Annotated in this window: 52 protein-coding genes and 3 tRNA genes (2 of these 55 running past the window's edge); 15 read left to right on the top strand and 40 right to left on the bottom strand. The window is 50.2% G+C overall.

The features are described 5' to 3' along the window. Positions 1-426, top strand: partial view of a hypothetical protein gene (locus ACXAF9_RS02280; RefSeq protein WP_475069820.1) — the 3' portion only. Its footprint begins 48 nt before the window's first position; 426 of the gene's 474 nt are visible here — the last part of the coding sequence; its start codon lies beyond the left edge, outside the window; its stop codon occupies positions 424-426. A gap of 73 nt (positions 427-499) precedes the next feature. Here ACXAF9_RS02280 and ACXAF9_RS02275 read toward each other — a convergent pair whose 3' ends face one another. The 7 genes from ACXAF9_RS02275 to ACXAF9_RS02245 form a co-directional block, all read right to left on the bottom strand. Further along, a complete protein-coding gene (locus ACXAF9_RS02275; RefSeq protein ID WP_475069817.1) occupies positions 500-1,132 on the bottom strand; it encodes a hypothetical protein in 633 nt (210 codons plus the stop codon). Positions 1,133-1,518: 386 nt separating this feature from the next. Then, entirely contained in the window at positions 1,519-2,703 is a 1,185-nt protein-coding gene (prpF, locus tag ACXAF9_RS02270) for a 2-methylaconitate cis-trans isomerase PrpF (RefSeq protein ID WP_475069814.1), read from the bottom strand. 11 nt (positions 2,704-2,714) lie between these two features. Beyond that, a complete protein-coding gene (acnD, locus tag ACXAF9_RS02265) occupies positions 2,715-5,318 on the bottom strand; it encodes a Fe/S-dependent 2-methylisocitrate dehydratase AcnD (protein ID WP_475069811.1) in 2,604 nt (867 codons plus the stop codon). A gap of 77 nt (positions 5,319-5,395) precedes the next feature. After that, entirely contained in the window at positions 5,396-6,526 is a 1,131-nt protein-coding gene (prpC, locus tag ACXAF9_RS02260) for a bifunctional 2-methylcitrate synthase/citrate synthase (protein ID WP_475069809.1), read from the bottom strand. Positions 6,527-6,596: 70 nt separating this feature from the next. Beyond that, a complete protein-coding gene (prpB, locus tag ACXAF9_RS02255; protein WP_475069807.1) occupies positions 6,597-7,487 on the bottom strand; it encodes a methylisocitrate lyase in 891 nt (296 codons plus the stop codon). Further along, positions 7,480-8,193: a GntR family transcriptional regulator gene (locus tag ACXAF9_RS02250; RefSeq protein WP_475069805.1), complete on the bottom strand. Its 714-nt coding sequence runs from the start codon at positions 8,191-8,193 to the stop codon at positions 7,480-7,482. The genes prpB and ACXAF9_RS02250 overlap by 8 nt, the downstream gene beginning before the upstream one ends. Positions 8,194-8,330: 137 nt before the next feature. Beyond that, complete coding sequence (locus ACXAF9_RS02245; protein ID WP_475069802.1) at positions 8,331-9,191, bottom strand: alpha/beta fold hydrolase; 861 nt, start codon at positions 9,189-9,191, stop codon at positions 8,331-8,333. Between the two features lie 161 nt (positions 9,192-9,352). On the opposite strand from ACXAF9_RS02245, the gene pabB reads away from it, so the two are divergent. Together pabB and ACXAF9_RS02235 are read left to right on the top strand one after the other, a co-directional pair. Further along, positions 9,353-10,729 (top strand): aminodeoxychorismate synthase component I, encoded by a 1,377-nt coding sequence (gene pabB, locus ACXAF9_RS02240; protein WP_475069799.1) that lies wholly within the window; start codon positions 9,353-9,355, stop codon positions 10,727-10,729. Between the two features lie 152 nt (positions 10,730-10,881). Next, positions 10,882-12,843 carry a sensor domain-containing diguanylate cyclase gene (locus ACXAF9_RS02235; RefSeq protein ID WP_475069795.1) on the top strand — a complete coding sequence of 654 codons (1,962 nt, stop codon included), beginning with the start codon at positions 10,882-10,884 and terminating at the stop codon, positions 12,841-12,843. 26 nt (positions 12,844-12,869) lie between these two features. Here the strand turns inward: ACXAF9_RS02235 and ACXAF9_RS02230 are convergent, their stop codons facing one another. The 18 genes from ACXAF9_RS02230 to hisA all read right to left on the bottom strand — a co-directional run bounded on the left by ACXAF9_RS02230 (position 12,870) and on the right by hisA (position 33,460). Further along, positions 12,870-13,823: a tRNA dihydrouridine synthase gene (locus ACXAF9_RS02230; RefSeq protein ID WP_475069791.1), complete on the bottom strand. Its 954-nt coding sequence runs from the start codon at positions 13,821-13,823 to the stop codon at positions 12,870-12,872. A 9-nt stretch (positions 13,824-13,832) separates the two neighbouring features. Then, positions 13,833-15,047, bottom strand: coding sequence for an O-succinylhomoserine sulfhydrylase (locus ACXAF9_RS02225; RefSeq protein WP_475069787.1), 1,215 nt, complete (start codon positions 15,045-15,047; stop codon positions 13,833-13,835). A 12-nt stretch (positions 15,048-15,059) separates the two neighbouring features. Continuing rightward, positions 15,060-16,580 carry an amidophosphoribosyltransferase gene (purF, locus tag ACXAF9_RS02220; protein WP_475069783.1) on the bottom strand — a complete coding sequence of 507 codons (1,521 nt, stop codon included), beginning with the start codon at positions 16,578-16,580 and terminating at the stop codon, positions 15,060-15,062. Positions 16,581-16,639: 59 nt separating this feature from the next. Further along, a complete protein-coding gene (locus ACXAF9_RS02215) occupies positions 16,640-17,134 on the bottom strand; it encodes a CvpA family protein (protein WP_475069780.1) in 495 nt (164 codons plus the stop codon). A gap of 70 nt (positions 17,135-17,204) precedes the next feature. Then, a complete protein-coding gene (locus tag ACXAF9_RS02210) occupies positions 17,205-17,792 on the bottom strand; it encodes an SPOR domain-containing protein (RefSeq protein ID WP_475069777.1) in 588 nt (195 codons plus the stop codon). Between the two features lie 9 nt (positions 17,793-17,801). Next, positions 17,802-19,091, bottom strand: a complete 1,290-nt coding sequence (folC, locus tag ACXAF9_RS02205) for a bifunctional tetrahydrofolate synthase/dihydrofolate synthase (protein WP_475069775.1) — start codon at positions 19,089-19,091, stop codon at positions 17,802-17,804. A gap of 72 nt (positions 19,092-19,163) precedes the next feature. Then, entirely contained in the window at positions 19,164-20,126 is a 963-nt protein-coding gene (gene accD, locus ACXAF9_RS02200; RefSeq protein WP_475069773.1) for an acetyl-CoA carboxylase, carboxyltransferase subunit beta, read from the bottom strand. 33 nt (positions 20,127-20,159) lie between these two features. Then, on the bottom strand, positions 20,160-20,963 hold the full coding sequence (trpA, locus tag ACXAF9_RS02195; protein WP_475069771.1) for a tryptophan synthase subunit alpha: 804 nt from the start codon (positions 20,961-20,963) through the stop codon (positions 20,160-20,162). A gap of 9 nt (positions 20,964-20,972) precedes the next feature. Further along, entirely contained in the window at positions 20,973-22,193 is a 1,221-nt protein-coding gene (gene trpB / locus ACXAF9_RS02190) for a tryptophan synthase subunit beta (RefSeq protein WP_475069769.1), read from the bottom strand. Continuing rightward, positions 22,177-22,803, bottom strand: a complete 627-nt coding sequence (locus tag ACXAF9_RS02185) for a phosphoribosylanthranilate isomerase (protein WP_475069767.1) — start codon at positions 22,801-22,803, stop codon at positions 22,177-22,179. The genes trpB and ACXAF9_RS02185 overlap by 17 nt, the downstream gene beginning before the upstream one ends. Positions 22,804-22,886: 83 nt before the next feature. After that, on the bottom strand, positions 22,887-23,729 hold the full coding sequence (gene truA, locus ACXAF9_RS02180; protein WP_475069764.1) for a tRNA pseudouridine(38-40) synthase TruA: 843 nt from the start codon (positions 23,727-23,729) through the stop codon (positions 22,887-22,889). Beyond that, complete coding sequence (locus tag ACXAF9_RS02175) at positions 23,726-26,905, bottom strand: FimV/HubP family polar landmark protein (RefSeq protein ID WP_475069762.1); 3,180 nt, start codon at positions 26,903-26,905, stop codon at positions 23,726-23,728. Before ACXAF9_RS02175 ends, truA begins: the two co-directional genes overlap by 4 nt. A gap of 157 nt (positions 26,906-27,062) precedes the next feature. After that, positions 27,063-28,070, bottom strand: a complete 1,008-nt coding sequence (locus tag ACXAF9_RS02170) for an aspartate-semialdehyde dehydrogenase (RefSeq protein ID WP_475069759.1) — start codon at positions 28,068-28,070, stop codon at positions 27,063-27,065. Between the two features lie 69 nt (positions 28,071-28,139). Continuing rightward, positions 28,140-29,252, bottom strand: coding sequence for an aspartate-semialdehyde dehydrogenase (gene asd / locus ACXAF9_RS02165; protein ID WP_475069754.1), 1,113 nt, complete (start codon positions 29,250-29,252; stop codon positions 28,140-28,142). Between the two features lie 100 nt (positions 29,253-29,352). Then, positions 29,353-30,435, bottom strand: coding sequence for a 3-isopropylmalate dehydrogenase (gene leuB / locus ACXAF9_RS02160; RefSeq protein WP_475069752.1), 1,083 nt, complete (start codon positions 30,433-30,435; stop codon positions 29,353-29,355). Between the two features lie 25 nt (positions 30,436-30,460). After that, positions 30,461-31,114 (bottom strand): 3-isopropylmalate dehydratase small subunit, encoded by a 654-nt coding sequence (leuD, locus tag ACXAF9_RS02155; protein ID WP_475069750.1) that lies wholly within the window; start codon positions 31,112-31,114, stop codon positions 30,461-30,463. 12 nt (positions 31,115-31,126) lie between these two features. Further along, entirely contained in the window at positions 31,127-32,548 is a 1,422-nt protein-coding gene (gene leuC, locus ACXAF9_RS02150; RefSeq protein ID WP_475069748.1) for a 3-isopropylmalate dehydratase large subunit, read from the bottom strand. A 153-nt stretch (positions 32,549-32,701) separates the two neighbouring features. Then, the gene (gene hisA, locus ACXAF9_RS02145) at positions 32,702-33,460 is read right to left on the bottom strand and encodes a phosphoribosylformimino-5-aminoimidazole carboxamide ribotide isomerase (RefSeq protein WP_475069745.1); all 759 of its coding nucleotides are present in this window, start codon (positions 33,458-33,460) and stop codon (positions 32,702-32,704) included. A gap of 153 nt (positions 33,461-33,613) precedes the next feature. Here hisA and ACXAF9_RS02140 point away from each other — a divergent pair, with 153 nt between their 5' ends. Then, positions 33,614-34,369, top strand: coding sequence for a hypothetical protein (locus ACXAF9_RS02140; RefSeq protein ID WP_475069740.1), 756 nt, complete (start codon positions 33,614-33,616; stop codon positions 34,367-34,369). A 199-nt stretch (positions 34,370-34,568) separates the two neighbouring features. Here the strand turns inward: ACXAF9_RS02140 and ACXAF9_RS02135 are convergent. From ACXAF9_RS02135 to ACXAF9_RS02110, 6 genes are all read right to left on the bottom strand, one after another. Then, positions 34,569-34,656: transfer RNA gene (locus tag ACXAF9_RS02135), tRNA-Leu, on the bottom strand. Between the two features lie 26 nt (positions 34,657-34,682). Beyond that, positions 34,683-34,756 (bottom strand) — tRNA-Cys (locus ACXAF9_RS02130). Between the two features lie 25 nt (positions 34,757-34,781). Then, positions 34,782-34,857 (bottom strand) — tRNA-Gly (locus ACXAF9_RS02125). Positions 34,858-34,951: 94 nt separating this feature from the next. After that, the gene (gene pgsA / locus ACXAF9_RS02120; protein WP_475069736.1) at positions 34,952-35,503 is read right to left on the bottom strand and encodes a CDP-diacylglycerol--glycerol-3-phosphate 3-phosphatidyltransferase; all 552 of its coding nucleotides are present in this window, start codon (positions 35,501-35,503) and stop codon (positions 34,952-34,954) included. Between the two features lie 31 nt (positions 35,504-35,534). Next, positions 35,535-37,406, bottom strand: coding sequence for an excinuclease ABC subunit UvrC (gene uvrC / locus ACXAF9_RS02115; RefSeq protein WP_475069734.1), 1,872 nt, complete (start codon positions 37,404-37,406; stop codon positions 35,535-35,537). Positions 37,407-37,413: 7 nt separating this feature from the next. Then, a complete protein-coding gene (locus tag ACXAF9_RS02110) occupies positions 37,414-37,725 on the bottom strand; it encodes an excinuclease ABC subunit C (protein ID WP_475069732.1) in 312 nt (103 codons plus the stop codon). 103 nt (positions 37,726-37,828) lie between these two features. On the opposite strand from ACXAF9_RS02110, the gene ACXAF9_RS02105 reads away from it, so the two are divergent. Further along, complete coding sequence (locus ACXAF9_RS02105) at positions 37,829-38,803, top strand: DUF1853 family protein (RefSeq protein ID WP_475069730.1); 975 nt, start codon at positions 37,829-37,831, stop codon at positions 38,801-38,803. A gap of 11 nt (positions 38,804-38,814) precedes the next feature. On the opposite strand, the gene ACXAF9_RS02100 is transcribed toward ACXAF9_RS02105, so the two are convergent. After that, the gene (locus tag ACXAF9_RS02100) at positions 38,815-38,958 is read right to left on the bottom strand and encodes a hypothetical protein (protein WP_475069728.1); all 144 of its coding nucleotides are present in this window, start codon (positions 38,956-38,958) and stop codon (positions 38,815-38,817) included. Between the two features lie 82 nt (positions 38,959-39,040). Next, a complete protein-coding gene (locus ACXAF9_RS02095) occupies positions 39,041-39,922 on the bottom strand; it encodes an NAD(P)-dependent oxidoreductase (protein WP_475069723.1) in 882 nt (293 codons plus the stop codon). 110 nt (positions 39,923-40,032) lie between these two features. Between ACXAF9_RS02095 and ACXAF9_RS02090 the strand changes: the two genes are divergently transcribed. Then, positions 40,033-40,575: a TlpA disulfide reductase family protein gene (locus ACXAF9_RS02090; protein WP_475069718.1), complete on the top strand. Its 543-nt coding sequence runs from the start codon at positions 40,033-40,035 to the stop codon at positions 40,573-40,575. 78 nt (positions 40,576-40,653) lie between these two features. On the opposite strand, the gene ACXAF9_RS02085 is transcribed toward ACXAF9_RS02090, so the two are convergent. The 3 genes from ACXAF9_RS02085 to ACXAF9_RS02075 all read right to left on the bottom strand — a co-directional run bounded on the left by ACXAF9_RS02085 (position 40,654) and on the right by ACXAF9_RS02075 (position 43,685). Beyond that, positions 40,654-41,835 (bottom strand): pyridoxal-phosphate-dependent aminotransferase family protein, encoded by a 1,182-nt coding sequence (locus ACXAF9_RS02085; protein WP_475069714.1) that lies wholly within the window; start codon positions 41,833-41,835, stop codon positions 40,654-40,656. A 30-nt stretch (positions 41,836-41,865) separates the two neighbouring features. Beyond that, entirely contained in the window at positions 41,866-42,630 is a 765-nt protein-coding gene (gene mtnN / locus ACXAF9_RS02080) for a 5'-methylthioadenosine/S-adenosylhomocysteine nucleosidase (RefSeq protein WP_475069712.1), read from the bottom strand. A gap of 227 nt (positions 42,631-42,857) precedes the next feature. Then, positions 42,858-43,685, bottom strand: a complete 828-nt coding sequence (locus tag ACXAF9_RS02075) for a pseudouridine synthase (protein WP_475069710.1) — start codon at positions 43,683-43,685, stop codon at positions 42,858-42,860. Positions 43,686-43,828: 143 nt separating this feature from the next. Between ACXAF9_RS02075 and ACXAF9_RS02070 the strand changes: the two genes are divergently transcribed. From ACXAF9_RS02070 to ACXAF9_RS02040, 7 genes are all read left to right on the top strand, one after another. Continuing rightward, positions 43,829-44,512, top strand: a complete 684-nt coding sequence (locus tag ACXAF9_RS02070) for a Bax inhibitor-1/YccA family protein (protein ID WP_475069707.1) — start codon at positions 43,829-43,831, stop codon at positions 44,510-44,512. Between the two features lie 122 nt (positions 44,513-44,634). Then, the gene (gene tusD / locus ACXAF9_RS02065; RefSeq protein WP_475069705.1) at positions 44,635-45,027 is read left to right on the top strand and encodes a sulfurtransferase complex subunit TusD; all 393 of its coding nucleotides are present in this window, start codon (positions 44,635-44,637) and stop codon (positions 45,025-45,027) included. Between the two features lie 3 nt (positions 45,028-45,030). Then, on the top strand, positions 45,031-45,393 hold the full coding sequence (locus tag ACXAF9_RS02060) for a DsrE family protein (protein WP_475069703.1): 363 nt from the start codon (positions 45,031-45,033) through the stop codon (positions 45,391-45,393). 19 nt (positions 45,394-45,412) lie between these two features. Next, complete coding sequence (locus ACXAF9_RS02055; RefSeq protein ID WP_475069700.1) at positions 45,413-45,715, top strand: DsrH/TusB family sulfur relay protein; 303 nt, start codon at positions 45,413-45,415, stop codon at positions 45,713-45,715. A gap of 3 nt (positions 45,716-45,718) precedes the next feature. Continuing rightward, a complete protein-coding gene (locus ACXAF9_RS02050; protein WP_475069698.1) occupies positions 45,719-46,054 on the top strand; it encodes a TusE/DsrC/DsvC family sulfur relay protein in 336 nt (111 codons plus the stop codon). Positions 46,055-46,070: 16 nt separating this feature from the next. After that, entirely contained in the window at positions 46,071-46,880 is an 810-nt protein-coding gene (locus ACXAF9_RS02045; protein ID WP_475069696.1) for a TIM barrel protein, read from the top strand. Further along, a complete protein-coding gene (locus ACXAF9_RS02040) occupies positions 46,877-47,440 on the top strand; it encodes a chemotaxis protein CheW (protein ID WP_475069694.1) in 564 nt (187 codons plus the stop codon). The genes ACXAF9_RS02045 and ACXAF9_RS02040 overlap by 4 nt, the downstream gene beginning before the upstream one ends. A gap of 45 nt (positions 47,441-47,485) precedes the next feature. On the opposite strand, the gene ACXAF9_RS02035 is transcribed toward ACXAF9_RS02040, so the two are convergent. After that, complete coding sequence (locus ACXAF9_RS02035; protein WP_475069692.1) at positions 47,486-47,908, bottom strand: secondary thiamine-phosphate synthase enzyme YjbQ; 423 nt, start codon at positions 47,906-47,908, stop codon at positions 47,486-47,488. Between the two features lie 116 nt (positions 47,909-48,024). Between ACXAF9_RS02035 and ACXAF9_RS02030 the strand changes: the two genes are divergently transcribed. Next, on the top strand, positions 48,025-53,130 hold the full coding sequence (locus ACXAF9_RS02030) for an alpha-2-macroglobulin family protein (RefSeq protein ID WP_475069690.1): 5,106 nt from the start codon (positions 48,025-48,027) through the stop codon (positions 53,128-53,130). After that, on the top strand, positions 53,131-55,509 hold the full coding sequence (gene pbpC, locus ACXAF9_RS02025; RefSeq protein WP_475069688.1) for a penicillin-binding protein 1C: 2,379 nt from the start codon (positions 53,131-53,133) through the stop codon (positions 55,507-55,509). 40 nt (positions 55,510-55,549) lie between these two features. Here the strand turns inward: pbpC and ACXAF9_RS02020 are convergent, their stop codons facing one another. The 3 genes in view from ACXAF9_RS02020 to ACXAF9_RS02010 are tightly spaced (at most 20 nt apart) and all read right to left on the bottom strand, a layout consistent with a single transcriptional unit that may run on beyond the window. After that, positions 55,550-56,341, bottom strand: a complete 792-nt coding sequence (locus tag ACXAF9_RS02020; RefSeq protein WP_475069686.1) for a TatD family hydrolase — start codon at positions 56,339-56,341, stop codon at positions 55,550-55,552. A 9-nt stretch (positions 56,342-56,350) separates the two neighbouring features. After that, complete coding sequence (locus ACXAF9_RS02015; protein ID WP_475069684.1) at positions 56,351-56,701, bottom strand: PilZ domain-containing protein; 351 nt, start codon at positions 56,699-56,701, stop codon at positions 56,351-56,353. Positions 56,702-56,721: 20 nt separating this feature from the next. Further along, a protein-coding gene (locus ACXAF9_RS02010) for a DNA polymerase III subunit delta' (RefSeq protein WP_475069682.1) crosses the window boundary here: on the bottom strand, positions 56,722-57,671 show its 3' portion. The gene runs 73 nt beyond the window's last position; 950 of the gene's 1,023 nt are visible here — the last part of the coding sequence; the start codon falls outside the window, past its right edge — the gene reads right to left on this strand; the stop codon is at positions 56,722-56,724.

The raw sequence follows: 57,671 nt of genomic DNA, 5'->3' as shown, positions 1-57,671 counted from the left end.
ATTGCTGCCGCTTCTTTCTCTGCTGTTGCAGCAGATCAAGGTAACGCACAAGACCTTAACTGGATCAAAAAAGTGCAATCTAACGGCGCTCAAGCAACCTTGACTGCCCCTGCACTGGCAGCTGACCAGTCTGCAAACGATGACCTGAACTGGATCAAGCAGGTCCAATCAAACGGTGCTGCGGTTGAACTGACTGAAAACCAATCCGCTAAGAAAGATCTGCAGTGGATCAAAAGCGTTCAACAACACGGCCTTAACGGTGTAAACGTTGAACAACCGTCACTCGCGGCTGATCAGTCTGCAAACGACGACCTGAACTGGATCAAGCAAGTTCAATCCAACGGTGCAGCCGTTGAGCTGACTGAGAACCAATCAGCAACTCAAGATTTGGAATGGTTGAAATCTACTCAGAAATCAATCTCTTAATGGCTGATCATTAAGACTTAACGTAAAAAAACCAGGCATTGCCTGGTTTTTTTGTGCCAATAAAAAGCAAAACTCAGCGTTTTTTTCGACGCAAGCAAGGGATCGCAATTAATCCCAAGCCCATCAACAGCAAGGTGCTTGGGATAGGAACGGCCGACGCACCCGAGGTTGAGCTTTCAGTGACTTGATAGTTAAACGCCATCAAAGCCGTACCTGAAAATGGGAAGTACATACTGGATACCATGCCCATGCCGATTTCATAAGTATCGGTTGTTGCAGCCTCCCACGAGAACAGATCGTGCAATACGAAACTTGAGCCTGCATCAATGATCGATACCACCTCGCCATCGACGGTGATAACGCCATAACTGTCCGCGATTCCAGCATCTGACCAAACATAGTCAAACGACAGTGTATCGCCTGCATCCAATACCCAGTTATTTTTAAACCCAGTACCAGAGATCAAGTTTGTGCCAAATAAGGCATCTAGCTCACCACTGCTGAGGCCTAAAAAAGACTCCACGTCATGATCGCTCAAAAACGGCATGCTCATCACTGAGAAATCGGGTGCGAGGTTGAAACTGCCGGGTAATGCATTGATCGATGTCGCTTGCGCATTGCCAGCCGATGAGAGCCCAGCTAAAAGTGCAGCAGAAGCAACGACAGACTTACCTAACTTTTGAGCACTGCTTAGAATGTCAGACACAGTCATACTCCTTAAACTAGAAGCCCTTAACTAAGCACAATGCAGACCAAAATTATTAAGCTACTGATATATATAGACTTTATAAATAGTAAGTCATCTTTTTAAGACACTAAGAAAAACAATGTAAAATTTACCAACCATCTGATCTTTTAAGAGACACTTATTAATTATAAAAGCCTTTATTGATCAACAATCAACCAATATTACGTCTCTTTTTGCAAACACATAAGACGTTCATATGTTTATCTTAAGAATGCTGTAAAAAAAACTGACAAAAAAAGCCCCGCAAATGCAGGGCTCAAAGATGAAGCAGCTGCCATACCCAACCTGATAGGTGGCTAGGCAGACGTAGTCCTCTGCTTCAAAATCAGAAAAGGATTTTTAATCTAAACATCCAGCACCGCCGCGGGGACGCGCACCTGCCCTTCCATGAGGACTCTGGCACTTCGGCTCATCACCGCTTTTGTGGCCGTCCATTCACCATCGACGATTTCCGCCTCAGCACCTACACGTAACGTCCCCGAAGGGTGACCAAAGGTGACGCTGTCTCGCGGGCCGCCGCCCGCAGCCAAGTTGACTAACGTGCCAGGTACAGCTGCCGCCGTCGCGATGGCAACCGAAGCTGTCCCCATCATGGCGTGGTGCAACTTACCCATCGACATGGCGCGCACACAAAGATCGATATCGTCCGCTGAAATCGTTTTACCACTGGAGGCTTCATACGCTTTTGCGGGCGCAACAAAGGCCACTTTGGGGGTGTGCTGCCTCGAGGCGGCTTCGGCAATATCCTTGATCAACCCCATTTTTACCGCACCGTATGCACGAATGGTCTCAAGTCGCTCCAAAGCAGCGGCATCTGAATTGATGGCCTTTTGAAGCTCCGTCCCTGTATAGCCGATCTCATCCGCATTTAAAAAGATGGTTGGAATACCGGCATTAATCAAGGTCGCTTTAAACGTCCCGATACCCGGAACCTCTAACTCATCCACTAACGCCCCTGTTGGAAACATCGAGCCTTCACCATCGGCTGGGTCCATAAACTCGATGACCACTTCGGCAGCAGGAAAGGTAACGCCATCCAGCTCGAAATCGCCGGTTTCTTGCACTTCCCCATGGGTGATGGGCACATGCGCGATGATGGTTTTTTGGATGTTTTTTTGCCAAATGCGAACAGTGCATATCCCGTTATCAGGGATACGCTCTTTGTCCACAAAACCGGAGCTGATCGCAAACGCGCCAACTGCGGCCGTTAAGTTGCCGCAATTGCCCGACCAATCAACAAACGCCTTATCAATCGCCACTTGGCCAAACAGATAATCGACATCGTGACCTGGCTCGCTGCTTTTATCGAGAATCACGGTTTTAGAGGTGCTTGAGGTTGCGCCCCCCATGCCATCTATCTGCTGACCATAGGGATCTGGACTGCCAATCACACGCATTAAGATCGCATCTCGCGCGGCACCAGGTACTTGCGCCGCTTCCGGCAGATCTTCGCGTCTAAAAAAGACGCCCTTACTGGTGCCACCGCGAATATAGGTGGCGGGTATTTTGATTTGTGGAGGTTGTGTCATGCTCATCTACCTCACGATTGTCCAAGAAAGTCTTTAGCAAACTTCTGCAATACACCACCGGCCTTATAAACATCGACCTCGGCCGCCGTATCCAAACGGCAGATAACAGGCACATTGACCGTCTCGCCATTGGCACGATGCACGATCAGCGTTAATTCGCCACGCGGTGCAAGCGTTCCTTCAATGTCGTAGGTTTCAGTACCATCAAGCCCCAAGGTTAATCGCGTCGTATCCGGCTTAAATTCCACCGGTAGCACACCCATGCCAATCAAGTTGGTGCGGTGAATACGCTCAAAACCTTCGGCGACGATGACTTCGACACCGGCAAGACGCACCCCTTTGGCCGCCCAGTCACGGGAAGAGCCTTGGCCGTAATCAGCACCGGCAACAATGATCAGATTTTGTTGGCGATTCATGTAGGTTTCGATCGCTTCCCACATCCGCATCGGCTGCCCTTCGGGCTCAACACGTGCCAGCGAGCCTTGAATCACCTCACCGTTTGCATCTTTACACATCTCATTGAGCAGCTTCGGGTTCGCAAGTGTTGCGCGCTGTGCGGTTAAGTGATCACCCCGGTGCGTGGCATAGCTGTTGAAGTCTTCTTCTGGCAAGCCCATTTTATGCAGGTATTCGCCCGCCGCACTGTTCATCAAAATCGCGTTTGACGGCGATAAGTGATCGGTCGTGATGTTATCCGGCAAGATGGCCAATGGACGCATCCCTTTAAGGGTTCGCTCACCGGCTAACGCGCCTTCCCAATACGGAGGCCTGCGGATGTAGGTCGACATCGCTCGCCAATCATACAGCGGACTCTCGGCTTGCTCTTTTTCGCCCAGATCAAACATAGGGATGTAGATCTGCTTAAACTGTTCAGGTTTAACGTGTGCTTTTACGATCGCATCGATCTCTTCATCGGATGGCCATAAATCTTTGAGATAGATCTCTTTGCCATCGACCACCGCTAAGACATCTTTCTCGATATCAAAACGCACTGTGCCGGCCACCGCATAAGCCACCACCAGCGGCGGTGAGGCCAAAAACGCTTGCTTTGCGTATGGGTGGATACGACCGTCGAAGTTTCGGTTACCGGATAAAACCGCCGTTGCGTAAAGATCTCGATCGATGATCTCCTGCTGAATGGCTGGGTCCAAAGCACCGGACATACCATTACAGGTGGTACACGCGTACGCAACGATACCAAAGCCGAGCTTTTCTAACTCTGGTAGCAGACCCGACTCCTCAAGATACAGTTTGGCGACCTTAGAGCCTGGGGCAAATGAGGTTTTAACCCACGGCTTGCGCACTAAACCAAGCTCGTTGGCTTTTTTCGCCACTAACCCGGCCGCAACCACATTGCGTGGGTTAGAGGTGTTCGTACAGGAGGTAATCGCCGCAATGATCACCGCACCATCGGGCATTAAGCCATCGGCTTCTTGGTGCTTGCCTTGTGATAGCTTGTCTTCATCTGCTATGCCGCGTGCCTGCAAATCGCTTGTTGGTAAGCGGCGGTGCGGGTTCGATGGCCCAGCCATGTTGCGCACTACGCTTGATAGATCAAACTCCAAAACACGCTCATATTCAGCGGATTCAAGGGCGGTTGCCCAAAGGCCGGTTTCTTTAGCGTATTGCTCCACCAGTGCGACTTGCTCAGGTTCGCGACCGGTCAGTGTTAGGTATTCGATGGTTTGTTCATCGATGTAGAACATGGCCGCGGTGGCACCAAACTCAGGTGTCATATTGGAGATGGTCGCCCGATCCCCCACCGATAAGCTTGAAGCCCCTTCACCAAAGAATTCCACGTACGCCCCCACCACTCGTTCTTTTCGCAAGAACTCGGTTAAGGCCAATACGATGTCCGTGGCCGTAATACCGGGTTGGCGTTTGCCCGTTAGTTTTACGCCGACGATGTCCGGCAATCGCATCATTGATGGATGGCCAAGCATCACGGTTTCCGCTTCAAGCCCGCCAACACCCACCGAGATAACGCCAAGCGCATCCACATGCGGTGTATGGGAGTCCGTACCGACACAGGTATCCGGAAAGGCTACACCCTCACGGCTTTGAACCACCGGCGACATCTTCTCCAGATTGATCTGGTGCATGATGCCGTTACCTGCGGGGATCACATCCACGTTCTCGAACGCGGTTTTGGTCCACTCGATAAAGTGAAAGCGATCTTCATTGCGGCGATCCTCAATGGCGCGGTTTTTCTCAAACGCCTTTGGGTCAAATCCAGGCGCTTCCACCGCTAAAGAGTGATCGACAATCAATTGCGTTGGCACAACAGGATTCACCTGCGAAGGATCGCCCCCTTGTTCAGCAATGGCATCTCTAAGCCCCGCCAAATCCACCAGCGCGGTTTGCCCTAAGATGTCGTGACATACCACGCGAGCCGGATACCAAGGAAAATCGAGATCGCGTTTTCGTTCAATAATCTGACCAAGCGCATCGTTTAATAATTCGGGCTCGCAACGGCGCACCAGTTGCTCCGCCAAAATACGTGAAGTGTAAGGCAGTGTGTCGTAACTGTTGGGTTTGATCGCCTCGATCGCGGCGCGGGTATCAAAGAAGTCTAAAGCGCAGCCCGGCAACGCTTTACGGAAATTGGTATTCATGTTGGAAACCCATTGATAATTATGATGTATGGGTAAAAGGAGCCAGAGTGCGGCTCCCCGGTTTTGTCATTCAGTGCTTAGGTGCGTTGCTCAATCGGCACCCACTTGGCACTTTCTGGGCCGGTGTAATCCGCACTTGGACGAATAATACGGTTATTGGCCCGCTGCTCCATCACATGCGCCGCCCAACCCGATGCGCGAGAGCACACAAAAATCGGCGTGAACAGCTTGGTTGGAATGCCCATAAAGTGATAGGCCGAGGCGTGGAAGAAGTCGGCATTACAGAAGAGTTTTTTTTCGCGCCACATCACGGCTTCGACTCGCTCGGATACGGCATACAACGAGGTATCCCCCACCTGATCCGACAGCTTCTTCGACCACTCTTTGATGATCGCATTACGCGGGTCGGACTCGCGGTAAATGGCGTGACCAAAGCCCATGATCTTATCTTTGCGAGACAGCATACCCATGATCGCATCTTCCGCTTGGTCGGCATCGGTCCACTGCTCGATCATATCCATGGCAGCCTCGTTCGCACCGCCATGCAATGGCCCCCGCAAAGAGCCGATGGCACCGGTAATGCAGCTGTGAATATCGGACAAGGTCGAAGCACACACCCGAGCCGTAAAGGTAGAGGCGTTAAATTCATGCTCTGCGTACAAGATCAAAGAGGCATGCATTACCTTAACGTGAAGCGGCTCTGGCTTTTTGTCGTGCAACGTCCACAAGAACTGCTCACCAATCGAATCGGCGTCGGTTTCAACGTCAATGCGCTTCTCGTTGTGCGTGAAGTTGTACCAGTAGTTGATCATCCCTGGGAAGATCGCCAACAAACGGTCGATCTTATCGTGCTGCTCGCTAAAATCTTGTTCGGTTTCAAGGTTACCCAGCATTGAGCATCCGGTGCGCATGACATCCATCGGGTGAGCGTCTTTGGGAATATTTTCCAACACCGTTTTCAGTGCAGCGGGCAAACCACGTAAGGATTTAAGCTTTTCTTTATACGCAGATAGCTCAGTTTGATTCGGTAACGTGCCGTATAAAAGCAGATAAGCGACCTCTTCAAATTCGGCTTTATCCGCCAGCTCTTTGATGTCGTATCCGCGGTAAGTTAACCCCGCACCGGTTTTACCCACGGTGCACAGTGCGGTTTCCCCCGCCGATTGCCCACGAAGACCTGCGCCGCTCAGTTGTTTTGCTTCAGCCATTGTCGTCTCTCCTTCGGGTGGTCATGCGCACATGCCACCTCTCTTTATCATTCTGTCTAAAAAGGATGTCTTACTTGTTTTTGCCTTCGGCAAACAAGGAGTCCAGCTTTTGTTCAAAATCGTGATAATTCAGGAAATCGTACAACTCCATACGGGTTTGCATGGTATCGACCACCGCTTTTTGATCACCATCGCGCAAAATGGACTCAAACACATTTAAGGCTGCTTTGTTGGCCGCACGGAAGGCAGAAAGTGGGTACAACACCATGGTGGCGCCGTGAGCCGACAGCTCCTCTTTATTAAAAAGCGGTGTTGCCCCAAACTCGGTAATGTTGGCTAACAGGTGCGCTCCACCAATGCCGTTGGAAAACGCTTGGTAATCATCCAACGTGTGTACCGCTTCGGCAAAGATGCCATCCGCACCCGCCTCTAAACAGGCTTGCGCACGCTCAACGGCTGCATTAAGCCCCTCTTTTTGGAAAGCATCGGTACGCGCAATGATGAAGAAATCATCATCGGTTTTGGCATCCACAGCGGCTTTGACGCGATCAACCATCTCCTCAAGCGAGACGATCTCTTTATTGGGGCGATGACCACAGCGCTTTTGCGCGACTTGGTCTTCTAGGTGCACGGCAGCAGCACCACCTTTGATCATCTCTTTGACGGTGCGGCCAATATTAAACGCCCCGCCCCAGCCGGTATCGATATCAACCAATAAAGGGGTGTCGACAGCACTGCTGATACGGCGAACATCTTCCAGCACATCATTCATGCTGGTCATACCCAAATCGGGCAAGCCATAAGAGGCGTTTGCAACACCGCCGCCCGATAGATACACCGCCTGATGCCCGACACGCTCTGCCATCATGGCATGATACGCATTGACCGTTCCCACGATTTGGAGTGGTTTATTATTTTCTAATGCCTGTCTAAAACGGGCACCTGCACTCTGTTTAGCCATGGTTTTCCTCTGTTGAGTCTTCGTCATTGCTCAATTTATCTTCAATGTTTTGACGTGCAGCACTGATGTGTCTGCGCATCAACAGCTCCGCCAGTTCAGGATCACGCGATTCAATCGCATCCACAATTTGACGGTGCTCTTTCAACGCCCTTTTGGGGCGCGACTTGGAGACACTGAATTGATATCGATACATGCGTACTAGGTGATAAAGATCGCTGCCCAGCAGCTCATGGAGTTTTTCGTTTTTACTGCCCCGTACGATGCGGTAATGGAAGTCAAGATCCCCCTCTTTTTGGAAGTAGGAACGTCCATCCAACTCTTTGATGCTCTCTTCGTGCTCATCCAACAGTTCTCGAAGGCTTGCGATCTCCTCATCGGGCATGTGCATCGCCGCCAAGCGACACGCCATGCCTTCAAGGGATTCACGCACGTGGTAGATCTCGATCAGCTCTTTCACCGTTAGCTTTACGACCCTGGCACCCACATGCGGTTTACGCTCGACTAAGCGAAGGCTCTCAAGACGGCGCATCGCTTCGCGCAATGGGCCTCGACTGATTCCGTAGGTACGTGCGAGCTCCGGCTCACTGATTTTGTGCCCCGGTGGGATATCGCCCTTCACGATGGCGGTCACGATCTGCTCACAGACGCGATCAGCCAGAGTACGGGCTTCGACATTCAGCTCACGAACATTGTTAGTATCAGTCATAGGAACCTGCTTCAATTGATTGTCGACAATCTTGATGTGAAGCTACGATAACGCTGGTGCAACTGAGGGTCAACCGAACCAAAGTCTAAGATTGTCGACACATGACACTTTTATTTGTGGGAATATACGGAAAGCGGTTACGAAAGGAACCGCTTTAGCTCATCATTCATGATGCACGCGATTTGACGCGGCTTTTGATAGGGCAAAGAGTGATCGGTCCCCGGCAACATCACATAGTGCCAGTTAGGCATACGCTCGGCTAACGAGCTGTGATAATGATGCATCGGGTCCACACTGAGCCCACCAATAAAGCTGGTCACATCGCCTTGGGCGGCTAATAAGGTATCTCGGTCGATACTGTTGATCGCCTCTGTGACACAATCCAGCGCATTGGCAAACCCCACAGGGCGATGACCCAGTCGCGCAATCGTTAATTGATCCACCTGCTCCGAGGTGCGTCGGTTGGGCGAGATCGTATCCATAAAGTTTCGAATGCCGGTTTCTTTATCCTCACCCCGCAAGAGTTGAGCCGCCTCACTGTAATGCTGGCGCAAAGTGACGGTGGCTTCCCAAGTCGGTCGATCCAATAACGCCGACTCAAGCAGATATTGCTTTTCAACACGCGCAGGGTATTTCTCTTTATACAATAGGGCCACCATACCCCCCATCGAATAACCCGCTAAATCAAACGTCCACCAGCCTAGATAATCTACCAGTGCCGACAGATCCCCCATGAGTTCGTGAGCGGTAAATGGATGCTCCTCCCCCGATACATCGCGCGTCTCCCCCATGCCGCGTTGATCCGGCACCAGCACCTCTTGCCACTGATCCAAAAACCGAACAATGGTCGCCCACGTATCCATCCCTGCAACGCCAGCACCATGAAGTGCAACCAAACGACGGCCATTTTTGACGTTAGGATTTTGATAAAGATGGTAGGTGATCTTTTGACTGTCGACAGTTAAGGTTTTTCGGGAGCAATGCTCTGGCATATTCATGAATTTGATTGTCTCCTGAATCGCTTTGGGGAGGCGGGACGTAAAGTGGTGATTGTTGACAATGATTATACGCAGCTGGACACGTTTTGGCCGAATTCCAGCTCGATAAAGCCAATAAATTTCCTTAAAATACCCTTTTATCAGCCAGTTAGGTTCTCTTTGTGACACGCGCTATCGTTTTACCTTCATCGCTGACTGCCACTGACTGTTACGAACGTGTTCGTCACTTACCAGGGGCATGGCTGCTCGACAGCGGTAAACCACAGAGTGAACGCGGCCAATTTGATATCATTGTGGCCGCACCCTCGCTTGAGCTGATCTATCAAAACAACACACTGACACTCTGCCAAAATGGCGCGCAGCAGACCCTAGATGAAAAGCCGTTTGATGCACTTAACCGGCTTTATTCCGCATCAAGACAACCACTGTCGGATGATACACACCCAGATGTGCCGTTTATCTCCGGTTTTTTAGGCCAGTTTGGCTATGACCTTGGACGTACCCTAGAGCGAATGCCCTCGATCGCAACCAATGCCCTTTCGACACCCGACCTGCAAGTCGGGCTGTATAACTGGTCAGTGGTGATCGATCATCACCAAAAAAGTGTGACACTCTACGTCGACGATAACGTCAGCGAGACCGAACTAACGCAACTGACTCATCTGTTCTGCCAGCCAAAACCCAACACGAGCGAAACGCCCTTCTCGTTAACACGGCCTTTCAAAAGCAACGTGACCGAAGCTCAATATCGCGAGAAGCTTGCGGCCATTCACGAATACATTTTGGCAGGTGATTGCTATCAGGTGAATTTTGCCCAGCGCTTTGATGCGTCTTTTACAGGCGACCCATGGCTTGCCTATAAAGCCCTAAGGGAAAAGGCCCCAACCCCCTTTTCCGCCTATTGCGATACGGCACAAGGCGCTTTGCTCTCGCTCTCTCCTGAGCGATTTATCCGCGCCAACAGTGATGGGCTTGTGATGACCCAACCGATCAAAGGCACTCGCCCACGCGGAGATACCCCCGAGTCTGATGCCGCATTGGCCAGCGCCCTGTCCGCATCGGAGAAAGATCAAGCCGAAAATGTGATGATCGTGGATCTATTGCGTAACGACATCAGTCGCAACTGCGCAGCAGGCAGTGTAAAAGTCCCCAAGCTATTTGATGTCGAGAGCTACAAAAACGTCCACCACTTGGTCAGCACCATTGAAGGCCAGCTGATGAATGACCGGACGCCAATTGATCTTCTGCGTGATGCCTTCCCAGGCGGCTCCATCACGGGCGCACCTAAAATACGCGCTATGGAGATCATCGAGGAGTTAGAACCCGATCGCCGACATACGTACTGTGGCAGCATCGGATACATCGATCTTCGAGGTCATATGGACACCAGTATCACCATTCGAACCCTTATTGCCGATCAAGGGCAACTGTATTGCTGGGCAGGCGGTGGGATTGTCGCAGACTCCGAAAGCCACGCCGAGTACAAAGAAACTTTCGATAAAGTGAACAATCTGCTGACAACACTCGAAACCCTTTAAGGTCCTTCTTTAGCACTATTTTTGCCATCGTATTTGATGGCAAAGTGCCATATTCGAGCTTTAAAACCTCATGTAACAATCAAGGTGTTAATAAATCTCACGATTTATATGGTTTTCCAGTATCATGGGGGAAGCTTTGGGTGGGGAAATTCATGGACTTATTTATCTCACGAAGAACCAACGATGTACCTCTGCTGTCTCTTTTGCTGACGTTATTAGTGGTTGCTTCTGTTGTTGTATTGGGCAATCGTTTTATTCAGCCCATCTCTCAGATGAACTCGCATCACGATGCCGCCGCCGATTACCCCATCTATTTAAACGGTCATCAGGTTGCAATTGATACTGGCCGTCGAACACGCTACCTAGAAGACCCAGATGGCCTGTTTACCCCAGGGGCTGTCTTCGACTTACCGCTTCGTCATTGGAGCGCAATCCTCTCTGATAATATCGCCCTGCAAACCGAATCCGATACGGTGTGGTATCGAATACCGCTTGAAAACGAAACCCGACAAACACTCAGTCAGCGGGTAGAAGTGCGCTGGCCCAACTTGCTGCAGGTGGACTTTTACCTTCAGCGTAGCCGCTCTACCTTACTTCATGCCGAACGCGGTTTACTCGAAACCCCAGAGTCAAAAACAACCGTCAGCAGCTACCCAAGCTTTGCGTTCAATTTAGCGGGTGAGGAGCAAGCGGTCCTGTTTATGCGGGTGAATACCCAATATCGCCAATACGCCCCTCTCTACTTTTGGCCCGAGAGCCTTTACGAACAATCCATGCTGGCCCGAACGGGCTTTTACGGTATCGCCATCGGCGCGCTTATAAGCATGCTCTTGTTTAACCTCTTTATTGGTGTTCGCTTAAAATCGCGCGCTTATCTCGCTTATGTCGCGTACATCGTGACCATCATCGTTTATCAGTTAAGCTTAACGGGCTTTGGGCCTTACATGCTCTGGTCGAATAGCCACTATTGGCGACTGAGCGCTTATGAGCTGTCCGTCACCACCAGCCTGATGACCTCAGGACTCTTTATACGCTACTTCCTGCGACCTAAAGGGCTATTAAAACGGCTTAACAGCATCATCATCGCCTATTGGCTGATGTCCTCTTTGTGCGCGGTGTTGCAATTACACTGGCTTCGATACGCCAATGAGGTCATGTTGATCTTCAGCGTGTTAACCGCTTGGATAACAGGATTAATGCTCTGGTCGAAAGGCAATCGTGCGGCATCCTATTTTAACCTTGCTTGGAGTGCCGTCATCGTTGCCACACTGGTTGTGAGCCTGATGATTTATGGCATCATCAACTACGATCCCATTATCGAATACGCACAGCTGATCGCCTTTGTGGCAGAAGTACTTTTACTCTCGTTTGCCTTGGCCGATCAGATGCAGAGCGATCGAATCAGTCGCGTGATGGCCCAACAAAAGAACCAAAGCCTGCTGCGCCACGTAAATCACGAACGAGAAGCCAGACACCAAGCACAACTCTCTCTTATCACCTTACAGAAAGAGCAAAACACCCGCTTAGAGCTAGAGGTCGCTCGGCGCACGCGTGAGTTGGAGTCGATGACCACCCAACTGGAGGCGGCCAACAAACGACTGTCGGAGATCAGCCTGACCGACCCTTTAACTGGGTTGTTTAACCGACGTTTTTTAGATGAAAGCCTAGAAAGCGCCATTAAAACCGCTACGCGCACTCAGTCAACGCTGTCGTTGATGATGATCGATATCGATCACTTCAAAAAGATTAACGACCAATATGGACACTTAGCAGGTGACAGTTGTTTACGAAGCTTGGCTGTCTCTTTACGCCAAATGATCAACCGCGCAACAGACCGAATCGCTCGTTACGGTGGGGAGGAGTTTGCGATTGTTTTACCCGGCACCGCCCCAGAGGATTTAGCACGCCTAGCGGAGCAGATCCGAACAGGGATTGCCAAAACGCCGGTGTATTTTAACGGTCACGAGCTTCGCATCACTGTCAGCATCGGGTGCGCCTCCATCGTGCCTACTGAGTTTATTCCCGTGCCCTGTTTAATCGAGATGTGCGACCGCGCACTGTATGAGGCCAAGGCCCAAGGTAGGAATCAGGTACGCTGCTCGTTTGAAACCTAACGAGTCATGAAAGCCGCGATGAAGAGTTAGCGGATCTGCGCCTCAAGATGGGATCGCAGCGTGGTAAGGCAGCGGATCTGCTTCACATCGTCAAACAGTTCCACCGCCTCGGGGCGTTGTGACTTCATCATGTTTAGCCACTGCTTGATCCGGCCGTGCACATATTTGGGCATCACATTCTGCTCGACCAGCGTGAAGTACTTAAGCAGCATAGCCACGATTGAGGACCACTCCGCTGCCTGACTTGGCTGACCGGCGCTAAGCGCTTTGATCATCATCGCAAGTTCAGGGCGAGCAATCAGCCCACGGCCAATCATGACATCGTCGCAACCACTGACTTCACGACAACGCTGATAATCATCGGGCGTCCAGACTTCGCCATTGGCAACCACATTAAGGTTAACGTGCTCTTTGATCTTAGCGATCCACTCCCAATGCGCAGGAGGACGATACCCATCCAGCTTGGTACGTGCATGTATCGCAAGCTCTGCAGCGCCGGCCTCTTGGATCGCAACGGCGTTTTCAATCGCTTTGGACGTATCCTTGTTGCCTAGGCGCATCTTAGCCGTGACCAACACCTCGTCAGGGACGGCATCGCGCACCGAACGAATGATCTGATGAATCAGTTCTGGTTCATCCAACAGCACAGCCCCGCCTCGATGGCGATTCACCGTTTTTGAGGGGCAGCCAAAATTAAGATCGATCGACGCAACGCCCATTTTAGCGACTTTACGGGCATTACCCGCAAGTTTCTCTGGGTCGGAACCTAACAGCTGGACAGCCACCGGGACACCGGTGGGCGTTAGGCATTGATGTTCAATCTCTGGAGCGTGCTTGATGAACTGATGACGTGGATGAACTCGATCCGTAACACGAATAAATTCAGTGACGCATTGGTCTACGCCACCGAATTGAGTGATCAAATCCCTTACACTGGCATCCACTACGCCTTCCATCGGCGCCAGTAATATACGACTCACAATGACGATTTACAGGGCCGCAAGACCAAGCTGCATGTCTTTTTGAATGTCTTCAAGATCTTCAAGACCGACCGACAAGCGAATCAAACTATCGCTGATGCCCGCAGCGGATCGGGCTTCGGGGGTCATACGACCATGCGTGGTGGTCGCAGGATGGGTAATGGTGCTTTTTACGTCACCCAAATTACCAGTAATGGAGACCATCTTAGTGGCATCAATAAAGCGCCAAGCGGCCTCTTTGTCGCCATCGATCTCGAAGGCCAACACACCACCAAAGGCACGCTGTTGCTTTTTAGCAAGCGCGTGTTGCGGGTGCTCTTCAAGGCCGGAGTAATACACTTTACGGATACCCGGCTGCTCTTTTAACCAAAGTGCCATCGCAAGCGCGCTTTTACTGTGGGCTTCCATACGCAGTTTCAATGTTTCCAGGCCTTTCTGGAAAACCCACGCATTGAATGGGCTCATACAAGCACCACCTGTGCGGATAAATCCGAAAATCTCCTGCATCAACTGATCAGAACCACACACGGCACCACCGACACAACGCCCTTGACCATCAATGTATTTGGTCGCCGAGTGGATGATGATGTCCGCGCCCATTTTGATCGGCTGTTGTAACGCAGGTGTCAGGAAGCAGTTGTCGACCGCTAACCAGGCACCCGCATCGTGTGCAATCTTGGCAATCGCTTCGATGTCGCACAATTCAGCCAATGGGTTCGAAGGTGTTTCAGTAAAGAGCAGCTTAGTGTTGCTCTTAATCGCAGCCTTCCAGGCCTCTGGGTCTTTCGGGTCAACGTAGGTTGTTGTGATGCCAGAGCGGCTGATGTATTTATCGAACAACGAGATGGTCGAACCAAAGACACTGCGCGAACAGACAATGTGATCCCCTTGCTGTAGCAAGGAGATGGCCACACTCAAAATAGCCGCCATGCCAGATGCCGTCGCGACACAACGCTCAGCACCTTCCATCGCCGCCAGACGACGTTCAAACGCCATCACCGTTGGATTTGTGAAACGCGAGTAAATGTTACCCGGCTCCTCGCCACCAAAACGCGCAGCGGCCTCTCGAGCCGAGCTGTATACAAAGCTCGACGTTGGAAAGATGGCATCCGAATGCTCCCCTTCCATCGTGCGATGCTGACCCGAACGAACGGCCAAGGTCGCAATGCCGGCCTCTTCTAGATCAAACTGAATTCGCTCATCACGCTCGAAAGACTTAGACATGGGGACTTATCCTTAATGTATCTTGTTGTGTAGATCCACAGGTGATTCACCCGCTTCTGTCGCTTCTACGGTCACTTTTGCCAGATCATTACGTTTTTGATCTAAGCGATCCAGATACTGAGTATCGATATCACCCGTTACGTAATGGCCATCAAACACAGAGCTGTCGAAACCATCGATGTCATCACGACCATCACGAACGGCATCGCGCAGATCTTCTAGGTCTTGGTACAGCATCCAATCAGCACTGATCGCTTCACCGATTTCATCTTCTGTGCGGTTATGCGCGATGAATTCAGTTGGTGACGGCATATCGATGCCGTATACGTTCGGGAAACGAACCGGAGGCGCAGCTGATGCAAAGTACACTTTACGAGCGCCCATATCGCGCGCCATCTCAACGATCTGCTTTGACGTCGTACCACGCACGATGGAATCGTCCACCAGCATGACCACTTTATCTTTAAACTCGGATTCAATCGGGTTCAGCTTGCGGCGAACGGACTTTTTACGCTGGGTTTGCCCCGGCATGATGAACGTACGACCGATATAACGGTTTTTGATAAAGCCTTCACGGAACGTAACGTTCAGGTGTTTTGCCATCTCCAGAGCCGAGGTACGGCTGGTGTCTGGAATCGGGATAATCACATCAATGTCATGATCGGGACGCTCACGCTTTACTTTCTCAGCAAGCTTGATGCCCATACGCATACGCGCGTGGTGAACATTGATATCATCAATGATCGAATCAGGACGGGCAAGGTAAACAAACTCGAACAAGCATGGGTTCAAATGTGTCTCTTCAGCGCACTGACGCGTGTGCACGTTACCTTCCATATCGATGAAGATCGCTTCACCAGGCTCTAGGTCACGAACACGCTTGAAGCCAGAAATGTCCAAAGCCACGCTTTCAGAAGCAACCATGCACTCCTCGCCTTCATCCGTGGTACGAACACCGTACACTAAAGGACGGATGCCATTAGGGTCACGGAAAGCAACGATGCCATAACCTGTGATCATCGCAACGACGGCGTAACCACCCTTCACACGCTTGTGAACTTTAGCGACGGTTGCAAAGATATCGTCAGGCTCTGGAACGAGCTTACCTTGCTGCTGAAGCTCATGTGCAAAAACGTTCAGCAGTACTTCGGAGTCAGACGTTGTGTTTACGTGGCGAAGGTCCGCACGGAACATCTCTTCGGCCAGATCTTCACTGTTGGTCAGGTTGCCGTTGTGGCAAAGCGCAATACCGTAAGGTGAGTTCACATAAAACGGCTGAGCTTCGGCCGCACTTGAGCTACCCGCCGTTGGGTAACGAACGTGGCCAATGCCAACGTTACCGTGCAGGTGCTTCATGTGACGCGTACGAAACACTTCATTCACCAAACCGTTATCTTTACGAAGGTAAAAGCGATTACCTTCACAGGTCACCATACCCGCTGCGTCCTGACCGCGGTGCTGTAACACCGTCAGAACATCAAAAATGGTCTGGTTAACATAGGATTTGGCAACGATGCCGACGATACCGCACATGAAGTTTACCTCAAGGGAATGTAAAAAATCGGTTGGCCCGCAGGGGGCATGTTTAAAGTTTAGCGTCCTGCGTTCCAGATTAAGCTCGCCACGTCAGATGCAACCTGTCGGGTCCAGCTTTCCATCAATGCAAAATGGGGAATCAATTCAGATTGGCTCCACCATGTGTCCTGCACGGCCGGAGTACCCGCCAACAGAACCACAAGAACAACAACGATTAGACCACCGCGAATGATACCAAACGCCATACCCAGCATTCGATCGGTGCCAGAAAGCCCCGTGGCCTCCACTAAGGCTTGGATCAAATTACTGAGTAACGCCCCAACAATCAGGGTGATCACAAAAAGAATAACAAAGGCACTGACTAAGCGAACAGACGGTGTCGATATATAGTCCACCAGCAAAGCCGATAATGCGTGACCAAAGACACGCGCTACGATGAACGCAGCAACCCATGTCACTAGTGACAGAGTCTCTTTAATAAAACCGCGACGCAGACCAAAAAAACCGGAAATAACCAGAATCGCTATGATCGTCCAATCAGCCCAATTCATTTAAAAAGTACCCATCCAAATTTGCGCGCATTCTAACAGACACACACTTATTACCAAACCATTAAACCGTCTATTGCGTGCTAAAACGGATGATCATGCCGTCTAGACCATACTCACCTTTGAGCGCCTCTTTCAAAGACTCTAAACGTTCTTTCTTAAGCTCCGGCCCAACGTAAACTTTGTACAAGTCCGTTTGTCTTTGAGTATAGACTTTATATCCGGCACCAATCAGTTGTTTACGCAGCGCCCTAGCATTGGCTTCGTCTTTAAAACTCGCTAACTGCAATGTCCAAGCAACCGGAACACCTTGCTGATCGATTGCAGGGGCTGGCTCGTTTGTACCCACAACAGGGCGTTTCTGCTCCTCTTGTACCGGTTTTTCCTGTTCAGGTTCAGGAGTTGTTTGAGACGCCGTGTCTACACTGACCACCGTCGTAGATTCGATCTGTTTTACAGGTGCAACCTCACGCGTATCGGGAAGCAACGGCGTTTGCGGCTCGATTTTCTGCCATGTTTGGGCTTTAGGTGCTTCTGGTATATTGGAGGTTAACTGACGCTCTTTATAACCGGCACCCGTCAACAACCAAGGAGCCAGCACTAAAATAGCCAGTGTGACAAAGACAACCCCTGTGATCCGTTTCTTTCTGTGCTCTTCCATTGCCATTCTTTAATAAACCTTTCTATCCAGCGCTTCGTAGGCTTGACCTACGGTAAAAAACGAACCTGCAACGACACACAACGGCGCGGTTTTCGATTGCTCTGATTCGAGCGCTATTTTAACCGATTCAACACACTGACAGTCACTGGATTTAAACAAGCCTGTGTCTTTTTGGTACACCGACTGCCACGTTTTGTTTAATGCTTCAGCAGACTGGCCACGCGGTACCTCTAAGCCAACCAGTAACCACTGATCGACAACCGGTGCCAAATGCCGTATCACTTGCTCAATGTCTTTATCTGCCAGCATGCCAAGCACGAGTGTGACCGGCTGAGATAAGGATTTGAGTTGTGCCGCCAGATATTCCGCCGATTGTGGGTTGTGAGCCACATCTAGAAGGTAATGTTCAAACCGATCCATCCGACCGGCAACACGCGCTTTTTCTAAACCTTGCTTAATAGAGGTCTCATCTACCGTGAGACCCGAAGCACACCAAGCAGCTAACACTGTAGATGCGTTTTGAAGCGGCAGAGAAGGCTTTGTAAGCCCAGAAAACTGATAGGACTCCCCTTCAATTTTACCTGCCCAAGACCAACCCGCATCGGTCGAAATGTACGAAAACTGACGATTGGCAAGATGCAGATGCGCTGCAATCTCATTGGCGTGCTCTATCAAACGATTCGGCGGATTGAAATCACCGCAAATAGCTGTACGACCACTGCGATAAATACCCGCCTTTTCAAAACCGATCACTTCACGGTCATCCCCTAACCAATCCACGTGATCAATATCCACCGTGGTTACGAGGGACACATCCGCATCCAGCAGATTGACCACATCTAAGCGCCCGCCTAAGCCGACTTCCATCACCGCGACCTCTGGCTTCTTGATGGAAAGCAACCATAACGCAGCTAATGTACCCATCTCAAAATAGGTTAATGTGAGATCATCAAACGCGAGTCGAGCATTGTTGACTGCGGTAAAAGCATCGCACAAAGATTGATCATCAATGGCGGCACCGTCTAGGCGAACACGCTCATTGTAAGTCAGTAAATGCGGCGAGGTATACGCAAGCACTGAGTAGCCCGTTTCCATCGCAATGGATTCAAGCATGGCGACTGAGGAGCCTTTACCGTTGGTACCGCCGACGATAAAGATCTTAATACCGGTAAAATCCAATGCCATTTTATCGAACACTTGTCGGCATCGACCAAGCCCCATATCGATGGACTTGGAATGATTCGACTCCATCCAATGCAACCAATCATTCAGATCAAAGGAAGAAGTTTCGGTACTCACTCGTTTTTACTCACGCAGACGTTGGGAAATAAGAAAGGCCGGTTAAAACCGGCCTTGGATCTTAGGATCGGATTATACCGATTCCTGTGGTTTGCTCTCAGCTGGCTGAGCTTGATCGATCTCTTCCGCCGCTTCAACTTCAGCTTCGACCGGTTCAGCGATAATCGCATCGTCTTGTTTGATAAAGCGATGTGCCAGCATAGTCAGGACGTTGTACAAACGATCACGCATCTCTAAACGCGATACGATCATATCTACTTGACCGTGCTCTAACAAAAACTCAGAACGCTGGAAGCCTTCTGGCAATTTCTCACGAACGGTTTGCTCGATAACACGTGGGCCAGCAAAACCGATTAGGGCTTTAGGCTCAGCGACGTTCAGGTCACCCAGCATCGCCAAACTTGCCGATACGCCACCGTACACAGGATCTGTCAGGACAGAGATGTAAGGCACACCTGCTAAACGAAGTTTTTCAAGCGCCGCGCTGGTTTTAGCCATCTGCATCAAAGAGAACAACGCCTCTTGCATACGAGCACCGCCCGATGCAGAGAAACAGATGAATGGAATGTTCTTCTCAAGGGCGATGTTGGCTGCACGTACAAAACGCTCACCTACAACGGCACCCATCGAGCCACCCATAAAGTTAAAGTCGAAAGCCACAGCCACAACCGGCAAGCCTTTCAATGTCCCTTCCATCGCAATCAAGGCGTCTTTTTCACCGGTCGTTTTTTGAGCGGCCGTAAGACGGTCTTTATACTTTTTGGAGTCTTTGAACTTAAGACGATCGACAGGCTCAACCTCTGCGGCCACTTCTACGCCCGAATTAACATCCAAGAAGGTGTTCAAACGCTGGCGGCCACCAATACGCATGTGGTGGTCGCATTTAGGACAAACGCTTAAGTTCTTTTCCAGCTCAGGGTAGTACAGCGTGTTTTCACAGCTTGGACACTTCTTCCATAACCCTTCTGGGATATTTGTCTTTTTACCCTCAGATCGAACCAGTGATGGAATGATTTTATCTAACCAATTACTCATTATTTCTCTAACCCAGTGTCGTTAGCTGTCTAGTTATGCATCCATTGCAGCACGCATCTCGCGAAGCACCGCTGCAATCTCGTTTTTAATCGTTTCTGGTTGGTCTGCGTTTTCTGCAATTTTGTTCACTAAAACGCTACCAACGATAACACCATCAGCCACCGCCGATACCGCCGACGCCGATTGACCATCGCGGATACCAAAGCCAACACCCACCGGCATTGACGTGTGGCGACGCACCACTTCTAATTTTTGTGCCACTTCATCAACATTCAGAGCACTTGAACCGGTTACGCCTTTAACTGAAACATAATACACGTAACCTGAACCTAAGCGACAAACCTGCTCGATTCGGTCTTCGGCGGTTGTCGGTGCCAACAGATAAATGACATCCAGTTGATGCGCTTTCATGATGGCAGCGAACTCTTCGGACTCTTCCGGTGGCAAGTCCACGGTTAACACGCCATCAACACCCGCTGCTTGCGCTTTTTCAGCAAACGCTTCATAACCCAGCACTTCTACCGGGTTCAAATAGCCCATCAATACAACCGGTGTGGTGTTGTTGGTTTGGCGAAACGCTTTAACCATCTCCAACACGTCCAGCAATCGCACATTGTGCGCCAAAGCACGCTCGCACGCCAACTGAATCACCGGACCATCAGCCATTGGATCAGAGAAAGGCACGCCCAACTCGATGATGTCAGCACCGGCCTCGACCATTGCATGCATCAAAGGCACGGTAAGCTCTGGGGTTGAATCGCCTGCTGTCACATACGGGATCAGGGCTTTTTTACCAGCCGCGTTTAGGGCTGCAAAGCATTCATTAATACGACTCACGATGATCTCCTAAAGCTCGATGCCATCAATACCCGCGACGGTATGGATGTCTTTATCACCGCGGCCTGATAAGTTCACGACCAGAATTTGGTCTTTGTCCATTTCTTTGGCCACTTTTACTGCGTGAGCCACAGCATGGCTGGATTCCAGTGCAGGCATGATACCTTCAACACGGGTCAGCATACGGAACGCACTGAGCGCTTCTTCGTCGGTCACGCTTGCGTATTCAGCACGACCGGTATCTTTCAACCAGCTGTGTTCAGGACCAACACCTGGGTAATCCAAACCTGCAGAAACCGAATGTGTACCCAGAATTTGACCCGCGTCATCTTCCATTAGGTAAGTACGGTTACCGTGCAATACACCTGGTCGACCTGCGCATAAAGGCGCTGCATGCTGGCCTGTTTCAACGCCGTAACCACCGGCTTCGACACCGATCATACGTACCGATTCATCTTCGATGAATGGGTGGAATAAACCAATGGCGTTCGAACCACCACCCACACACGCCACCAAAGCATCGGGCAAGCGGCCTTCATGTTCAAAGCACTGCTGACGCGCTTCACGACCGATTACACACTGGAAATCACGCACCAATTTCGGATACGGATGTGGGCCAGCAGCGGTACCGATGATGTAGAAGGTGTTGTCCACGTTAGTGACCCAATCACGCATCGCTTCGTTCATGGCATCTTTCAAGGTACGGGTACCGGACTCAACGGCCACAACTTCCGCGCCAAGCAGCTTCATGCGGTACACATTTAATGATTGACGACGTACATCATCAATCCCCATGTACACCTTGCACTCTAAGCCCAATCGCGCCGCAACCGTTGCTGAAGCAACACCATGCTGACCTGCGCCCGTTTCAGCGATGATGCGAGGCTTACCCATGTATTTAGCCAATAACGCCTGACCAATGGTGTTGTTGACCTTGTGGGCCCCCGTGTGGTTTAGATCTTCACGTTTTAGGTAGATTTTCGCACCGCCGACTTCACGCGTTAAACGCTCTGCAAAGTACAAAGGAGATGGACGGCCAACGTAGTGGGCCAGATCGCGATCAAATTCGGCCTGAAATTCAGGTTCTTTCGATAAACGCTCGTACATGGCTTCAAGCTCTTGAAGCGCGCCCATAAGAGTCTCAGATACAAAGCGACCGCCGTAAGGACCAAAATGGCCTTTGTCGTCAGGCAGTTGCTTAAGTGCAGACAGATCAGTGTTTGTTGGCACGAGCCACCTCTTTGAAGAACTGTTGTAATTTTTCTGGTGATTTGATCCCTTTCGACGCTTCTACACCACCACTGATGTCGACCGCAAAGGGTCGAACCTGTTCAATCGCATCCGCCACATTATCAGGGTTAAGTCCACCGGCTAAAATAACGTGTGGTCGAAGCGAAGCTGGAATCAGGTCCCAATCAAAGGATTCACCAGTACCACCCGGCACACCGGGCTTATACGCATCGAGAAGCATCCCTCTTGAAGAGGGATACGCATCACAAGCCTGCTTCAGATCAACATCCGGTTTGACTCGCAACGCTTTAATGAAAGGTCGGTTGAATTGGCGTGCAAACGCATCGGTTTCATCGCCGTGAAACTGCAAAAGATCCAAACGTGTTTGGTCGATGGTGTGCTGCACTTGCTCGGCACTTGCATTCACAAACAGACCGGTAGTGACAACAAACGGCGGTAACGACTTGATGATGTCGGCGGCTGTTTCAACTGAGATATTTCGCGGGCTAGGCTCATAAAAAACAAAACCTAAGGTATCAGCACCTAACTCTATTGCAAGTAGCGCATCTTCCAACCGTGTAATACCGCAAATTTTGACCCGAGTTCTCATCGACTTCTTCGTCAGGGAAAAGTGAGGATTCTATCAGAACAGGAGCGCCAACGTCACGGATGGCGCCTTAAATTCGGTCCCGATTATAAAAAATAAGGACCGAGCGCCGATGCTGGCAAATTAAATTCGCTTGGGTACTTCACATCCACAAAGTACAACCCCCAAGGAGGCGCAGTTATGCCGCCTTCTCGACGATCACGTGCATCCAACACGGTCTTTGACCAATCTTGAGGAGCCTCGCCTGCCCCGATCGTCATTAAAACACCGGCGATATTGCGAACCATGTGATGCAAAAAGGCGTTTGCCGTCACATCCAATACAATGACCTGCCCTTTTTGATAGACCGATAGAGCTTTGATCGTTCGTACTGGACTTTTGGCTTGGCACTGAACGGCGCGGTAGGAAGTAAAATCATGCTCCCCCACTAAATGCTGACCGGCCGCATGCATCGCATCGACATCCAATGATTTGTAGGTCCAAGTAATCCCTTTTGATAGCACCGCAGGCTTTACCCGCTGACTCAAAATCAAGTAGCGATAGCGCCGCTCTTGAGCGCTGAAGCGCGCATGAAACTCTTCAGACACCGGTTGAACCCAATGGATAGCGATGTCGTCCGGCAGGTGGGTATTACAGCCCAACACCCACGAGCGCTCCTCACGCTGAGCATGAGTATCAAAATGGATGATTTGATACGTACCATTGACCCCAGCATCGGTTCGACCCGCACAAATCACCTGCACCGGATGATTGGCGATTTTACTCAATGCCTTCTCAACCGATTGCTGGACGGTGGGTACATTACCCTCTTTTTGCGTTTGCCAGCCCTTGTAAGCCGCCCCCGCATATTCAACACAGGCCGCATAACGATAAGGGGCGATCGAAATCGCCCCTTGGTCGTTTGACAGCTCGTTAGAGCATTGCGTCAAGAGAGTCCCTCCAAGAGCTGACGGGCCTCTTCTATTTGCTCATCACTGCCCTCTTGCTGAATCTCACCAAGAATATCTTTCGCACCATCCAGATCGCCCATATCAATGTAAGCGCGAGCAAGATCAAGCTTCGTTTCTACCTCATCAGCGCCGTCCAGCAGACCCAATGCATCCAGAGGATCATCAGACTCACCGAAGTCTTCTTCATCGGCAGAAATCTCTTCAAGGGCGATGTCGTTATCTGTACTGCCAAGCAGCTCATCTAACTCATCGTTCAGCTCCGGCTCAAGGTCGTGCTTTATGTTGTTGGTCAGCTCCTCGGACACTTCTTCTTCGGATGGCGTCTTAGGTAGCTCATCGTCCAACTCTAAGCCTGCCGTGTCGACATCCGACATCGGCTCAACATCATCCAGATCAAGATCTAAAAGATCATCCAGCGACTCGCCTTCAACATCGATATCATCCAGCTCTTTATCAAGATCAGCCATGATATCGTCTTCAAGCGTCAGTGATTCATCCGCCAACAGCGCATCCAGATCCATCGCTTCATCATCGTCATCTAACGACGCAAGCGACTCACCTTCTAACTCAAGCTCTGGTAGCTCATCTTGCGGTTCTTCAACTGCGGCGTCAGAGGTTGAAGCTTCTTCGTCCAACAAGCTGTCCAAGTCCGCCATCAGCGACGCTTCATCTAATGTCGCTTCGGCTTCTTCGCCACGTGTTTCGACTTCGTCAAGATCATCCAATGACAGAGCATCATCTTCATCGACTGCAATGTCAGCCTCTTGCGTCAAATCTGCAGCAACGGTGTTCTCTTCAGGCTCTTCGGATACGTCATCCAAATCTTCAAGCGCAAAGTCCAAACCATCGAGTTCTGCTTCAAGCTGGCTTAACTCCTCATCAAGATCCATACCGTCAACTTCGGCGTCCAGATCTTCAAGGTTGAAATCCAGATCATCGCTGGCATCTTCGGATGATTGATCGCCTTCTGCATCAAAGTCTTGATCAGCCAAGCCATTTAAGCCAAGAGACTCCAGCGTCTCTTCCACTTCATCATCACCGTCGACGGTATCAACATTACCTAAACCAGAACGCAGACCATCGATACGTTGATCTTCTTCGGCTTGCGACTCATCAAACAGGGAGTCAAGAAGCTCATCTTCTTCGGCCGTCTCTTGAGCCACATCTTCTGATTCAGCTTCATCCAACATGGCATCAAGGCTGTCATCCAACTCACCCAGATCCACTTCCAGATCGCCATCAGCCTGATCTTCGCCCAGTGCATCATCCAACGACGCTAATTCGTCATCTACAGCGGCTGCAGACTCATCGGCGTTATCATCATCCAAGCCAAGATCAAACTCGATGTCATCAACATCCACCGAATCTTCGGCCAAGTCCGCATCGCCCAGATCTTCATTTAGGATTGAATCAAGATCGCCCAGATCGTCATCATCGCTCTCAGATGAGATATCTAGCTCTTCATCCGCACCTGTATTCAGAGAGGCCAGATCGGTATCCAGATTCTCATCCAGATCCAGATCCATATCGAGGTTCAACTCATCCAAATCATCTAAGTTTTCAAGATCATCTAGATTTTCCAGCTCTTCGAGCGTGGTGATCTCATCAAGATTGGTATGGACCTCTTCTTCTGGAGCTTCGTCATTAGCCTCATCTTCATTCAGAGCGGCCAACAAGGCTTCGTCGTCTTCATCCGTTAATTCAACAGCCGCAGCACCGCCTGCTGCGCCCGCAGCTGCTGCACCGGCAAGTGCAGCCGAGTCGTTCGCATCGTCTTCTTCGGCTTTTTTACGCTTGCGACGCAGTAGAAACGCCCCGGCCAACAAGGCGAGTAAACCACCGCCCACACCCGCCAAGATGGCTGGCGACTGCAATAACGTATCGAGGAAAGAACGGTTTTTCTCTTCAAGTTCAGCTTTAAGCGCTTCTAGCTCTTGGTCTTTCTGCGCCAACTGGTTCTGCAGTTGAGAAATTTCGGCGCTAGATTGAAGCTGAAACTTTGTCAGCGCCTCTTCAACCTGCTTTTGCGCAACGTCAGCGACGCGCTGATCAAGATCAGCCAGTTTTTCGCGAATCTCGTCGTTGTCTTGCTGCAAACGCTCGTTTTCTTTCGTGAGCTTATCGATCTCTTCACGAGCAACGCTTAGCTCTTCATTTAGCGAGTCGCCTTTGGCTTCACCGCTTTGTGTTGTTGCGTTGGCCGCATCATCCTGATCGCTCTTTTCCGATGGAGTTACCACGGTAAGCTGCCCATCCTGGGCGGCTTCTGCGTCGCCGGAATCAGCGGCTTCACTCTTTACCGAGGGCTTACTCGCATCCATAGGCGCAGGCGTTGTAGGTTGACCACGGCTCTTCCACAGAGCCGTTTGACGTCGCACCTCAGCGGCGGCCTCTTTTGAGGTCAGCGCTCGGGCTTCCGCTTCGGTAGGAAGCTTAAGCACCACACCCGCTTTCAAGTCATTAATGTTGCCATTCGGGAAGGCTTCCGGATTCTTTTTGTACATCGCTACCATCATTTGGTAGGAGGAGACATCCGGTTTAACACGATAGCGAATGGCGATTTCCCACAAGGTGTCAGATACATCGACGTAGGTTTCGGTCGCAGGGTTCGCTCGTGTTCTTATGTTAGAGGTCGCAGGTGCTTGGGCACGATTCACAGGGGCTTGCGTATTAGACTGCACAACCGGCTGTGGATTAACCGGGCGAGGTGCCGGTTGTGTGACTGCAGGTGCGATAGGTTGTTGGGTCGAGACCGGGCTAAAGACCGGTGGGTCTAACAGCAAGGTGTATTCTCGAACTAACCGACCGCTTGGCCAGTTAACCTCAACAAGGAAATTAAGAAACGGCTCTTTAACCGGCTGCTGAGTGGTTAACTCAATCACCCCAGTGCCGTTAGGATTCACTTTTACTTGAAAGCGGACATCGGACAGCGCTCTTTGCTGTGCAACTCCCGCTAGGGCAAACTCATCCTGCCCCGCCATTCTTGGGCGAATCTGAAGAGGATTTAAATCCCTTACCTGATTCAGTTGAATCTCTGCATTCAAAGGCTCATTAAGAGCAGACTTGATACGAATATTCCCCAAGCCTAATGCGTTCGCCTGTGACGATGCGATTGCACCCGCAACAGCCATACTTAGTGCAAGTTTGCGCAGCATTGTGTATTCCTTAATTCCCCTGCTGATTTTTCTAGAATATTCAGCAAGTTGCCGGTCGAATTTTTATCAAAGTATTATGAAAAACTCATTTCGGGTCAAGAAACCCGTCATTTAAGGCGCACTTAAAGCCGATTTCTGAAAATTAACTGAATAAACCCTACTTTAAATAGCCATTTAAGCAGTCAACGACACATTTTGCGGCGCCTTGATGTAGATTATCGGCCGTTAGCCAAAAACTTATACCTGGTGAACCCGCAATACCTGATCTTACTCGACCAATGTACGCAGAATCCGATCCAATTGCATCGCTAACCGGTGTGGCTAACTCGTCAACACCCTCACTGAACTCAAAGCCATCCAGCTTCGCTAAGCGCGCTTTCACCTGATCCATATCCACAGCAGTGGCGGTTTTAACCGACACATTCATGGAGTGACCGTGAAACACCGGCACCGTAACAAAACTTGGCTGTACAATCAGCTCAGGCATGGCCAACGCAATTTTAGACTCCAACACGAAACGCACTTCGGCATCGGTGTAACCTGAGTCTGACATTGCTCCCACCATCGGGATCACATTAAATGCGATCTGTTCAGCATAGACGTTTTTTTCAATAGCTCGAGCATTTAATAACTGCGCTGTCTGTTTAGCGAGCTCATCAATGCCCTTTTGACCAGAACCAGATACCGCGTGCATTGAGGTGACATCGACCGTCTCGATCTCAAACAGATCTCGCAGGCAATGTAAAACCGGCAGCAACAATTGACTATCAGCCGATGGCAGAGTGACACAACCCACCGCTTTCGCGCGCGCCATGGCCGCCTCTTCGTTGATACCTGCCACCCACATGGGTACATGTGGCTTATAAACAAACGCGCCGGAAAGATCAATCACAAAGCAACCGGCGGATTCAGCCGACACCACCAACTCTTTGGTGACCTCTTGCGGGCATGCACAGATCACAACGTTAACCGAAGAAAAGTCAAAACCGTTAACATCCTGAACCGAGACAGAGGCACCACGATACGAGACATGCTTACCTACTGAATCAGCACCGGCCAAAGCAACAACCTGATCGATGTGCTCTTCAAGTGACTCCAAGCCCGACATAATCTGACAGCCAACCAGACCGGTTGCCCCCACTACTGCGATAGAAATTTGTGACATTCTTTTCAACTCTGATAAACAAAACAGCCCGACGTGAGCCGGGCTGTGGGAACACTGCTACAAAAGCGACTAGGCTTCTAACAAGATACGTAACATTCGGCGTAACGGCTCTGCCGCACCCCAAAGAAGTTGGTCACCTACACTGAACGCATTCAAGTATTGAGGCCCCATATTCATCTTACGCAAACGACCTACTGGCACCGACAAGGTGCCGGTCACTTTAGCCGGTGTCAGCTCACGCATTGTGATATCACGATCGTTAGGTACCACTTTGACCCAATCATTCGCTTCGGCCAGCATGGCTTCGATCTCATCCATTGGGATGTCTTGCCTGAGCTTGATCGTAAACGCTTGGCTGTGGCATCGCATAGCACCGATACGCACGCATGTGCCATCGATCGGCACTGGGTTGTCCGAGCGACCAAGGATTTTGTTGGTTTCAACAAACCCTTTCCACTCTTCCTTACTTTGACCATTTTCCAGCGCCACATCAATCCAAGGGATCAAGCTGCCCGCTAGGGGTACGCCAAAGTTGTCAACGGGCATATCGCTGCTACGAATGATTTCAGCGACGCGCTTATCGACATCTAGGATAGCACTGGCTGGGTCCAGTTGGCCGGACACCGCGCCGTGCACAATACCCATCTGAGAGATCAGCTCTTTCATGTGACGAGCACCGCCACCGGACGCCGCTTGGTAAGTCATCGACGTTAACCACTCAACGTGACCGCCTTTAAAGAGACCACCCAAGCCCATCAACATCAAGGAAACTGTGCAGTTACCACCGATGAAGTTTTTAACGCCTTTCGCCAGACCTGCGTCGATCACATCACGGTTGACCGGGTCCAGAATGATCAGCGCGTCATCTGCCATACGCAAAGATGAAGCTGCATCAATCCAGTAACCGTTCCAACCTGCTTCGCGCAGTTTTGGGAAAATCTCTTTCGTGTAGTCGCCGCCTTGGCAAGAGATGATGGCATCCATTTGTTTCAGCTCATCAATGCTCTTAGCGTCTTTCAGTGTCGGAATGGATTTACCAATCTCTGGACCGGCTTCTCCCACCTGAGAGGTGGTGAAGAACACGGGCTCATCGATGTAATCAAAATCACGCTCATCGAGCATGCGCTGCATTAGCACAGAACCTACCATTCCGCGCCAGCCGACAAAACCTACACGTTTCATTGGACTCCCCAATAAATAAATTCAAATTGTATGCATACAAAAGCCGATGGACTGATTCAGCACCATCGGCCTTGTTGCCAAAGATCAATTGTAAAGGTGATCAGCCCTTCAACGCTGCTACCACAGCGTCGCCCATCTCACTGGTAGAGACAGACGTCATCCCTTCAGACATGATGTCCGCGGTGCGAAGCTTTTGATCCAACACATCACTGACAGCCTTCTCGATGCGGTCTGCTGTATCGCCCGCACCCAAAGAGTAACGCAACATCATAGCCGCTGACAGAATGGTTGCCAATGGGTTGGCTTTACCTTGACCTGCAATATCCGGTGCAGAACCATGACATGGCTCATACATACCCTTGCCGCTTTCATCCAAAGATGCGGATGGCAACATACCGATGGAACCGGTCAGCATTGCCGCCGCATCGGACAGGATATCACCGAACATATTGCCGGTAACGATCACATCAAACTGCTTAGGTGCGCGCACCAGCTGCATGGCTGCGTTATCCACGTACATGTGGCTTAGCTCAACATCTGGATAGTCTTTTGACAACTCATCCATAATCTCGCGCCACAGCACCGTCACTTCCAGCACGTTGGCTTTATCAACCGAGCACAACTTTTTGTTACGCGCGCGCGCGGCTTCAAACGCTACACGGCCGATACGACGAATCTCGTTTTCATCGTAAACGTAGGTGTTAAAGCCTTCGCGGATGCCGCCCTCTTTCTCGCGAATACCACGCGGTTTACCGAAATAGATACCACCGGTCAGCTCACGCACGATCAGAATATCCAAGCCGGATACCACTTCAGGCTTCAAAGTAGATGCATGCGCCAGCTGCGGGTAAAGGATCGCAGGGCGAAGGTTACCGAACAGAGACAGGTTAGATCGAATACCCAACAAGCCTTTTTCTGGACGGATCTGGAAGTCCGGATTGGTATCCCATTTTGGACCACCTACCGCACCCAGCAAAATCGCATCTGCTGCTTTGGCTTTTTCCAGAGTCGCTTCAGGCAGAGGAACACCGTCAGCATCGATAGCCGAGCCACCCACCAACGCTTCATCGAAACTCAAACCCAGATTATCTTGCTCGTTAACCAGCTCCAGCACACGCTTAGCTTCGGTTACGATTTCTGGACCAATACCGTCACCCGGCAGGATCAATACATTTTTAGACATGTAACTTCCCTAAAGTATCGTCGCCTTAGTAAGGCTTGATCGCATCAAACAACCAAGGCGTTTGTTGTTTTCGTTTTTCTTCGTAAGCACGAATCGCATCGGCGTTTTGCAACGTTAGGCCGATGTCATCCAAACCATTCAATAAGCAATGCTTACGGAACTCATCCACCTCAAAGGCAAATGATTCACCCGATGGCGTAACAACCACTTGTTTTTCAAGATCCACCACCAACTGATAACCTTCGTTGGCTTCAACCTCTTTAAACAGCTGATCCACCTTATCCTCGGACAAGACAATCGGCAACAGGCCATTTTTAAAGCAGTTGTTGTAGAAGATATCTGCAAAACTTGGCGCAATGACACTGCGAATACCAAAGTCATCCAACGCCCATGGCGCGTGCTCACGACTGGAACCACAGCCAAAGTTTTCACGCGCCAGTAAAACCGAAGTACCTTGGTAGCGCGCTTGGTTCAGGACAAAATCCGGATTCAAAGGACGGCCAGAGCAATCTTGGTCCGGCTGACCTTCATCCATATAACGCAACTCATCAAACAAGTTAGGACCGAAACCTGAACGCTTGATGGATTTCAAAAACTGTTTTGGGATGATCATATCCGTATCAACGTTAGATCGATCCAATGGCGCAGCAATACCGGTATGAACTGTAAACTTTCTCATGATCTGTCTCCGTTATGCGCTAACCAATTCACGGACATCAACAAAGTGTCCGGTAACCGCAGCGGCCGCCGCCATCGCTGGGCTTACCAAGTGTGTACGACCGCCAAAACCTTGGCGACCTTCAAAGTTACGGTTACTGGTCGAGGCACAGTGCTCACCGTTACCTAACTTATCTGGGTTCATCGCAAGACACATAGAGCAACCCGGCTCACGCCACTCAAGACCCGCTTCGATAAAGATCTTATCCAAGCCTTCCGCTTCAGCTTGCGCTTTCACCAAACCAGAGCCCGGAACAACCAGCGCCTGTTTAACCGTACCGGCCACTTTACGACCTTTGACGACTTCGGCTGCGGCACGCAGATCTTCGATACGCGAGTTGGTGCACGAACCGATAAAGACACGATCCAACTGGATATCGGTAATTTTCTGATCAGCATTTAAGCCCATGTATTTAAGCGCTCGACGAATGCCATCCGCTTTAACGGCGTCGGACTCGGCTTCTGGGTTTGGCACCAAGCTGTCAATATCGACCACCATCTCGGGCGATGTACCCCAAGTGACTTGAGGCTTGATGTCTTGCGCACGGATCTCGACGACCTTATCAAACTGAGCGTCATCATCAGACACCAAGGTTTTCCAGTTTTCGACCGCCGCATCCCATACATCACCTTTTGGCGAGAAAGGACGATCTTTAAAGTAATCGATGGTCATCTGATCAACGGAGACAAGACCCACACGCGCACCGGCTTCGATCGACATATTACAGATCGTCATGCGACCTTCCATCGAGATGCTGTGAATCGCATCACCACCAAACTCGATCGCGTAGCCTGTACCACCGGCCGTACCTATCACACCAATGATATGCAAGATCACGTCTTTGGCGGTTACACCGAAACCTAACTGGCCATCCACACGCACCAGCATGTTCTTCATCTTTTTAGCGATCAAACACTGAGTCGCCAAAACGTGTTCCACCTCGGAAGTTCCGATACCGTGGGCCAGCGCACCAAAGGCACCGTGCGTTGAGGTGTGTGAATCACCGCACACAACCGTCGTACCGGGCAAGGTCATACCCTGCTCTGGGCCCACAACGTGTACGATACCTTGACGGTAATCATTCATTTTAAATTCGGTGATACCAAAGTCATCGCAGTTGGAATCCAGTGTTTTCACCTGAATACGAGAAACCGGGTCAACAATCTGGTCAACACCACCGTCACGCTGTGTCGTGGGTACGTTGTGATCCGGTGTAGCCAAGTTTGCATCGATGCGCCACGGCTTACGACCTGCCAGACGCAATCCTTCAAACGCTTGAGGCGATGTTACTTCGTGAAGGATTTGGCGGTCGATGTAGATCAAAGCACTGCCATCTTCATTTTGGCGTACTAAGTGTTGATCCCATAACTTGTCATACAGAGTCTTGCCACCCATTGGAAATCTCCTTTATCAGGCCATGGTTCGGCTTATTCATTATCGTAATTAGCGGCTGATCGAGATCAGCCTTGCTCGCTGTAGGGATATAGTAGAAAAGCAGATCTAATTATACAAATTCATTATTTTTATAGTTTTGATTCCAATTAGGAATCAATTAGCCGCATTCCATTCAATGCAGTCTTCTAACGTGACACCACTGCCACCAAAGATGTTCAGGGCACTGCCAATGGTAAGATCCACACGCCCACCAGAGAGATGGTCCACCAGCTTTAAATCATCTAACGTACGTGCCCCACCGGCATAGGTTACCGGGATAGTGCAGTGCTGGCCTAAATAGATCACCAAATCCTGATCAATGCCTGCCTGCAGCCCTTCAACATCCGCCGCATGGATCAAAAATTCAGAGCAATGTGACGCCAGCTCAGTAAGAGTCTTTTCATCAACGGCGGTTTCGGTCACGGTTTGCCAGCGGTTGGTTGCGATATTCCAACCATTGTCAGTACGACGGCAGCTCAAATCCAACACCAAATGCTCTTTACCGACCTCGGCCTTGATCGCTTCAAGCTTATCCCAAGAAAACTCACCGCCATCAAATAAATAGGAGGTCACAATTACATGGGATGCGCCCGCTTGAAGGTATTTGGCAGCATTCTCAGGTTTTACGCCACCACCAAATTGCAAACCACCCGGCCACGCACCAAGCGCCTTGTAGACTTGATCGTCGTTATTAGGCCCAAGCGCAATCACATGACCGCCTTTTAAACCGTACTGATGGTAGAGCTTAGCGTAGTACTCGGCATCGTACTGGCTGACAAAGTTGGTCTTTGCACCTTCATCATTCAGCGTCCCACCAACGATCTGCTTTACCTTACCCTCGTGAAGATCAATACACGGACGAAACAAAGTCACAATACACTCCAAAATCTGACATCAACGCGCTGCATTCTATCGGATTAACCCGCCTTGAGCGAAATAGGAATTAATACAGACACCCTCTTTTTACATCGCATCGATAATGTAAAATAACAACCATCAAAGTGTCGGTAATAAGGGATACCAAGAATGAATACCTCGCTGGCCAAGCACAAAGTCTGTTTAAAGTGCGATCACGTGGCGATAGGCGTGGAATCAAGCCCAACCGCGGCATGCCCAAAATGTGGTGCTATTTACACTAAAATGGAAGCCAAGCTTGGCTCTAAAGCATCCATCCCTGTGTACGAGGCGAATGCCAGCTCTAACACGGCCGAGAATCGATCCACCTCCCCTTTTATTACCATCGGCATTACGGCCGTCATTTCTTTGGGCATCGGCTACTTTTGGGGCGCATCCAACCCCAGTTACTCAGAACTCACCGAGGAGGCGCATCATGCCGGCGTACTCTTCCAAGCAGGCTTTGATCCGCTTAGCAACTTCACACTGATTAAACCCAGCGAGCTTTTAGAGTATGAAAGCAAGCTGCCTGTCACCGTTAACCTAACCAGTATGAACAGCCTAGATGACCGAGACAGCGCCTATTTACGGCATAATGACTTTATTAGTGAACTGAGCATTTACAATCGATCGGATCGTGTCATCACTGGCATAACCGGGCTAATCAGCTTTTACGATAATATGAACAATCGTATTTACAGCACTAAACTGACGATACACGAGCCCATCATGCCACAGACGCCGATGGACAAATGGCCTTTCAAATTCTCAATCCCCACGCAACCAGGCCAAGAACCCCAGTTCATCAACACAAGAGAGGTCATCTCAGTATTTCAACCCGTAAGCGTTGTGTATGAGGGTGGCGAGCTTCAGGAGTTTTATCAGTAAACCCGAACAACCCAACTGATAAAGAAACGGCACAGCGGCTTAACGAACGCAAGCCGCGCTGGCGTAATTTGGCGTAACGTTATTTTGAACACTTGATCGCGAAGCAATAGAGAAAAACAGGCTGAAAGCCAGAAATCACTGAAAAACCAATGACTTATAAGATCATAAATATTCAGTTTAGAGATAAATATTTAAGAAATGGTGCCCGGAGCCGGAATCGAACCGGCACGCCAGCAATAGGCGGGAGATTTTAAGTCTCCTGTGTCTACCAATTTCACCATCCGGGCAAAATTCCGACATTGCTGACGGAACATGGAGGCGCGAGTCGGAATCGAACCGGCGTACACGGAGTTGCAGTCCGCTGCATAACCACTCTGCCATCGCGCCTTCGTAGAAAGGTCGCTTTGAATTTTGGAGCGGGAAACGAGACTCGAACTCGCGACCCCAACCTTGGCAAGGTTGTGCTCTACCAACTGAGCTATTCCCGCATCACTCAAAACGTGGGGCGTATTATAAGGAGATCTCAGACGGTGTCAACAAACATTTCAAATATATTTCGATTTAATTTTGCTTATTTTTTAATCACTTAGCTTCGCTCATCAACTCTGGCCACGCCGCCTTCAGATAGACAATCATAGACCACAGCGTCAAGACAGAAGCGATGTACATCGCCGCTACACCCATCCAAGATAACAGCGTAAATGGCTCAAACGCCACCAGCAGCAAAATGGCTAACATCTGCAGTGCTGTTTTGACCTTACCAATGTAAGACACGGCAACACTGGCACGCTTACCGAGCTCGGCCATCCATTCACGAAGCGCCGAAATCACAATCTCACGCCCAATGATCACAATGGCAGGCAAGGTCATCCAAAACGTCGAGAAGGTCTCCGTCAATGCAACCAGCGCGGCCGCTACAATCAACTTATCGGCCACTGGGTCCAAAAACGCCCCAAGCGCTGAGGTTTGATTCCAACGTCTGGCCAGATACCCATCAAACCAATCGGTGATGGCGGCGACACAAAATATCACGGCCGCCGAAAAATGCGCGTACTGGATCGGTAAATAGTAAACAACAAGAAAGACCGGGATCAGCACAATGCGCAGAAGGGTCAAGAAATTGGGTATATTCATTGATAACAACACCTGTGTGGACAGCTCCCTGTCAATTCTCTGGATGTAGCGCTCCATAAATCTCCTCAGCAAGCGCGGTGCTTATGGTAGAGACTTTGGCAATTTCTGCAATACTCGCCCTTTCAATGGCTTGCAGACCACCAAAGTGTTTTAGCAACTCGCGTCGTCGTTTTGGCCCAACCCCAGGAATCCCCTCTAGGCTGGATTGCTTTCGCGCCTTACCGCGACGAGCTCGGTGGCCCGTAATCGCAAACCGGTGCGCCTCATCACGTATATGCTGCACCAAATGAAGCGCAGCTGAATCGGCCGCTAGGGTAACTTCCTCGCCGGTATCAGCAATGATTAAGGTTTCGAAACCCGCTTTACGAGTCACACCCTTGGCCACACCGATGATGCAAACCTCGGTAATTTGTAGTGATTCCATCACTTCGATGGCTTGGGTGACCTGACCTTTACCGCCATCAATAAAGAGAATATCGGGCAAAGCCCCCTCCCCTTTTTTGATGCGCGTGTAACGACGCGTCAACGCCTGCTTCATGGCGGCATAATCATCGCCTGCGGTAATATCTTCGATGTTAAAGTGACGGTAGTCTTTTTTGAGTGGGCCGTTATGATCAAACACCACACACGACGCCACTGTCGCCTCACCTGAGCTGTGAGAGATATCAAAGCACTCTAACCGTGCTGGTGTCTCATCCAGTCCGAACGCCTCTTGTAAGGCCAAAAAGCGCTGGTACGAGGTCTGTTTGCTGGCCAAGTGGCTGTTAAGTTGCTGTTCTGCATTGGTTAGTGCCAATTTTTGCCACCCGGCACGTTCGGCTTTCACGCGATGAGTAAGCTGCACTTTTTTACCGCGATGCACACGCAACGCATCCTCAAGACACTCTTGATCATCAAGCGGGTGCGATGAGATGACCGCATCCGGTAATTCTCGGGCGCTGCCAATGTACCACTGCGCAATAAACGCCGAGAGGATGGTAGATTCTGAATCCTCGACGGATACCTTAGGGTGCACCGCTTTGCTGCCCACAATACGCCCACCACGGACAAACAACAGATGTATGCAGACGCCTCCTGGCTGCAACGCACAACCGATGACATCCGCATCGCCGGCATCGCCCGTCACAAACTGCTGCTGTTGAATTAACTGCAGATTGGAGATCTGATCCCGATAGGCCGCTGCACGCTCAAAATCCAACTTCGCAGAGGCGGCTTCCATCTGATCGCCTAACTCATGCATGATTTGATGGCTCTTGCCTTCCAAAAATTGCATGGCATGTTTGACGTCCTCAGCGTAGTTCTCTTCACTGATCGCCTTTACACAGGGCGCACTGCAACGCTCGATTTGAAACTGCAAACATGGACGGGATCGATTCTTGAAAAAGGTGTCATCGCACTGACGAATACGAAACACCTTTTGCAAGATGTTCAGCGTATCGTTAACCGCGGAGCGACTGGGGTACGGCCCAAAATACCGACCTTTCTTTCGTTTAGAACCGCGATGGAAGGTCAATAACGGATAGGTGTCTTTATCGGAAACGAAAATATAAGGGTAACTTTTATCGTCACGTAACAAGATGTTATAAGGGGGCCGATACTCTTTGATCAGGTTTTGCTCAAGCAGCAAAGCCTCGGTTTCACTGTTCGTGACCGTTATATCAATGTGCGCGATGCGACCGACCAAGGCTTGGGTCTTAACTGTTAATCCCGTTGCCCGAAAGTAGCTCGAAACCCGCTTTTTAAGATTTTTTGCCTTACCAATGTAAAGCAACTGATCCTTAGCATCCTTCATTTGATAAACGCCAGGGCGCTGAGTCAGCAGCGCTAAAAACGCTTTACTGTCAAAGGGATCTGGGTACTTCAGGCCGGATTCACTCTCGGCGGCGGTTTTCGCATCAGTCAAACAGGGATTACTCGTCTACTAAATGATCTTGTTTGTTGGCTTCCATGTGGATGTACGTCGCTTGCTTATGAATGGATGCCAAACGCTCCCGAGTTTTATCCGTAATACCCGCGCCGCGAGACAAGGAGACCTCTAGATACACACCGATCTCGGCGTAATAGTAAAGGCGTGCATCAAACGATTTTGCCCGCTGAAGCTTGCTCAGAGACGTTTGTGCGCCGTTCATCAGAATTGTATTGATGTTACTGTCGGACAGTAACGGGAAACGCTCTTGCTCGCTGAGTGACTTAGCCATGTTTTTTGTATCGGGTAATGCCATTCGAGATGCTTCCTAACCACATTGATGGTTTACTAGTGTAATGATCCCATTATCGACATACCATAGTGTCGCGAAAATTACAGGCTGATTCAGAACCCATCCAATGCAAGACAACGCCCCCAAAAAAGCCAATCTATCCATCGACTTAAGCATTGACCTTAAGTGGTTACATCAAAGCCAACCCCTTATGCGTTCTGACTCCACTAACGCCCCTCCTGTTCCGCTAAAGGCGCTACTAGAGCACCTACCTAAGGAACCTGACGTAAGGCACTACCCAGCGCCACCTGCGTTTCGCTTAGGCAGAGTCTTTGAAGATGTGATGGCCAAGGGGATTGAATTTAGCCAACGGTTTGATCTGGTAAAGCGCAATCATCGGATCATGCAAGATAAGATCACACTGGGCGAGATGGATTTCTTAGTACACGACACAAGAGAATCACCATCGCAGATCACCCAGTGGGAGCTTGCGATCAAGTTTTATCTGTTTCGACCTCAATTTGAAACCGACCATCCGCTTGAGCGTTTCTTAGGGCCAGGCGGTCAGGATAGACTGGATAAAAAATGGCACCGTTTGATCGATCATCAGCTTGGTATGTCAAAACGCGATGAAGCGATCGCGGGCCTAAAGCAAGAGGGGTTTGAACTATCAGATCAGCCGTCTTACTGGCTGACAGGTACGCTGTTTTATCCTCTGGGATTTTCGCCCGAAAACGCGTTTATCATCGCCCCAGAACTCAAGCATCAACTCAACCCAGATCATACCAAAGGGGTTTGGCTTCACCGCCATCAATGCCCGCAGCTGGAAAAACACGCTCAAGACAGCGATCGATTTTGGATCATCCAAAAGCCGCACTGGATTGGCGGGTTTAAACATTTCAACGGCAATGAAGACGACTTACTGAGCCCTTCGGAACTCACCCACGCATTAAAAGAACAGACGCACGCAGCGCAAGTTGCTTGGGTTGAAATAACCGACGAGGGGTATCGAGAGAAGACTCGTTTAATGGTGGTATCAGATGATTGGCCTGTTGGAGCACCTGCAAGGCCAGAACGGGCTGGATGGACAGCCCATTCTTGATGATTATCGGGTTATTGATCGTTTTTCGCTTTTTCAGCGTCTCGCGCCATAGCCTTTTTGATCATGCGCACACCTACAAAGCTCAGTACGATACAGGCGCCCACAATCATAAGACTTGGGGCAAACGAGATTAAGCTGTATTTATCAACGACCATGGCTGGGTTCCACTTTATTTGTTATCAGTAGAACCCAGTATAGCAGCGATTTTTAAGAGCAAAAATCCACCCTTTGTACCCGTTATTGTGCCTTAGTACTAAGTCGCTTTAACAAGCTTGAGGTATCAAATCGCCCACCGCCCATGCGCTGAACATCGGCGTAGAATTGATCCACCAGCGCTGTCACAGGAAGCGTACTTCCGTTTCGCTTTGCTTCATCGAGCGCAATGCCCAAATCCTTTCGCATCCAATCCACCGAAAAACCAAACTCATACTCATCATTCAGCATGCTCTGATGACGGTTAACCATCTGCCACGAACCAGCCGCACCGTGTTGAATCACATCAAACACCGCGTCTGCATCCAAATCGGCCTGCTCGGCAAAATGAACAGCCTCCGACAACCCCTGAAGCAGACCTGCAATACAGATCTGGTTAACCATTTTCGCAAGCTGGCCCGCACCTTCAGCGCCAATCAGCTTAATGGACTTGCCATAGGTCGCTAACACAGGCTCGGCCGCACTGAATGTCTCCGGCTGCCCACCCACCATGATGCTTAATACACCGTTTTCTGCGCCTGCTTGACCGCCCGACACGGGCGCATCCAAAAATCGAAAGCCGCGCTCGGCTGCAGCGTGTGATAACTCACGAGCCACTTCGGCTGACGCTGTGGTGTGATCGATTAACACGCCGCCTGCTTTCATACCGGCAAAGACACCTTGCGCACCTAACACTACCTGTCGAAGGTCATCATCATTACCGACACACGTCATGACATAATCCGCGCCTTCCACTGCCGCTTGAGGCGTGCTGGCCAAAGCCCCACTGTATTGATCCACCCATTTTTGAGCCTTTTCTGCGCTTCGGTTATAGACCGTGACGTCAAACCCTTTTTGTTGCAAATGACCGGCCATTGGGTAACCCATCGTGCCTAAACCGATAAATGCCACGGCTGTTTTGGTCATGCTATTCTCCTAATATCATCAAAGATCAGTTCCCGATGTTGGTTCGTAGAGAAGGTGTCTCTGTGCTATCGTCTGCGACGTTTTTGGGTCTTACATCGAATAGGTAGATTATGTTGCGCTTCACTCAAACCCGCCCTTCCTTCTCGTTAAAACATTGGCTGTTGGGCGCTGCGATGTCCTTAACACTGGCCAGCACAGCGATGGCCAACGACAGTATCCCTTTAGATACCGTCGCTTATCCAGATACAGATGGCAAGCGCGTTGCCATGACAGATTTTAAAGGCCAAGTGGTTTTGTTAAATTTCTGGGCAACCTGGTGTCCACCCTGCGTGAAAGAGATGCCGTCCATGCAGCGCTTGCGTGACCGGTTTAAGGACCAAGGCTTTGAGGTTGTTGCGATTGCCGCCGGAGAAGACCAAGAAACCGTCACCGCTTTTTTACCTAAACTTGATACCCAATTGACTTTTCCCATTCTCATCGACAGTGAAGGCACCGCTTTTACTGATTTGAAACTGCGTGGCTTACCGATGAGTTATCTGGTGAACCGTCAAGGTGAGGTAGCCCTGACCATTATGGGTGGCAAAGAGTGGGATGATGAGGCTCAGATCAAATTGATCGAAGAAGCCTTAAAAGAAGACACACCGGCAGGTTGAGCCAGCATCACTGCGTCAAGCACAAAAAAGGCCTGCGGTTCGTAACGTCACCAGCAGGCCTTTCTAAAGCGTGATCGATTAGGCTTGACTGTAAAAAGACTCAGCCGCTTTCAATGCCACGCCTTGATTGATCTTAGCGCCCTGCGCTGACAAGGTAGCCTCAAGTGCCGCCAAACACAGAGTAACATTTCGACGGTTGGCGGATGAGCCCATAAGACCGATTCGCCACACTTTGCCCGCCAACGCGCCTAAACCTGCACCAATTTCAAGGTTGTACTCGTTCAGCAATGCCGTACGCACGGCCGCATCATCGGCACCCTCTGGGATGCTTACCGAGTTTAACTGCGGCAAACGGCATGACTCATCCACCAAGAAACTCAGCCCCATTGCCTCAAGACCGGCTTTTAAAGCGGCATGGTGATATAGATGGCGCGCCCAAGAGGCTTCAAGGCCTTCTTCGTGCAAAATAACCAAAGACTCGTGCAAGGCATACAAAGCATTAACCGGTGCCGTATGGTGATAAGCACGCTTACCTTCACCGCCCCAGTAACCCATCACTAAGTTCTTATCCAAAAACCAGCTAGGCACAGGCGTTTTGCGCGCTTTGACTTTCTCAATCGCTTTCAGGCCAAAGCTTACCGGAGAGATCCCTGGCGGGGCTGATAAACACTTTTGCGTCCCTGAGTAGATCGCATCAATGCCCCACTCATCGACACGCAGCTCACTACCGCCGAGCGAGGTAACTGCATCCACGATGGTGATCGCATCAAATTCACGGGCAATCTCACACAAGGTTTTGGCATCTGAGCACACGCCGGTCGAGGTCTCCGCATGCACAAATGCAAGCGCCACCGTATCCGGGTTCGCTTCAAAGGCTTCGCGCACTTTCGAAGGGCTAACCGGTGTACCCCACTCGTCCATCACCATGATGGCGGTACCGCCAAAGCGCTCTACGTTCTCTTTCATCCGCCCGCCAAACACACCGTTTTGGCACACAATGACTTTCTCGCCTGGCTCAATCAGATTGACGAAGCAGGCTTCCATACCAGCAGAACCGGGCGCCGATACCGGCATGGTCAGTTCATTTTCAGTTTTGAAAGTCAGCTTTAGCATCGCCTTGATCTCGTCCATCATTCGGATGAACTCAGGGTCAAGGTGACCTATGGTCGGACGCGCCAGCGCAGACAAAACGCGCGGACTGACATCCGAAGGACCAGGCCCCATCAAGGTACGTTCTGGCGGATTAAAAGAGGTAAACATACGGCTCCTTATTATTTTAAATTCAACCAGTTAGAGATGATTCTTAAGATTCCTTACAATCTCGATCACCATCTCTGCAGAATGCTTAGCGGCCGTTTCTAAAAACTGATCAAACGATACGTTCGACTCTTGACCAGCAATATCCGATAAAGCACGGATCACAATAAACGGCGTTTCAAATTGATGGCAGGTTTGCGCAATGGCCGCCGCTTCCATCTCAACCGCCTTCATGGTCGGAAAGATTTCGCGGGTGCGCTCAACACGCTCAGGGTCGTTCATGAAGCTATCGCCCGTTGCGATCAAGCCGTGTGCGGTATTGAGCTCGTCCAATTGGTCAACACTGACTTGCGCGACTTCAGCTAACAATGGATCTGGCTCAAACGCAGCTGGAGAACCCGGCACTTGACCGTGCTCGTAACCAAATACGGTCACATCCACATCGTGATGGCGCACTTCGGTCGAGATCACCACATCGCCCACTTTCAATGCAGGGTCAAACCCGCCTGCAGAACCTGTGTTAATCACACAATCTGGCTTAAAGGCGTGCAGCAATAGAGTAGTACTGATCGCGGCATTGACTTTACCAATGCCCGATTTAAGTAAAACAACGTCTACATCGTTCAGCGTACCGGTATAAAAATCATAACCGGCAATAGCATGTTCCTGACGATGGGTCAGGGTGTTCTTTAAAATCTCGACCTCTTCATCCATTGCACCGATGATGCCCACAGAGAGAGTTTCGTTATTGTTTTTCTTGTTAGTGATAAGGTCATTCAGAGACTGGATGTTACTCATTGAAAGACGATTTCCTTCGCTTGGCAGTAGACCCTGTGTAGTAAGGGCTTTTTTCTAATTTTAATGGAGGGTAAGCTAGCCAATGAACGTGCACGGCACAGGGCTAATGCCTACCCAAGGTTCAGGGGCTAAAGCATACGCAAATTAAGGTCGGGAACAAGCTTAAAGTGTGGCTTTTATTAACCCAATTTCGTACTGAACTTTAGCCCAATTTTCTGGCATTCACGTCAATCTTCGTTATTGTCGTCATCGTTATCCGCTAGCTCATCGGCATCAACGGCCCCCGCTAACGCTTCGATTTGCTGCGCCTCTTGCTTAGGTGCAGGGTACAGCCCTTGCCATCCTAAACGATCAAACAAGTTTGCCACCTGCTCAGTTACAGGGGCTTTCACCGTGACTGATGCCTGCGTTACAGGGTGCATAAAAGTGAGTTCCGTTGCCATTAAAAGTAAACGATGACTGTCAAAATGCTCGCGGAATAATCGGTTATGACGCCCCTCGCCGTGTTTGGTATCGCCCACTAATGGATGGAAAATGTGCTTCATGTGGCGTCTGATTTGATGCTTTCGTCCGGTTTCGGGCTTCACCTCAACCAAAGAGTAGCGCGCTACTGGGTATTTACTGATGGGGATGGGTAGCTCAACCGTACCTAGGCGACGATAGGCCGATACTGCATCTTTCGGCGGTTTATCAGGGTCCGCTAACGGGCTTTCTTTTTTGTCGAAGATGGGTTTAAGCGCGTAATCGATCACCCCGCTCTCTGGGGTAAAACCTCGCGTGACACACAGATAGGTCTTTTTAACCGTCTTATCTAAAAACTGCTGATTCAGTGCTTTCGCAGTCTCTTTATCTTTCGCAAACAGAATGACGCCCGACGTTGCACGGTCCAATCGATGAATGGTGTAGACAGGCGCCCCACGAAAATAGCGCTTTAACGAGTAAACCAGATTGGGCGATTTACGAGGCGCAATCCAACTTGGATGGACCAATAATCCAGAGGGCTTATTAACAGCAATCAGGTGATCATCCTGATAAAGAATGTCCAAATACGGCATAAAGAAGTGTTATCAACCATTTACAGGTGTTTAAAATTCATTCAATTTCAGGAATCTTTGAATCGATAGAGGGTCAAAAACCTTGAAATGCACTCAGATATTGCCATTATAGGCGTAATCATTTAAACATTTCAGAGGAAGATATGAGTAATACAAACACGATCAATCATGCTCAGTCGGAACAGTCCGTACTGCGTACGAATAAATTGATTCGTAACACCTACATGCTGCTGGCGATGACATTGGCATTCAGTGCCGTTACTGCAGGTATTTCCATGGCGATCAACCCTCCGTTTTTCGTCTACCTCGGAAGTGTTCTGGTCAGCTTCGTCATGCTGTTCATCCTTAACAAAAAACAAAACAGTGCAGCTGCTCTGCCACTGGTTTTCCTGTTCACAGGCCTGATGGGCTTTGGACTGGGCCCAATCCTTAACATGTACCTGGCCATGGCTAACGGTGGTCAAATCGTTATGACTGCGCTCGGTATGACAGCTCTGACCTTTGTTGGTCTGTCTGGCTATGTTCTGACAACCCGCAAAGACTTCAGCTTCATGGGCGGTTTCTTAGCCGCAGGTGCGATGGTCATGTTGTTGGCGATGCTGGCACTGTTCATCCTGCCTCTGTTCGGTGTTGATGTCAGCGGAATGAGTATCGCATTCTCGGCGATGGTTGTTTTACTGATGGCCGGTTTCATCCTGTATGACACCAGCAACATCGTACAAGGTCATTACACAAACTACGTCATGGCTACCGTCAGCCTGTACTTGAACATCTACAACTTGTTCGTACACCTGCTGAGCCTAGTTGGCGTGATGAGCGACGACTGATCGCCCTGACTCCCAACGCATCAAGAGCCCCTTCACTGGGGCTTTTTTGTGCCTCCTGTTTGGCACGTGCCCCTTGCGTTTTGGTATGATGTCCACAGTAGATATAGCTTAAGACGATACCGATGAAACTATCGATTGTACTTCACGGCAGTGCTTTTAATGCCCAAGCCAATCAAAGCGCTTTTCGCTTTGCCAAAGCCGCTTTAGAAGCGGGCCACTCCCTTCACCGAGTGTTCTTTTATGGCGATGCGGTTCTGATGGCCTCAAACTTAAATGCCCCGCAACGCGATGAGTTTAACCCACGTGATCAATGGTCAGGTCTTGCCGAACAGTACGATTTGGATCTGGTGATCTGTATTGCTGCGGCCCTAAAGCGCGGCGCGTTAAACGAGGCCGAAGCTAAGCGTCATGAAAAAGCGTTTGCCAATATTACCGCCCCCTTTAGCCTATCGGGCTTGGGCCAACTTACGGATGCGTTAATCGAATCCGACCGTGTTGTGACGTTTGGGGAGTAACCGATGCCTGATCAAACCACCTCCGTATTAGTCCACATTAAAGATGCGCCCTATGGCAATACGCATTTTAAGGACGCGTTGGACGTTGTTTTAACCTGCGCGGCATTCGATATACCTGTGACGTTGGCGTTATCAAAGTACGCCGCAACCGCCCTTTTGGAAAACCAACAAGCGGACGCCATCGGTCAAAAGTCTCTGTTAAAGCAACTGAGCGCACTGCCCATGTACGACATCGATACGCTATGGGCCGATGAATCTGCCGCCTCCTTTTTAGGCACGTTACCTGTCGGACTCACCGTTAAGTATTTTAATAAAGATGAGTGGCAAAACTTGATTCACTCCCATACACGTTTGATGAGCTTTTAGCGCTAAGTGATTGATACCGATGAAAACACTCCACATCATCAATAAAACTGACGACCATGCTCTGGTATGGAATCCATGTTTAGCCGCATTGCGTGAAGGCGACACTTTGCTTCTGATCGAGAACGCGACAAGCTTAGCCGTATCGCTTAACGATAGAGACTCGATTCTCTCTCACGTACCCAGTGGCGTACCGATCCGTTTTTTGCTACCCGATTTAGACGCACGCGGTTTAACACCACTTGTGAATGAACAACAAAGGGCAACTGACGCCGAGTTCGTATCCCTATGCCTTGAACACGACAACAACATCAGTTGGTTTTAATCGATGCAAAACATAGACATAAACGAGCAACAGATCCCACTGGATGATGAGGGCTATTTGCTTAACTTAGACGACTGGTCAGAAGCGCTAGCCCATCGATTGGCCGAGCAAGATGGCGTCACGCTAACAGACGCTCACTGGGAGATTCTTAAGGTTGTACGTGCGTTTTATCAAACCTATGACCTGTCACCCGCCATGCGTCCGTTGGTCAAAGCGGTAAAGCAATCCCTGGGCGAGGACAAAGGCAAAAGCATCTATTTAATGAAGCTCTTTTCCGAAAGCCCGGCTAAGCAAGCGGCACGTTACGCAGGCCTACCAAAACCTGCCAACTGTTTATAACCAAAGGAGATCAAACATGCTCCCGTTTGCGGCAAACCTCTCTACCCTGTTTACTGAGCGGCCGTTACTGGAGCGGTTTGAAGCCTCTGCGCGCTGTGGATTTCAATATGTCGAGATCCAATTCCCTTACGAAGCCAGCCTTGAAGAGCTTCGCTACGCACTCAAGCACACCGGACAATCGCTGATCTTGATCAATGCCCCAGCCGGCAACTGGTCCGATGGGGATCGGGGGATTGCCTGCCAACCCGAACGCCAAACTGAGTTCCAAGACGGTGCTCCGCTGGCACTTGAATACGCCAAGGCGCTGAATGTAAAGCAAGTTAATTGCTTGAGCGGCATTGAAAACCCTAATGTTGACAAGATTCTGGCCGAAAATACCTTTATCGAGAATCTGCGCTATGCTGTAAATACGCTAAAGCAAAGTGGAATACGATTACTGATCGAACCGATCAATACCATCGACATTCCCGGATTTTGGCTGAATTCCACAGCACAAGCGGTGAAGATCATCGAACAGAGCAAACTCACAGGCGATCTGTTTGTTCAATTCGATGCTTATCACATGCAGATGATGGGAGAGAATCTGACCGAGTCATTTCTCAAGCACCAGGCAATGATACATCACGTTCAGGTGGCCGACGCCCCGGGACGTCATGAGCCAGGTACGGGAGAGATCGATTTTGATGCGTTTTTCCACGTGTTAAAACGCGCAAACTATCAAGGCTTTGTCAGTTTCGAGTATTTTCCGGCTACGACAACTGCACAAGGGCTACCCCATTTAGCACCTTGGCATGATGACAAACGAAGGTGGGTTACAGCGACATGAGCTTACAAGCAGGATCCGATCAGGCAAAAATGTTGGAAGGGATTGAACAAGCAAAAAAAGATAAGCAGGAGCGAGCCAAACGCGCTAACCAAGAGGAAATAGTCTACCACCAATGGGCCACCTTTAAGGTGAACAACGAGCTTTACGGCATCGATGTAATGCAGGTTAAAGAGGTGCTTCGCTACACCGATATCACACCTGTACCAGGCTCTGAGTTTTATATCTTAGGCATCATTAACCTTCGGGGTAACGTAGCTACGGTCATTGACCTACGCCGTTTCTTTAATATGCCAACCGTTACACCCGACGATGATACTCGTATCATCATGGTCGAATTCAACGAAAACGAAGTGATCGGTTTAGTGGTCGACAGCGTTGACGAGGTTATTAACATCCCTCACAACGAAGTGGAACGTGCTCCAAACGTATCGGGCGACGACACGACCAGCCGCCGCTATGTTCAAGGTGTCACCTACTTTAATAGCGTGTTAACCATCTTGATGGATCTGGGCAAAATGGTGGCCAGCATCACGCCTATCAATGAAGATGATTATCACTGATTAATCGATGGGCAAAGGGTACACGCTCGCCCTTTGCCTTTTCTTTTACAGCTCACCATTCAATGTCGCGACCAATAACCGTCCACCGCCGCTGTTTCTGTGCTCACATAAATAAACCCCCTGCCAAGTCCCCACGTTAAGCCGCCCGTTTGTAATCGGAATTGAAACACTGGCACCAAGCAAGCTGCTTTTTATGTGCGCCGGTAAATCATCACTGCCCTCATACGTGTGCTCATAATAAGGCTCATTTTCAGGGACCAAACGATTAAACACCGCTTCAAAATCCGTTCTCACTGTAGGGTCGGCGTTCTCGTTTAAGGTTAACGATGCCGAGGTGTGCTTAATAAAGAGATGCAGAACACCCACACTCAACTGCGAAATTTCTGGGATGGCGCTCATCACCTCACGTTCAATCAAGTGAAAGCCCCGTCTTTGCGGCTTTAATCTAAACTCACGCTGAATCCACATTATTCATACCCTGCTCTACACCCATGAAAGATCTGCTTTTTACAGCGTAACGGAACGCTTTGCAGTATTATAGTGTCTGCTAATCGCTTGAATATTTTACAAAAGGAGTTGTGGACATGGATCGTTTATCGTCAAAGCGTGATTTGCTAAGTTCATGGGTACATGCACCCTACCCGAAACGCCTATTGCCCCTTGTGATCGCCACCGCATTAGTCGGCTGTGGCGAGGAAGAAAAACCAAAGCCGGTTGAAAGCCACACGCAGCAAGAAACCCAAGTGACTCCAGTTGATCCGGCACAAGAAGCCTCATCGACATCAGAAACACCATCAGAGCAAGCTACCCCAGCGAAAGAAACTAAAGAGACGGCGGTAGAGGCGACTCCCGATAACCAAGCGACACAAGCGTCCCAAAAAGCGCAAGGACCTGAAGCCAACGCCGGCACAAAAGCGGATGAGATTTACGCGACCCTGCCCTTTGAGGTCACTCACATTGGTGAGGTGTCTTACGATGGCGGCAATACCGTCGGCATTCGTTTTTCGACCCCAGTAAACGGTGAGATCGATTTTCGTAAGTTTATCGAAAGCACCAGCGGCACGGAGTGGGTTCTGTCAGAAGATGGGTTCTTCATTTACCTCAACAACCCAACCCCAGAGCAAGCCTACAAAGTTACCGTTCTAAAAGGGCTAACTTCGGCCTTCGATAAGCCTTTAGAGAAAAGCTTTGGTAACACGGTAACACTGAGCCCTGCGGCGGCTCAAATGCGCTTTTCAAGCGAGGGACACTATCTGATTCGCGGTTTACATACCGGCTTACCGGTTTCGGTCATGAATGTACCCGAAGTAAACGCGACCTTTTACAAAGTTAATAATGACGAAGAAGCGTTCTTGCAGCTATTGCGCTGGAAAGAGCGTGGCACCACCCAATACTACTACTCGCTGGATGAGATTCAGTCTTTCGCCAAGCTCGCTTATGAAGGTCGCTTTGAGCTGACCGACGATAAAAACAAGCAACGCGAAGTGAATCTTCCGGTTCAAGACATTGACGCGTTGAATCAAAACGGCGCCTACATTGTCGTGATGACACGCCCTGGCATGTATGAAAATCCGGTTGCCGTTTCTTGGTATGCCATGACCGACTTTGGTGTTCATGCCCGCAAGCATGGCAAATCGCTTTCTGTGTTTGTTAACCGCCTAGAAGACGGTCAGCCAGTGAGCGATGTTGAGCTTGATCTTCTGATTAACAGCGAAACGGGATTAGCCAGCAAGACAACCGACAGCCAAGGTTTCGCCCGCTTCGATACGGTCTCTTCCGGTCGACATAAAGCCCGCATTTTGCTGGCCAAAAAAGATGAATCGTTAACACTTACGCCTTTGCAAACGGGTGCTCTGGACCTGTCTGATTTTGATATTGGCGATACAGAAAACGAACAAAGCCAGCTGTTCCTTTATGGTCCGCGTGATCTGTATCGTGGCGGCGAAACGGCCATCATCAGTGGCATTTTACGTGACCAAGATGGCAAACCACTTGGCAACACCCCTTTACAAGCTGAACTGCACCAGCCAGATGGCCAGCGGGTAACCACCTTTACTTGGCGCACACAAGCCAATGGTTACTATGAGTACCAATACCCGATCGCCAAAGCAGCTCAAACAGGTGAATGGCGCTTAACCGTTAACCTGCCGAACAGCCGCCCAGAAGTGTATACCTTTAAGGTTGAAGACTTCATGCCAGAGCGGATGAAGCTCACTTGGAACCCGGACCAACGCCCCGATGCGCACGTAGATGAGGCTAAAATCCGCATCCCTGTACAGGGCGATTATCTTTACGGGGCACCTGCGGTCGGCAATCGATTTGATGTGGATTATAAAATTCGTCCTGAACCGCACCCGATTAAAGCCTGGCCTAAGTTCTTCTTTGGTAATGGGCAAAGCGATGAGTTTAATTCCGACTGGTCCCAAGACCAATTGGCCTTTAATCAAGAAGGCCGCTTAACCCTAGAGGTCGAAAACCGCTGGTCCAAAGCCGATATTCCTTTGCGTTTGCAAATGACAGGACAACTGTTTGAGAGCGGCGGCCGTCCTGTTCTGCGTAGCTACTCGGAATCCATCCTACCAACCAAACAACTGATTGGTATTCGCCCTCTGTTCAATGACAGTGCCGATGAAAACAGCTTAGCGCGCTTTGAGTTAATCAACACCGATATCGACGGCAACTTGCTCGCGGCCAATCAGCTGCAAGTTAAGCTGATAAACGAAACCAAACGCTATCATTGGCGATACTCTTCAAGCCAAGGTTGGTATTACGAATCCGCCAAAGACAATATCGCGGAGTTAAACTTAGCCACCTCCATTAAGGCGGGCAAAAAACAGGTGGTTGAGCTGCCGGTGAAATGGGGCTCCTACCGCGTGGAAGTCACAAATCCCGTGGATGGCTTAACGACGACCTACCACTTTGATGCAGGCCAAAACTGGTATTGGGATTACAGCCAATCTTCCGATCAAGCCGCGCGCCCAGATCAAGTTAACTTGGCACTGGATAAAGCCGCTTACAAAGCCGGAGAAGAGGCAACCCTTAAGATAACTCCACCGGGTGAAGGCGAAACCCTGATTTTGGTTGAGTCCTCCGATCAAATTTTATGGAAACAAAGCATTCACACTGGGGAAGACGGCGCAAGCGTTAACATCCCTATCAGCGATGAGTGGAACCGTCACGATATCTACGTTACGGCGTTGCACCTGCAGGATGCTGGCGATCAAAAACGCATTACACCTGCGCGCTCCGTTGGCATTTTGCATCTGCCACTGGATCGCCAAGAGCGCACATTGGATGTCGAGATCAGCGCACCTGAAAAATGGCTTCCCAATCGCACTGTAATGGCCGAGGTAAAAGTCACCTCAAGTGATGGTAAGCCCGTTGAGAAGGCGTCCGTCACACTTGCGGCGGTGGACGTTGGCGTTCTATCGATCACCCGTTTTGAATCCCCAGAACCTGCGCCCTTCTTCTTTGGTCAAAAACGCTTCAGCGTTGATATGTTCGATATGTACGGTCAACTGATCGAACTTAACGAGAACAAAAGCGCTAAAATCAAATTCGGTGGCGATGGTGAACTTTCTCGCGGGGGTGACCTAGCCCAATCCGAGGTTCAGATACTCTCACTCTTCTCGGGCGAGGTAGCCGTCGAAAACGGTATTGCTAAGATACCGCTGGAACTACCTGAATTTAATGGAAAAATCCGCTTGATGGCGGTCGCCTTTGACCAAGATCACTTCGGCAGTCAAGAGAAAGAAGTGACTGTAGCTGCCCCTGTGGTGACCCAACTGTCCATGCCACGGTTTGTTGCCAACGGTGATCAATCCTCGGTCGCACTGGACATCACCAACTTGACCGATCAACCCGTCACCTTGAATGCCCATTTTAGTGCGCTAGGCCCTGTGAAGCTTGACGAGTTGGATCAGCAAATCGCTTTAAAAGAGAACGAAAAGCAGACGCTGCTGATACCGTTTAATGCCGCTGACCTGACCGGACAAATTACGTTTAAGGCAGATGTCGCAGGTGCGCCTGACTACCCTATTGATCGCGAATGGAAATTGAATGTAAGACAAGCGTACCCAGCCACGACTGAGCGCTTAAGCGCTGCACTGGACCCACAACAATCACTGAACCTACCGGCCGATGCCGTTGCAGCATTTAGCCCAGCGACCTTAAAAGCCAATGTTAGCATCAGCAACACCGTCAACTTAAACCTGCATGAGCAGCTATCGCACCTGTTGACCTACCCGTACGGCTGTTTGGAGCAGAGCATCAGCAGCAGCTACCCATGGCTGTATGTATCTGATCAGGAGATCACCGCGCTTGGTTTGAGCAGCGTCTCTGCAGAGGACCGCTCCTCTGCGATACAAAGCGGTCTTGAGCGCATCGCCAAACGCCAGAAAGGTAACGGCAGTTTTGGTCTTTGGTCGGCCGATGGCAGTGAGGAGCATTGGCTCACCGCCTATGCGGGTCACTTTATGACCGACGCCATTCAAAAAGGCGTTAACGTCGATCAGGAGATGCTTGAGCGCACCCTCAGTCGCTTAAGTGATTACACCCGAAGCCCCGATAACTACGCTGAACGCTGGGTCGAAGACCCTGAGGCTTACGAGTTTGGCTACCAAAGCTATGCCGCCTATGTGCTGGCTCGCCACTCTCGTGCGTCGCTCAGCGATATCCGTCGCATTAGCCGCGCCATCCCAACGAAGGCTTCCCCACTTGCGATAACCCAATTGGCTTTGGCAGCTAAACTGATGGGCGATCAAACCCTGTTTAATGAGCTCAGCACCAAAGCCAATGAAGCCAGCCGAGATGATCACCTCTACATTGGGGATTATGGCTCGAAGGTTCGTGACCTTGCACAAAGTATTCACCTGCAAATTCAGGCCAACATCAAGCCGTCTTCTCTGCTGAGTCAATATAAGGTGCTTGGTGATGAGATGCGCAAGCACCGTTACCTCAGCACTCAGGAGCAAGTGGCGCTTTTCCAAGCGGCGATGGACCAATCCCTATTGGAAACACATCCATGGGAAGCCAATCTTATTACCGGCGAGATCACTCAGCGCCTTAAAGGACAATCACCTATACAGTCCAGCCTAAACGGTTCTGCCGTTGCACAAGGTGTGAGCGTCGTCAACCAAGGGAAAGAAGCCCTGTACGCCGACATCGTTTACCAAGGCTACCCTGAACAAGCACCGGAAGCGGAGAGCCACAATGGGGTTAGCGTCGAACGACGCTACTATGATCTTGATGGCCAACCCATGCCAATCAAAGATGGCATCATGAGCATGAGCACAGGTGACTTAGTCTTGGTTGAACTGACCGTTAGCAGTGAAACCTATCGACCCGACTTACTGCTGGTGGATCTGATTCCGGCGGGTCTTGAGCTTGAAAACCAAAACCTGGCAGACAGTGCCTCGCTATCGGAGATTCGTTTAAACAAACGACCTTTATCGACCTGGATGCGTGACCGAGACGTGAGACATGAAGAGTATCGAGATGATCGCTACGTTGCTGCTCTTGCCACGGGTAACGAGTACGGTTACAGCCGCTCGACTCGTTTGTATTACCTGGCTCGTGCTGTAACGCCAGGTGAATACCGCGTACCGAACGCCTTGCTAGAAGATATGTATCAGCCAGAGGCACGTGCGCTCAGCGATACCTTGACTAAACTGCGTGTGGTTCAGCCATAGGTGAGTAGCTCAGGTCATCAACGCCCCCTTTTGGGGGCTTTTTCACAAAAGGGTTGGCAAAAGTGCGGCTTGATTGGCGCGCTAATGTCGGTCATTGTGCTACTGGTTCTGTTTTTAGTAGCAGATACACTTTACCCCTTACCCAAAGCCCCAAAAAATTCAGGTTTCTCGCAAGTAATTACTGATCGCCAAGGACGGCCACTCAGAGCCTTCGCCGATCAAAACGGCATCTGGCGTCACAAAGTTGATGTAACCGACGTATCACCTTTGTACATAAAAGCCTTACTTGGCTATGAGGATCGCTGGTTTTACTTCCACCCCGGCATCAACCCCATCGCTTTAGTGCGCGCCGCTTGGCAAAACGCTCAGTGTGACTGCATTGTATCGGGCGGGTCGACGCTCACCATGCAGGTTGCCAGACGGCTAGACCCTCACGAGCGATCCCTTAAAGGTAAGCTCAAGCAAGCGTTTCGGGCGTTACAGCTTGAGTGGCATCTATCCAAGGATGAAATTCTAACCCTTTACCTTAACTATGCCCCCATGGGCGGAGTGATCGAAGGTGTCGAGGCCGCCAGCCAACAATATCTAAACCGAAGTGCACAAGACCTATCCCTCTCGGAAGCGGCCTTATTGGCGGTATTGCCACAAGCCCCTTCTCGTTTTCGGCCTGATCGATATACAGAGCGCGCTACCGCCGCACGCGATAAAGTATTAAGACGACTGCTTCAGCAAGGGGATATCGAACAACAGGACTTTGATCAAGCCGTGCTTGAACGGGTGTACGGGCACAGATTAAATAACCCGCAATTGGCCCCGCTTCTATCGCGTGCATTGCATGCGAGCCAGCCAACCAGCAGCGTGGTCAACACAACCATCGATGGGAACTTACAACGTGCGCTTCAAAGTCTGTTAGGGGATGAGATTCGCCGCTTCCCCAAACACCACTCGGCCGCCGTTTTAATCATCGATAACGTCGACCACAGTGTGGCAGCCTACGCCGGCTCCGCGGCATTTAATCAGCCTGAGCGTTTTGGTCATGTGGATATGATTAAAGCCACTCGATCACCTGGCTCGACACTGAAACCCTTTATCTATGGGCTTGCGATGGATGAAGGCATCATTCACAGCAAAAGTTTGCTAAGAGACACGCCAAGGCTTCATAAAGATTATCAACCCGAAAATTTTGCAAACGCGTTCAGCGGCCCTGTCGATACCCACACAGCACTTAGATACTCCCTAAATTTACCGGCCGTACAAGTGCTAGAAGCCCTGTCGCCGGAGCGGTTCGATGCTTCGTTAAAAAGCGTACGCACCCCGTATCATTACCCCTCTGGCGGTAAAGCAAATCTCTCCATGGCATTAGGGGGCGGCGGTTTTTCACTGTGGCATTTAACCGAGCTGTACAGCGCCTTGGCGAACGAAGGCTTGGTGTACCCAAATCGCACCCTAGAAAACGCTGAACCTGAATTGCCAAGGCGATTGTTTTCAAAAGAGACCGCTTGGGTTGTGAAAACCCTACTCACCAATGCACGACCCGACCGAGTCAGAAACTACAGCATTCAACACGCGGCCCCTGTTATGGCGTGGAAAACTGGCACCAGCTGGGGATTTAGAGATGCGTGGGCCGTTGGCGTTACGCCTAAATACACCTTCGGCGTTTGGTTAGGCCGTCCAGATGGGACACCATCACCCGGTTACTTTGGTTCCGTTACCGCACTGCCCTTACTGTTTCGTTTGCAAGAGCGCTTTGACCGAACCCCCGTGTGGCCTGCCCAACCTAAACGCGTTCGTGAAGAGGCCATCTGTTGGCCTTTGGGGGGACTCGCCAGCCAAACACCCAAGGATCAATGTCATCAAGCGCATAACGCTTGGATCATTCGCGATATGATCCCACCAACCTTAAAGGACCCAAGCTTGGATGGCCTAGAACCAAACCCTGTGACACTTCGAATTAACGCAAATGGCGAACAAGTGCCTTTGGGCTGCTCCAGCCAAGAGCCTACCTTGCCTCACACCGTCGCACTTTGGCCAAGCAGTGTAGAGCCTTGGATACCGGCGTTTCGACGACGCGCAATCCAAATACCACCCACAGCTCCGTACTGCGAGCAAGCCAGCTGGGCTACCCCACCGATCAAGATTAACGGGTTAGCCGAAGACCAAACCCTACTCTTAAAAGGCACAAGCCTTATCATCGAGGTAAGGTCCAGCGGCGGCTTGGGACAACGAGACTGGTACATTAACGGTCGGTTCTTGGAGCAATCCAGTGCGGATGAAGCGATCTCCATCACGATGGATCGTGCAGGCACATATGAGCTGGTCGTAGTCGATGAGCACAACCACACCGCAAGGTTGATCTACGATGTGATCAAATCCCACTAAAAAGCCCGCTACTGCGGGCTTGGGGTAATTGATGCTCGGATTAACGAAGCGTTTTTGCTTTTGAGAATAACCGATGGAAGTTTTCCGAGGTGACCTTGGCGACCTCTTCTACGGTTACCCCTTTAAGGTCCGCAACACACTGAGCAACTTCAACCACGTATTTTGGCTCATTCTTTTTGCCACGGTACGGCACTGGCGCTAAATACGGGGAATCCGTCTCGATAAGGATCTTCTCAAGTGGAATCGCTTTAACCACATCCCGAAGCTCTTCGGCATTTTTAAAGGTAATGATGCCCGAGAACGAGATCAGATAATTCATTTCAAGCGCCGCTTGTGCCATCTCAAGCGATTCGGTAAAGCAGTGCAGTACCCCGCCTGTTTCACCACCGTATTGATCGATCAACTCAAGCGTCTCTTCGCGAGCATCTCGTGTATGAACAATCACGGGTAAACCCAACTGATCGGCAGCGGTCAGATGGTTGGCAAAGGAGGTTCGCTGAATCTCACGTGTGTCTTGGGTGTAATAATAATCAAGACCCGTTTCCCCGATCGCGATCACTTTAGGGTGCTTAGCGACCCACTCTTTAAGATCATCGACCGAGAGAATATCGTCTGGTTTTTCTACGTGACACGGGTGCACACCAAAGGAGGCATAGATAGAAGCGTAATCATGGATAAGATCGTACATGCCCTTGAAGTTGTCGGTATCGATCGAGACGCACAGCATCTCGTTTACTTGGCGCTCGTGAGCGGCATCGACGGCGGGTGCAAATGCATTTTCGTAAGGGGATAGATCTATTCTGTCGAGATGACAGTGGGAATCAATAAACATAAAGCGTCATTAAATGGTATGAGTACGACGGCCAGAGGTGAGAGCACCGGCCAAATGTGTTTCGATCTTCTGCATCAGAGAAGCATCATCGGAAGTCATCTGGATGCCAATACCAGGACGCTTACCACCTTGAGCAGCTTTTGGCGTAACCCAGACGACTTTACCGGTGACCGGTATCTTGTCGGGCTCTTCCATCAAGGTTAATAAAACGAACACCTCTTCCCCCAACTGATACGTGCGTGTCGTCGGGATAAACAGGCCTCCGTTGGTCACATAGGGCATGTAGGATTTGTACAAATCCTCTTTTGTCTCAATATTAAGAGACAAGATACCGTGACTGATTCGTGGTACAACTGACATCTAGATAAAGAACTCCGTCTCTAGGGTCTTACCAATCCAACCCACTGTAATAAAATGCGCTCAAGCAATAACGGCTTATTTGGATTATGCCGACGCTTAAGGCCAAGTAGTTCCTCCTGAACTACATCCATCATCTTAAAGAGTTTATCGGCCGATGTGTTTTTAGCAACACCTTTAATCATCTTTTCGACATCATTGTTGCGAATACGCGTCGCATCTTGACAAATCACGTATCGATTCACGTCGGCCAATACACCTACTAACCATTCAAGTAAGCTTTCGACATCCAGCTTGGCAAACTGTTCCGATACTTCAACAACGGTTTTCTTTTGCTGTAGGAGCTCACGCAACGAGGTTAACCAATCGCCTCTTAATGATTGCTGACCACCCGACTTGAAGGTTAACCCGGCTACAGGTGCGCCATGAACCACCTTTAATAATTGTGTGGCCTCGGCTTGATCTATCTCCAACTGATTAGCCAACCAAGGGACAGCGACATCAGGCGTGGGCGTCGTGCAATCCAATCTCTGACACCGGCTTTTGATGGTAGGTAGAACCTGACCTAACTGATGGGTGCTCAAGATCAACAATGACGCATCGCCGGGCTCCTCGAGTGTCTTCAAGAGTGCGTTCGCCGCTGATATATTCATGGCCTCGGCAGGGTCCATGATGACCACTCGATAGCCCCCTTGCTGCGCCGTATTGTGCATAAACTCGGTGAGCTCTCGAACCTGATCTACCTTAATCGGCTTACCTGGCTCCTCGGGGCTTATGTAGTAAAGATCTGGGTGACCACTGGTGTTAAGCAGCTCGCAGCTTCGACAATGACCACACGCTTGACCGTTAGCAGGCTGATGACACATCACAAAACCTGCCACCGCTTCGGCTAAACGCGCCTTACCGATCCCCTTCATGCCATTAAGTAAGATGGCATGGGGTAAACGATCCGCTTGGTGCAGCTTTAAGATGC

The sequence above is a fragment of the Neptunomonas sp. ABH4_499 genome, assembly GCF_056160565.1.
This window is presented reverse-complemented; position numbering and strand designations above follow the sequence as displayed.

Bases quoted from the DNA above. Each gene is read 5' to 3' on its own strand.
- ACXAF9_RS02100 (WP_475069728.1), bottom strand. From the start codon at position 38,958: ATGGTCGTTGATAAATACAGCTTAATCTCGTTTGCCCCAAGTCTTATG.
- ACXAF9_RS02015 (WP_475069684.1), bottom strand. From the start codon at position 56,701: ATGTCAGTTGTACCACGAATCAGTCACGGTATCTTGTCTCTTAATATT.
- prpB (WP_475069807.1), bottom strand. From the start codon at position 7,487: ATGGCTAAACAGAGTGCAGGTGCCCGTTTTAGACAGGCATTAGAAAAT.
- ACXAF9_RS02095 (WP_475069723.1), bottom strand. From the start codon at position 39,922: ATGACCAAAACAGCCGTGGCATTTATCGGTTTAGGCACGATGGGTTAC.
- ACXAF9_RS02175 (WP_475069762.1), bottom strand. From the start codon at position 26,905: ATGCTGCGCAAACTTGCACTAAGTATGGCTGTTGCGGGTGCAATCGCA.
- ACXAF9_RS02050 (WP_475069698.1), top strand. From the start codon at position 45,719: ATGCAAAACATAGACATAAACGAGCAACAGATCCCACTGGATGATGAG.
- ACXAF9_RS02040 (WP_475069694.1), top strand. From the start codon at position 46,877: ATGAGCTTACAAGCAGGATCCGATCAGGCAAAAATGTTGGAAGGGATT.
- ACXAF9_RS02110 (WP_475069732.1), bottom strand. From the start codon at position 37,725: ATGGCATTACCCGATACAAAAAACATGGCTAAGTCACTCAGCGAGCAA.
- ACXAF9_RS02045 (WP_475069696.1), top strand. From the start codon at position 46,071: ATGCTCCCGTTTGCGGCAAACCTCTCTACCCTGTTTACTGAGCGGCCG.
- ACXAF9_RS02020 (WP_475069686.1), bottom strand. From the start codon at position 56,341: ATGTTTATTGATTCCCACTGTCATCTCGACAGAATAGATCTATCCCCT.
- purF (WP_475069783.1), bottom strand. From the start codon at position 16,580: ATGTGCGGTATCGTCGGCATCGTTGCCAAATCCTATGTTAACCAGACC.
- ACXAF9_RS02140 (WP_475069740.1), top strand. From the start codon at position 33,614: ATGAATACCTCGCTGGCCAAGCACAAAGTCTGTTTAAAGTGCGATCAC.
- ACXAF9_RS02070 (WP_475069707.1), top strand. From the start codon at position 43,829: ATGAGTAATACAAACACGATCAATCATGCTCAGTCGGAACAGTCCGTA.
- ACXAF9_RS02060 (WP_475069703.1), top strand. From the start codon at position 45,031: ATGCCTGATCAAACCACCTCCGTATTAGTCCACATTAAAGATGCGCCC.
- ACXAF9_RS02035 (WP_475069692.1), bottom strand. From the start codon at position 47,908: ATGTGGATTCAGCGTGAGTTTAGATTAAAGCCGCAAAGACGGGGCTTT.
- mtnN (WP_475069712.1), bottom strand. From the start codon at position 42,630: ATGAGTAACATCCAGTCTCTGAATGACCTTATCACTAACAAGAAAAAC.
- asd (WP_475069754.1), bottom strand. From the start codon at position 29,252: ATGAAACGTGTAGGTTTTGTCGGCTGGCGCGGAATGGTAGGTTCTGTG.
- acnD (WP_475069811.1), bottom strand. From the start codon at position 5,318: ATGAATACCAATTTCCGTAAAGCGTTGCCGGGCTGCGCTTTAGACTTC.
- ACXAF9_RS02250 (WP_475069805.1), bottom strand. From the start codon at position 8,193: ATGACTGATACTAACAATGTTCGTGAGCTGAATGTCGAAGCCCGTACT.
- leuC (WP_475069748.1), bottom strand. From the start codon at position 32,548: ATGGGTGGCAAGACTCTGTATGACAAGTTATGGGATCAACACTTAGTA.
- leuD (WP_475069750.1), bottom strand. From the start codon at position 31,114: ATGAGAAAGTTTACAGTTCATACCGGTATTGCTGCGCCATTGGATCGA.
- ACXAF9_RS02225 (WP_475069787.1), bottom strand. From the start codon at position 15,047: ATGTCTAAGTCTTTCGAGCGTGATGAGCGAATTCAGTTTGATCTAGAA.
- ACXAF9_RS02055 (WP_475069700.1), top strand. From the start codon at position 45,413: ATGAAAACACTCCACATCATCAATAAAACTGACGACCATGCTCTGGTA.
- pgsA (WP_475069736.1), bottom strand. From the start codon at position 35,503: ATGAATATACCCAATTTCTTGACCCTTCTGCGCATTGTGCTGATCCCG.
- ACXAF9_RS02030 (WP_475069690.1), top strand. From the start codon at position 48,025: ATGGATCGTTTATCGTCAAAGCGTGATTTGCTAAGTTCATGGGTACAT.
- prpC (WP_475069809.1), bottom strand. From the start codon at position 6,526: ATGGCTGAAGCAAAACAACTGAGCGGCGCAGGTCTTCGTGGGCAATCG.
- ACXAF9_RS02105 (WP_475069730.1), top strand. From the start codon at position 37,829: ATGCAAGACAACGCCCCCAAAAAAGCCAATCTATCCATCGACTTAAGC.
- prpF (WP_475069814.1), bottom strand. From the start codon at position 2,703: ATGACACAACCTCCACAAATCAAAATACCCGCCACCTATATTCGCGGT.
- ACXAF9_RS02215 (WP_475069780.1), bottom strand. From the start codon at position 17,134: ATGAATTGGGCTGATTGGACGATCATAGCGATTCTGGTTATTTCCGGT.
- ACXAF9_RS02185 (WP_475069767.1), bottom strand. From the start codon at position 22,803: ATGAGAACTCGGGTCAAAATTTGCGGTATTACACGGTTGGAAGATGCG.
- ACXAF9_RS02210 (WP_475069777.1), bottom strand. From the start codon at position 17,792: ATGGAAGAGCACAGAAAGAAACGGATCACAGGGGTTGTCTTTGTCACA.
- accD (WP_475069773.1), bottom strand. From the start codon at position 20,126: ATGAGTAATTGGTTAGATAAAATCATTCCATCACTGGTTCGATCTGAG.
- tusD (WP_475069705.1), top strand. From the start codon at position 44,635: ATGAAACTATCGATTGTACTTCACGGCAGTGCTTTTAATGCCCAAGCC.
- ACXAF9_RS02245 (WP_475069802.1), bottom strand. From the start codon at position 9,191: ATGAATATGCCAGAGCATTGCTCCCGAAAAACCTTAACTGTCGACAGT.
- ACXAF9_RS02090 (WP_475069718.1), top strand. From the start codon at position 40,033: ATGTTGCGCTTCACTCAAACCCGCCCTTCCTTCTCGTTAAAACATTGG.
- ACXAF9_RS02075 (WP_475069710.1), bottom strand. From the start codon at position 43,685: ATGCCGTATTTGGACATTCTTTATCAGGATGATCACCTGATTGCTGTT.
- leuB (WP_475069752.1), bottom strand. From the start codon at position 30,435: ATGTCTAAAAATGTATTGATCCTGCCGGGTGACGGTATTGGTCCAGAA.
- ACXAF9_RS02085 (WP_475069714.1), bottom strand. From the start codon at position 41,835: ATGTTTACCTCTTTTAATCCGCCAGAACGTACCTTGATGGGGCCTGGT.
- ACXAF9_RS02235 (WP_475069795.1), top strand. From the start codon at position 10,882: ATGGACTTATTTATCTCACGAAGAACCAACGATGTACCTCTGCTGTCT.
- ACXAF9_RS02170 (WP_475069759.1), bottom strand. From the start codon at position 28,070: ATGTCACAAATTTCTATCGCAGTAGTGGGGGCAACCGGTCTGGTTGGC.